We start from the raw sequence: 57671 nt of genomic DNA, 5'->3' as shown, positions 1-57671 counted from the left end.
TCGGTGTCCAGCGGCTTGTTGCTGGGGATCCAGAACATTTGCTCGTCGAGCGTGGCGCGCAGGGTGCTGGCGGTGCTGAGCAGTTGTTTCTGGTTCAGTTGCAGGGTGATGGACTCGTTGAGCAGTGCGCTTAGTTCGCGGCTCAGGCGTTCCAGCAGGTCGCTGCGGGTGATCGCCACTTCCAGCAGGGTGCGGCGCAGTTGCGGGGTGACTTCATCTGGCGGCTGGTTGGCCAGCAGGTTGTCCACATAGGCGCTGGGGGAGGTGATCAGCTCTCGCTGTTGGTTGACCTCGAACTGGTACAGGCGAATGTTGGCGATGTCGTCGGCCAGGTCTTTGTCCACGGTCAGACGCGGCAGGGCCTGCTTTTGTTTATAGAGAATCTTGGACAGTAGCAGGCTGCCCTTGAGCACGTTGATCTGCTCGTCCAGGGCCGAATCGCTTTGGGTCACGGTGTCCAGTTGCTGCTTGGTCTGCAGGTTTTTCTGGGTCAGGTCGTTGAGGCGGTCGGTGCTTTTGAGCAGGTAGTCGGACAGCTTCAGGTTGTCTGCGCTTTCCTTGGCCAGGATGCTGCTGCCGCCGGCTTTCTGCGCTTCGATGGACTGTTGGGTCACCGTCTGCTGGGACTGGGCCAGGCGTTTCTGGTTGATCAGGGTTTGCAGGTCCTGGATTTCCTGCTCCAGGCGTGCGGTTTTTTCCTGGATCAGGTCATGCTGGCTGTTGCCCAAATCTTGCAGCTGGCTGTTGCCGGCCAATTCCTGGCGGCGCAGGGGAATCAAGGCATTCAGGGCCGCCAGTTCGGCGTTGAGCTGGTTGCGCTGGTCGCTGCTGAGGGGCTTGCCGTTGTCTTTGCCAAGCTTGAGCGTCGCGTTGATTTGCTGGATGCGCGTCTGGCTGCTGCTGATTTCGGTCTGGGCGCGCTCGGGGCGGGTCTGGGCGGCGATGGTCAGGCTGTTGGCGTCAGCCAGTTCTTTTTGCAGGTCGCCTTGCTGGGTGCTGCGTTGCACCAATAACTGCTCAAGCTGCGGCACCGGCAGGCTGGCGTAGCGTTGGGCCACCGGAATGATTTTGGTGGCCTTGAGGCGCGCCAGCTCACGCTGGTTCTCATTGGTCTGGCGCGGGGCCTCTTCCAGCTGGCGCTTGAGGTCGGCCAGGCGCTGCTCGTAGTCCTGCTGATTGCCCAGGTAGGTCAGGGTCTGTTGCAGGGTCGCCTGCAGCGCCTTCATGTCGGCGTCAGGCAGCTTGCGGTCGGGCAGTTTATCCAGGCTTTGCTGGACGGCTTCGGCGCTGGGCGGGTCGGCGGCGTATACGCTGCCAACACAAAGGGTCAGGCCCAGCAGGGCAGTGGCGAGAAAAGTACGCAGGGTTGGCATAGAGACCGGTCTTGCAAAGTGAAGAATCGGGGCGTCGTTGTCCCGCAGTTTAGAGGAAGAGTCCGGGGCCCGGGCGACTTCCTTCGGGGAATCTGACGCCGACTTTGCCAATCTTGTTCCCGTCCATGACGGCGACGGTCCAGATGGTGTTGTTCCACTCCACCTGGTCGCCGACTACCGGTGCACCGCCCACCTTCTGGGTAATGAAGCGGCTCAATGGCATGTCCGGGTCGATACCTTCAAGCTTGAGCCCGTACAAGGCGGAAACCGCGCCCAGCTGGGCGTCGCCTTCCAGTACGAAGTCACCGAAGAAGCGCAAATCGAGGCCCCGTTGCGGCGCCTGGCTGAACAATTTGCCCAGGGCCGGCAGGTTGTGTTCGTGGCCGATCACACAGAGCAAATCGCCGACTTCCAGCACCGTACTACCCGACGGATGGAGCAATTGCTGGCCCCGAAACAGCGCAGCGATACGCGTGCCTTCGGGCATTTTCAGCTCGCGCAGGGCCGCGCCGATGCACCATTTCTCGGCGCCGAGGCGGTAGACGAACAGCTCCCACTCGCTGGTGACGTGCACTTCCAGCGCTGCCCGGGAAATCGGCGCCGGGTCCGGCGGTACGGTGACTTTGAGCAACTTGGCCACCCACGGCAGGCTGGTGCCCTGCACCAACAGCGAGACCAGCACGATAAAGAACGCCAGGTTGAAGTACAGCTGTGCATGGGGCAGACCGGCCATCAGCGGGAACACCGCGAGGATGATCGGTACCGCGCCGCGCAGGCCGACCCAGGCGATAAAGGCCTTTTCGCGCCCGTGGAACGCTTTGAATGGCAGCAAGCCAACCATCACCGACAGCGGCCGGGCAAACAGGATCATCCACAGCGCCAGGCCCAGGGCGGGCAGGGCGATGGGCAGCAAGTCGTGAGGCGTGACCAGCAGGCCCAGCACCAAGAACATCCCGATCTGCGCCAGCCAGGCCATGCCGTCGAGCATGTGCAAAATGCCATGGCGGCTGCGCACCGGGCGGTTGCCGATCACCAGCCCGCATAGGTACACGGCGAGGAAGCCGCTGCCGTGCAGGGCGTTGGTCAGGGCAAACACGAACAGGCCGCCGGCGATCACCAGAATCGGGTACAGGCCGTTGGCCAGGTTGATACGGTTGACCAGTTGCAACATCAGCCAGCCGCCACCCAGGCCTACCAGGCCACCGATGCCGAATTCGCGGATCAGGTGCGTGAGCAGGCTCCAGTGCAGGCCGGTCTGGCCGCTGGCGAGCATGTCGATCAGGGTGACGGTGAGGAACACCGCCATCGGATCGTTGCTGCCGGATTCGATTTCCAGGCTGGCGCTGACCCGTTCGTTGAGGCCCTTGCCGCCCAGTAGCGAGAATACCGCCGCGGCGTCCGTGGAACCGACGATGGCGCCGATCAGCAAGCCTTGGATGATGTTGAGGTCGAACAGCCAGGCCGCCGCCATGCCCGTGAGGCCGGTGGTAATCAACACCCCCACCGTGGCCAGGGACAAGGCCGGCCACAGTGCCACGCGGAAACTCGCCACCCGGGTGCGCAAACCGCCGTCGAGCAGGATCACGGCGAGAGCGAGGTTGCCCACCAGGTAGGCGGTCGGGTAGTTATCGAAAATGATGCCGCCGCCATCGACCCCGGCGGTCATGCCCACGGCCAGGATAATCACCAGGATGGGGATACCCAGGCGTGACGAAAGCGAACTCACCAGAATGCTCGCAGTCACCAGCAACGCGCCGATCAAGAACAGGCTGTTGATGGTCGTCGCATTCAAAGGCAGTACTCCAGGGCAGGGGGAAGACAGGGCGCAAACTGACCATGCAGTCTGCGTGCCAGGGATTCTAACCTGTTGAATTGCTGCGCTGTCAAAAAGCTTTTGTGGCTGCACATCGCTCAAATGTGGGAGCTGGCTTGCCTGCGATTGCGGTGTGCCAGGCGCCATGGGCGTCAGCTGACAGATTGCTATCGCAGGCAAGCCCGCTCCCACAGGGTATGCGGTGTGAGCAAAGGCTTATTTCAGAGGCGGAACCTTCCGACCATCCCGTTCAAGTCCACCGCCAAGCGCGACAACTCCCCGCTCGCCGCACTGGTCTGGCTGGCGCCGGTGGCCGATTGCACCGACAGGTCACGGATATTCACCAGGTTGCGGTCCACTTCCCGCGCCACCTGGGCCTGTTCTTCCGCCGCGCTGGCGATCACCAGGTTGCGCTCGTTGATCTCCACAATCGCCGTGTTGATGGTGTCCAGCGACAGGCCCGCGCCTCGGGCAATGTTGAGTGTCGATTCGGCCCGCTCGGTGCTGTTACGCATCGAATCCACTGCATGTTCGGTACCCGTCTGGATGCTGCCGATCATGCGTTCGATCTCGCTGGTGGACTGCTGGGTGCGATGGGCCAGCGCCCGCACTTCATCAGCCACCACGGCGAAACCACGCCCGGCTTCCCCGGCTCGCGCTGCTTCGATCGCGGCGTTCAGGGCCAGCAGGTTGGTCTGGTCGGCCAGGCCACGGATCACGTCCAGCACTTTGCCGATATCCCGCGACTCATTGGCCAGGTCGCCAATCAGGGAAGCGGTGGCCTGCACGTCGGTACTCATGCGTTCGATGGCGCTGACAGTTTCCTGCACCAGGTCGCGGCCATCACCGGCAGAGGTGGTGGCATTGCGCGAGGCTTCGGAGGTGCTCACCGCGTTGCGTGCGACTTCTTCCACCGCGCTGGTCATCTCGTTGACGGCAGTGGCGGCCTGTTCGATTTCGTTGTTCTGCTGGGTCAGGCCACGGGCGCTTTCGTCGGTGACCGCATTCAGCTCTTCAGCGGCAGACGCCAGCTGGGTAGCGGAGCCGGCGATACGTTGCAGGGTGTCGCGCAGTTTGTGTTGCATCTTGGCCATGGCCGCGAGCAGGCGTCCGGCTTCGTCGTTGCCGTCCACGGTGATCGGGCGCGTCAGGTTGCCTTCGGCCACTTCTTCGGCGGCTTCTAGCGCCTGGGCGATGGGCAGGGTGATGCTGCGTGTCAGCAGCCAGGCGAACAGCAAGGTCAGCGCCGTGGCAACCACCAGCAGGCCTACCACCAGGTCAAAGGCCATGTCGTATTGGTCTTTGGCGCGCTGGTTGGTAGCGTTGGCGTCGTCGTTATTGATATCCAGCAAGCGGGTCAAGACCGCATTGACCTGCTCGGAGTTGTCCAGCAACTCGGTGTTGAGCAGGCTGCGCAGCTCGTTGACCTGATTGGCCCGAGACAGGCTCTTCATGCGCTCTTCAATCTGGCGGTACTGACCCAGCAAGCGCACGTACTCGTTGTAAGCGTTGCGCTCTTCGGTGCTGGTGATCAGTTTTTCGTAGATGTCCTGGGCTGTGCGAATCTGCTGATTGCGCAGCTCGAAGGCTTCCAGGGTCTTTTGCTGTACATCCGGCTCGCGGTTGGTCAGCAAGCGGTACGACAGCACGCGCAGGCGCAGGGTCAGTTGGGTGAATTCATCCAGGGCGCGAATGCTGGGTACGCTGGCCGAGGTGATGTCTTCGGTGGCTGCACGAATTTTGCTCATCTGGTTCAGGGCGAACACACCGAGCAACAACATCAAGGCGCCAATAAACGCGAAGCCGAGGAAGGCCCTCGGGGCGATATTCATATTACGAAGAGACATGCTGGAGTCCTGGGGGAGGCGCTATCCATGCGGCCATGAGACGAGGTGTGCCCGCCTTATCGGCCATGCGACTAAAGTCTTAAGGGGGCGCGCGCTTTTGTCGCATCGGACCAGGGGTTGGGTGAGTTCAGGAACCAGATCGGGTAAATGCAGTCACTAAGGCTCGAAAGTGCGGCCCGGCCTTGCATCATCGGGCTGCGCGGCCAGGGATAACCCTGGCATCCGAGGTGAATTTTCTTTATCGTCACCGCCCTTTTTAAAAGCCCGAGAAATCAAAATGTTAGAAGCATCCCTCAGCCAATTGGAACAACTGGTCAGTGACCTCGTACAGCAGAATCAAGAATTGCTGGGCAGCAACGAATCCCTCAAGGCCGAGCTGGCCCGCGCCAAGGACGAAAACGACAGCCTGCAACTGAACCTGATGGAACAGGAAGAAAAGCACGGCGCCACCGCCGCCCGCATCCAGGCGCTGGTTGAGCGTGTAAGTGCAGGGCCTGTCAGCGCATGAGTGAGGGCATAAAGGTCGTTTCGATTCTCGGAGAGGATTACTCGATCAAGGCACCGGCCGGCGAAGATCAGACCCTGATGCATGCCGTGACCATGCTCAAGGCCTCCCTGGCGGTTACCAAGAAAAAGTACCCGACCCTGATCGGTGACAAGCTATTGGTACTGGCCGCGCTGAACCTGTGCGCCGAGCAGATTGAAATGCAACAGGCGCACCAGCAGGAACTCGACCGTTACCAAGAGCAAGTCAGCGCCACGGTCGATGTGATCTCCAAGGTGATTGGGCAGCCATAATAAAAGCATGCTGGTGCGCAACGTTTGTCAGCGCGCGCGCCAGGCTTTTTCCGATGTTTACTCGTACACGATTTCGATGCTGTATTCGTCGTTGGCTGTGAATTTGAAAACTTTGTTAATTACTGTTTTCTTGTTTCCCAAAACGTCCAAGACATCGCCTGAGTTGGCAGAGATCAAGTATTCATCAAGCGTTATATCCCTTGCGATGGAAGGATCGCCGCTCTTATCGACGAGAATAATTTTCGGGGTGGTTTTCATGTTGATTCCTCAAAAGGGGCAGCAGGAGGTCATTGGTATGGAAGTCAGTGTGAACACGCTCTCGACACCTGAAAGCCTACTCTTGAGAAGCCACGTCAGTAACTGTCAGAAATCACAGTCGTTTAGAACTCTAGTTCATTAGTTCGCGCGCCAGACTATTTCGCCGCTATTAGAACCACGCTTCCTGCATCCCCAGGCACGTATCGTCGCGCGCCTCAAGAATCGCCAGTTCATGATGGCAGCTCGGTACTTCCCAGGTCAGGAAGTACCGGGCGGCCTGGAGCTTGCCCTTATAAAAGGCCGCGTCAGCCGCTTCCCCCTTGGCCAGCCCTTCTTCGGCGCGGATCGCCTGTTCCAGCCAGCGCCAGCCAATCACTGTGTGCCCGAACACTTTCAAGTACAGCGCCGAGTTCGCCAGGCTGCTGTTGACCTTGCCTTGGGCGAGATCGGTCAGCAGGCCAATCGTGACGCTTTGCAGCTGGTTTACCAGTTGCTCCAGGGGCTCTCGCAGTGCCGTGAGTGAAGGGTGCTTTTGCGCCCGGACTCCGGTTTCGGCGATCAGGCGAATCAATTGCTTCAAGCCGGCGCCGCCGTTCTGCGCCAATTTGCGCCCGAGCAGGTCCAGGGACTGGATGCCGTGGGTGCCTTCATGGATGGGGTTCAGGCGGTTGTCGCGGTAGTACTGCTCCACCGGGTATTCGCGGGTGTAGCCGTGGCCGCCGAGAATCTGGATCGCCAGCTCGTTGGCCTTGAGGCAGAACTCCGACGGCCAGGATTTGACGATGGGCGTGAGCAGGTCGAGCAGTTCGTGGGCTTGCTTGCGCTCGGTGTCGGTTTGCAGGGTGGTGGTGTCGTCGAATAGCCGCGCCGCGTAGAGGCCGAGGTCAAAGGCGCCTTCCACATAGGCTTTCTGGGTCAGTAGCATGCGCTTGATGTCGGCGTGCTGGATGATCGCCACCGGTGCGGTGCTCGGGTCTTTACTATCAGGCAGGCGCCCCTGGGGCCGTTCGCGGGCGTAGTCCAGGGAGTAGAGGTAGCCGGCGTAACCGAGCATCACCGCGCCCATGCCCACGCCGATGCGTGCCTCGTTCATCATCTGGAACATGCAGCTCAGCCCCTGGTGCGGCTTGCCCACCAGATAGCCGACACAGTTGCCGTTATCGCCAAAGTTAAGCGCCGTGGACGTGGTGCCGCGCCAGCCCATCTTGTGGAACAGCCCTGCCAGCAGCACATCGTTGCGAGCGCCCAGGCTGCCGTCCTCGTTGACCAGGAACTTGGGCACGATAAACAGCGAAATGCCCTTCACGCCTGCGGGAGCGTCCGGCAATTTTGCCAGCACCATATGCACGATGTTTTCCGACAGCGAATGGTCGCCACCGGAGATAAAGATCTTGTTGCCCTTGAGCCGATAACTGCCGTCAGCCGCGGGTTCTGCACGGGTACGAATGTCCGACAGGGAAGAACCGGCATGGGGCTCGGTCAGGGCCATGGTGCCGAAGAAGCGCCCGTCGATCATTGGCTGCAGGAAGCGTTGTTTCTGCTCCTCGGTGCCGAAGCTTTCGATCAGGTTGGCGGCGCCCATGGTCAGGAACGGGTAGGACGTCGAGGCGGCGTTGGCCGATTGGAAGTGCGCGAAACAGGCTTGGGACAACAGGGTCGGCAATTGCATGCCGCCTGCTTCAAAGCTACGTGCTGCGTTGAGGAAGCCGGCTTCAAGGAAGGCGTCCACGGCGGGTTTGACCTCCGGGATCAGGATCGCCTGGCCGTTTTCATAGCGTGGCTCGTTTTCGTCGTTCTTGCGGTTGTGAGGGGCGAAGTACTTTTCTGCGATGTTGCGGGCCGTGCTGATCGCGGCATCGAAGGTTTCGCGGTTGTGTTCGGCAAACCGCTCGCGCTGGGTCAGGCCCTCGGCATCGAGGACTTCATACAGCTCGAAAGCCAGATTGCGGGAACTGAGCAGCGTCTCGGACATGGCGGCGTACCTTTGAAGGAATTGGCCTGAGTCTAAGTGCGGGAATGGAGGGTGGGTAGCAAGATTGATCTAAGTGATAGAGGGGCAGAACGCTGGCGAGGCATCGAGATCGTTCCCACGCTCTGCGTGGGAACGCCTCTTTTGACGCTCCGCGTCACGCTTCTGGACGCAGAGCGTCCTTAAGCTGCATTCCCACGCGGAGCGTGGGAACGGCCAGCCGCGTTGTGTCAGTTAGCCGATGGTCATCAGGCTGGCGTTACCACCCGCCGCAGCGGTGTTTACGCTCAACGCACGCTCGATCACCAGACGCTCCAGCGCAATCGCCGTTTCGCCTTGCGACAGGCCATGCACCCCGACAATCGCCCCACCGCGTTGCGCCACTTGCTGGCACACCGCACGCAGTTGGTCGGAATCACCGTGATGCAGCACGGCGTCAAACACCACGTCGTCCTTGGTCCAGTCAGCCACGCGCTTGATCTTCGCCTGAATCTCTTTAGGCAGGCGTGGGAACAAGGCCTTGGTCAGCTCGGTTTCCGGCCATACCGCCGAACCACCGACGGCCAATACCGCCGCCAGTTGGGTCAGCAGGTCGCCTTCCACTTCGGCCAGGCACAGTACGTGCTCGCGCGGCAGGATGGCGTAGCTGTTGCGCTCGCCGGTCGGGCCGGCCAGTTGGCGGGTGATACCGCTTTGCGACTGGGCGGCGAACTGCGTGCACAGGGCGCTCAGCTCGCTGAACTTATTGCCGTCGGCCCAGGTTTTCAGAGCGGTCAGCGATTGACTCATGGCATCACGCAGGCGCACATCCGGCGCGGCCAGCTTGTCGCCGCGTACGAAGGACTGCTCAATCGCATCGGTAGGACGAGTCGACAGCAAACGATACAGGTACAGCGGGCCACCGGCTTTCGGGCCAGTGCCCGACAGGCCTTCGCCGCCGAACGGTTGCACACCTACCACGGCACCCACAATGTTGCGGTTGACGTAGACGTTACCGGCATTGACGTTGTCGATCACCTTGGCGATGGTCTCGTCGATGCGCGTGTGCACGCCGAGGGTCAGGCCGTAGCCGGAAGCGTTGATCTGGCCGATGAGCTGGTCGATCTCTTTGCGCTTGTAGCGCACTACGTGCAGCACCGGGCCGAAGATCTCGCGTTGCAGCTCGTCGAAGCTTTCCAGCTCGATCAGGGTCGGCATCACGAAGGTGCCGCGCTTGATCTCTTCACCGTCGGCAATCGCCACCTGGTAAACGTTGCGGCCTTTGTCGCGCATGGCCTGGATGTGTTTCTCGATACCGGCCTTGGCTTCGGCGTCGATTACCGGGCCGATGTCGACCGACAGGCGTTCCGGGTTACCCAGGCGGCATTCAGCCATGGCGCCCTTGAGCATTTCGACCACACGGTCTGCCGAATCTTCCTGCAGGCACAGTACGCGCAGGGCCGAACAACGTTGACCGGCGCTGTCGAAGGCCGACGATACGACGTCGATCACCACTTGTTCGGTGAGCGCCGAGGAATCGACGATCATCGCGTTCTGGCCACCGGTCTCGGCGATCAGTGGAATCGGGCGACCCTGGGCATCCAGGCGGCCGGCGACATTGCGTTGCAGCAGGCGCGCCACTTCGGTGGAACCGGTGAACATCACGCCTTTGACGCGATCATCACCCACTAGGCGGGCACCGACGCTTTCGCCCTGGCCTGGCAGTAATTGCAGCACGCCTTCCGGAATACCGGCTTCAAGCAGGATGCGTACGGCCTGGGCAGCCACCAGCGGCGTCTGCTCGGCAGGCTTGGCCAGCACCGGGTTACCGGCAGCCAGCGCTGCAGCCACCTGGCCGCTGAAGATGGCGAGCGGGAAGTTCCACGGGCTGATGCACACCACTGGGCCCAATGGGCGGTGGGCGTCATTGGTGAAGTCGTTGCGCGCCTGCACCGCGTAGTAGCGCAGGAAGTCCACGGCTTCACGCACTTCGGCGATGGCGTTGGCGAAGGTCTTGCCGGCTTCACGGGCCAGCAAGCCCATCAGCGGCTGGATCTCGCCTTCCATCAGGTCGGCGGCGCGTTCGAGGATGGCAGCGCGTTCGGCGGGCGGGGTGGCCTGCCAGATCGGCGCGGCGCTGATGGCGCACTGGATGGCGTTGTCGACGTCTTCGACGGTGGCTTCCTGTACCTGGCCGACCACATCACGCAGGTCGGACGGGTTCAGAACCGGTTGTGCCGCTTCATTGCTGGCGGCGCAACCGAGCATCGGTGCGGCTTTCCAGTTGTTGTGAGCAGTGGCCAGCAGGGCGCAGGACAACGAGGCCAGGCGATGTTCGTTGGCCAGGTCGATACCGGCCGAGTTGGCGCGGTCGCTGCCGTACAGGTCACGCGGCAAAGGGATGCGCGGGTGCGGCAGGCCGAAACCGCCTTCCTGGGTTGCCATTTGCTCGATGCTGGCCACCGGGTCGGCTACCAGTTCCTGGATCGAGATGGACTGGTCAGCGATGCGGTTGACGAACGAGGTGTTGGCGCCGTTTTCCAGCAGGCGGCGTACCAGATAGGCCAGCAGCGTTTCGTGGGTACCGACCGGCGCGTACACACGGCACGGACGGTTCAACTTACCTTCGGAAACCTTGCCTACAACCTGTTCGTACAGCGGTTCACCCATGCCGTGCAGGCACTGGAACTCGTACTGGCCGGGGTAATAGTTCTGACCGGCGATGTGGTAGATAGCCGACAGGGTGTGGGCGTTGTGCGTGGCGAACTGCGGGTAGATGACTTCCGGCACCGACAGCAGTTTGCGCGCGCAGGCAATGTAGGAAACGTCGGTGTACACCTTACGGGTGTACACCGGGTAGCCTTCCAGGCCTTCGACCTGGGCGCGCTTGATTTCGCTGTCCCAGTACGCGCCTTTTACCAGGCGGATCATCAGGCGATGGCGGCTGCGGCGGGCCAGGTCGATGACGTAGTCGATCACATACGGGCAACGCTTCTGGTACGCCTGGATCACAAAGCCGATGCCGTTCCAGCCAGTCAATTGCGGCTCGAAGCACAGGCGTTCGAGCAGGTCCAGGGACAGCTCCAGGCGGTCGGCTTCTTCGGCGTCGATGTTCAGGCCGATGTCGTACTGCTTGGCCAGCAAGGTCAGCGACAGCAGGCGCGGGTACAACTCGTCCATCACACGCTCGTACTGCGCACGGCTGTAGCGCGGGTGCAGGGCGGAGAGCTTGATGGAGATGCCCGGGCCTTCATAGATCCCACGGCCATGTGAGGCTTTGCCGATGGAATGAATGGCTTGTTCGTACGAGGCCAGGTACTTCTGGGCGTCGTGTTCGGTGAGTGCGGCTTCACCGAGCATGTCGTAGGAATAGCGGAAGCCCTTGGCTTCGAACTTGCTCGCATTGGCCAGGGCTTCGGCGATGGTTTCGCCGGTGACGAACTGCTCGCCCATCAGGCGCATGGCCATGTCGACGCCCTTGCGGATCATCGGCTCGCCGCTCTTGCCGATGATGCGGCTCAGGGACGAGGTCAGGCCCGCTTCGTTGTGGGTCGACACCAGCTTGCCAGTCAGCAGCAGGCCCCAGGTGGCGGCGTTGACGAACAGCGATGGGCTGTTGCCCAGGTGTGGCTGCCAGTTGCCGGTGCTGATCTTGTCGCGGATCAGCGCATCGCGGGTGCCTTTGTCCGGGATACGCAGCAGCGCTTCGGCCAGGCACATCAGCGCCACGCCTTCCTGGGACGACAGTGAGAATTCTTGCAGCAGGCCCTGAACAATACCGGCACGGCCGCCGGCACTCTTCTGATTGCGCAGTTTTTCGGCAATGCTCGCGGCCAGCTTGTTGGTGGCTTCGGCCATCGGTGCCGGCAGGCGCGCCTGTTCGATCAGCATCGGCACCACTTCCGGCTCGGGGCGGCGGTAAGCGGCGGTGATTGCGGCACGCAATACCGATTGCGGCAGGATGCTCTCGGCGAACTCAAGGAAGCATTGGTGGGCGTGGTCGGCCTGGACCTCGCCGGCATCATCGGCCTCCTTGGTGCTCAAGCCATTGAGCTCGGACAGGGTTGCACCACCCTCGAGTTTCTCCAGGTAATTGAAAATCGCCTGCTTGATCAGCCAGTGCGGCGTACGATCAATGGAGGTCGCGGCGGCCTTCAGGCGTTCGCGGGTCGGGTCGTCGAGTTTGACCCCAAGGGTGGTCGTTGCCATTTTTTTATCCTCATGGGTGCCACTACCGAGTGGCATCTGCTGGCGGCAAGATTAGCTTTGCCCATCCAGAGGTGCAACCGGGTGCAACCCTTTTGTTGGTTAAATGTTCGACGCTTGATCGGAAAAAAATAAACAGGCGACCGAATCCGCTCCGCGCTGGTGCATTTGCTTCTGAGATCGGCTGTTCTTGCTCCGAAAAGGAGCAAAAAAAGCGCGTTTGTCCTAAAACATACTTGGGTGCAACTTAATCGGCAGAAACTGGTTGCACCTTATTTGCTTTGTTGAATAGCATTCGCGCACCAAGGTGCAACCAACCCTCTGGGTGGGTTCATCGGCTGGCGGCTTTCCTGGGGAAACGCCAGTCATAAATGCGCGGCATGCAGGTTCGTCTATCCGGTTATCCACGGGTGGCCGTCCCCATGACCGTCGCTACATAAAAACAAAGCCAGGGCGTCACTCCTATGAGCGTTAGTAATCCAACCCTGATCACGTTCGTGATCTACATCGCAGCAATGGTGCTGATCGGCCTGATGGCCTATCGCTCCACCAACAACCTTTCCGATTACATCCTGGGCGGTCGCAGCCTCGGTAGCGTGGTGACAGCCTTGTCCGCCGGTGCTTCCGACATGAGCGGCTGGCTGTTGATGGGCTTGCCGGGCGCGATCTACATGTCCGGTCTGTCGGAAAGCTGGATTGCCATCGGCCTGATCGTCGGTGCCTACCTCAACTGGTTGTTCGTGGCCGGCCGCCTGCGCGTGCAGACCGAACACAACGGCGACGCCCTGACCCTGCCGGATTACTTCTCCAGCCGCTTCGAAGATAAAAGCGGCCTGCTGCGGATCATCTCCGCCGTGGTGATCCTGGTGTTCTTCACCATCTACTGCGCCTCCGGCATCGTCGCCGGCGCCCGCCTGTTCGAAAGCACATTCGGCATGTCCTACGAGACCGCGCTGTGGGCCGGTGCTGCGGCGACTATTGCCTACACCTTCATCGGTGGTTTCCTGGCAGTCAGCTGGACCGACACCGTACAAGCCACGCTGATGATCTTCGCGCTGATCCTTACGCCGATCATCGTGCTGCTGGCTACCGGCGGCGTAGACACCACCTTCCTGGCCATTGAAGCCAAGGATCCGACCAGCTTCGACATGCTGAAAAACACCACCTTCATCGGCGTTATTTCGTTGATGGGTTGGGGCCTGGGCTACTTCGGCCAGCCGCACATCCTCGCGCGTTTCATGGCGGCGGACTCGGTTAAGTCGATCGCCAAGGCGCGTCGCATCTCCATGACCTGGATGATCCTGTGCCTGGGCGGCACCGTGGCGGTGGGCTTCTTCGGTATCGCTTACTTCTCGGCGCACCCGGAAGTGGCAGGCCCGGTGACTGAAAACCCAGAGCGTGTGTTTATCGAACTGGCCAAAATCCTGTTCAACCCATGGGTTGCCGGTGTGTTGCTGTCGGCCATTCTGGCGGCTGTGATGAGCACCCTGAGCTGCCAACTGCTGGTGTGCTCCAGCGCCCTGACCGAAGACTTCTACAAGGCGTTCCTGCGCAAAGGCGCTTCCCAGCTTGAGCTGGTATGGGTCGGTCGCATCATGGTGCTGGTAGTGGCCTTGATCGCCATCGCCATGGCCGCCAACCCGGAAAACCGCGTACTGGGCCTGGTCAGCTACGCCTGGGCCGGTTTCGGTGCAGCCTTCGGCCCCGTGGTACTGATCTCGGTCATCTGGAAACACATGACCCGCAACGGCGCCCTGGCCGGCATCCTGGTCGGCGCGATCACCGTGATCGTGTGGAAACACTTCGAATTGCTGGGCCTGTACGAAATCATCCCAGGCTTCATCTTCGCCAGCCTGGCGATCTACTTCGTGAGCAAGATGGGCGCACCGACGGTGGGTATGGTCGAGCGTTTTGATGCTGCGGAAAAAGATTACAACTTGAACAAGTAATTCGCTGGGCGCTGAGCGCTCGCTGAATGAGAAAAGGCCCGCATCCTAAGGATGACGGGCCTTTTTTTATGGGCTCGGGTCTGTGTCGGCCTGATTAAGAAATATCAGCACGCCTAGAATCGCCATGTAGAACTTGAACGCCGCTTCCTGGCCGTTCCATTGCTGGGATTGCCACATCAGGAACCACTCGCCGCCCACCACCATAAAACCAAAAAACCACACCAAGAAGCCGAGGGTGAGGCCCGTGATAGCACCTGCCTTGGCGCGGTTGAAGTCGGCGCCGCTGGCGTGTCGTGCGCGCCACAGCGATAGCGCGCCTCGCGCCAGCAGCAGCGCGGTCAACGCCTCACCGAGGATGATCAGGGCATAGGCCGCGTGCCACAGCGAGGGCGTGGTGATCGCGCGGTACATGGCGGCGTTGTCGGGTAATAAGGTATCCATGCTCAGCACATGCTTTACGAAGGCGAAGTTGGAGTCGTAATCGGTAATGTTGTTGAAGGCAACCAAGGTGGCAAAGGCCGCCAGGGCCAGCGTCAGAATGATTTTTGCGTAGCGGGTAGCCATGCGTTTTCCCGTGCAGTGTCGAGGAAAGAAGTTATTACGCTAGCACGGCTTGCTACGCACGCTCGAGGGTCGGTTAATGAAGACTGCGGTAGGACCTTACTGATTTACCGCAGATGAACCCAGGCCGGCCGTAAGCTGGTGCAGAATCGGCCGCCCACCCTTCGCAGAGAAACACCGGATGTTCGCTCCTGCCAACCAACCTGCATTTACCCTGGCCCTGGATGGGGCGCCCAGTGACTTCAAGGTATTCGCGTTCAACGGCACCGAGGCCATCAGCCAGCCTTACCGGTTTGAACTTGAGCTGGTCTGCGAGCAGCCGGATATCGATCTGGAGGGCTTGCTGCATCGCCAGGTGTACTTGGGCTTCGATGATCAGGGGCATGGCGTTCATGGCCTGGTGTATCGGGTAGCCCAGGGCGACTCGGGGCGGCGCTTGACGCGTTACCAGCTCAGCCTTGCGCCGCATCTGGCGTACCTGGCGCACAGCAGTCACCAGCGTATTTTCCAGCATAAGACGGTGCCGCAGGTTGTTGCCCAGGTGCTGGCCGGGCAGGGGATTCACAGTGACCGCTTCGAGTTCCGGTTGAGCGGTGATTACCCTGAGCGCGAATATTGCGTGCAGTTCGGCGAGAGCGACCTGGCGTTCATCCAGCGTCTGTGTGCCGAGCTGGGTATTCACTATCACTTCCAGCATTCCCCCGCAGGGCATCTGCTGGTGTTTGGCGATGACCAGACCGTATTTGCCCAGGCAGATCGGCCCACGCCGTACCGGCCTGGTTCGGGAATGGTCGCCGCTACCCCTGCGATCAAGCGTTTCACCTTGCAATTGGCGACCTGCACCACGGCGTTGAATCTTCGCGATTACGACTTTCGCAAACCCCGTGTCGAGCTGGAAAGCGCAGCCGTCGACGAGTCATTGCCCAAGCTTGAAGCACAGCACTACCCCGGCAACTTTTCCGACCGGGCCCAAGGCAGATGCCTCGCCCAGCGTGGCCTGGAGCGGTACCGCAGCGACTATCGCAGTGCCCATGGCCAGGGCGATGAGCCGGCGTTGGCCAGTGGCCGGTTTCTGCAGTTGCGTGAGCACCCCCGCGAGGACTGGAACGATCTGTGGCTGGTGACGCAGGTGCGCCATGAAGGCAAGCAGCCTCAGGTGCTGGAGGAGGCGGTCACCGAGGAGGACGGACGGGAACTGCGCCAAGGGTATCGCAACGCGTTTGTCGCCGCGCCATGGGATGCGGTGTTTCGTCCGCCCTTGCCGGAGCAGCCGCGCCCGACGATATCGGGGTATCAAAGCGCGGTGGTTACCGGCCCGGTTGACAGTGAGGTCCACTGTGACGAGTACGGCCGGGTCAAGGTGCAACTGGCCTGGGATCGTGCCGGTGAGCACAACGACCATTCCAGTTGCTGGCTGCGGGTCGCCAGCGGCTGGGCCCATGACCGTTATGGCGTGGTGCTGATACCCCGGGTGGGCATGGAAGTGCTGGTGGGGTTCGTCAATGGCGACATGGACATGCCGCTGGTGGTGGGGTGCCTGCCCAACGCCGCCACGCCTGTGCCCCTCGACCTGCCCGCGGACAAGACCCGCAGTCTCTGGCGTAGCCAGAGCAGCCCTGGCGGTGGTGGCTACAACGAACTGCGTATCGAGGACCGCAAGGGTGCCGAGGAAATCTACCTGCGCGCCCAGCGGGACTGGACCCAACATGTGCTGCATGATCAACAGGTACAGGTCGATAACCAGCGTCGCGTGCAGGTGGGCGGCGAGTCGCGCCATGAGTTGCAGGGCCAGGAGCAGCGCATCACCCACGGCAACCGTTTGACCGAGCTCAAGCAGGATGACCATCTGGTGGTTGGCGGTTCGCAGCACATGCGTGCCGGGCAAATCATTGCGCTGGGGGCCGGGCAAAGCATCATCATTGATGCGGGTGCCAGCGTGACGATCCAGGCGGGCGGACAGTCGATCACGTTGTCAGCGGGCGGGATATTCAGCAGCGTGCCGATCCAGCTCGGCAGCGTGACTGCCCCGACGCCGGCGCCGTTAATGCCAGGGTTGAAAGAGACTTTATTGACCGTGGTTCCCGCGCCGTTAAGCCGTGCACAAGTGGTCAGCCTCAAACGCAGCGCGCCGTTCTGCGAAGAATGCGAGCGCTGCAAGAACGGCCAGTGCGACATCGACGCCCATACACGGAGTGCGACCTGATGCCCGCGCTCTTGACGCCCAATGCCTGGCTGGCGCAATACCCGTTGCAGCCTGATGAACAGCTGTACGCCGTGCTGGGCAATGCCAGCGACGCCAAGCCGCTCGCCGCCTGGCAAGCCACGGCCGCTGCAAAGATGCCGCGACCGATCTGGGCGGGCACGGCCTACGCTGACTGGGATGAGGTCATGCCCTACGTTGGCGTCGTTGAGCCGAGCAGTGCCTTTCTCGATTGGATAGCCACCACCCAAGCGCCGGATTGGGGCTGGCTGGCGGTCTCGTCCAGCCCGCTGGAGGTGGTGATCGCGCATTTTAAGGGTTTGACCCAGGTGTACCTCTCTGAAAACCAGCCGGTGTTTTTGCGTTTCTGGGATGGCGCGCACCTTTTGCCGATGTTGCAGTCATTAGGCGACGAGGCCGGGCGCGTGTTGCCAGTGTTCCAGCGCTACTTGATCAACGGCCAGCCGCTGTCGGTGGCGGCCAAACCAGTCACTGCGGCCCCAGCCAGCCCCTGGTGGCAGGTGCCGGAATCGTTGCTCAAGCATATGGCGCAGCAGTCACCGCAGGTGCTGGTCGACAACCTGTTGCAATGGCTTCAGGAACAGCGCCCTGACCTCTACACCGCGTTTACGCCAGCAACCTTGCAGCATAAAGTCGCCTACTTCGCACGCAGGCCGCAAATCAGCCATGGTGCACTGGCTGATTACCTTGCCTCGCAGCTCAGTTGAGCCCCTGGCGATAGCGTTACTTCCGTGCCGCCCGCCATGCGGCCCTGCACCTTTGCACCGGTAGAAGGTAAACTTCGCCCCCTGCGCAGGAGCAACCATGAATTATCGTCACGCCTTTCACGCCGGCAACCATGCCGATGTCTTCAAACACCTGACCTTGACCCGCCTCATCGCCCTGATGTCGCGCAAGGAACAGCCGTTCGCCTACCTCGACACTCACGCAGGCATTGGCTTGTATGACTTGCAGGGCGACCAGGCCAACCGCACCGGTGAGTACCTGGAAGGCATCGCCCGCCTGTGGGGCGCAAGCGACCTGCCGCCGCTGACCGCCGACTACATGCGCGTGTTGCACGAGATGAACCCGGATGGCCAGTTACGCTACTACCCGGGCTCGCCGGAACTGGCGCGCCGCCTCACACGGCCCCAGGACCGTGTGCTGCTCAATGAGAAGCACCCGGAAGATGGCGTGCTGCTCAAGGACAACATGAAGGGTGATCGCCGCGTCAAAGTGCACCTGGGCGAGGGCTGGCATGTACCACGGGCCTTGCTGCCGGTGCCGGAAAAGCGCGGGCTGATGCTGATCGACCCGCCGTTTGAAAAACTCGACGAAATGCAGCGTTGCGCGGCGTCCCTCAAGGAAGCCGTCAGCCGTATGCGCCAGACGGTCGCGGCGATCTGGTACCCGGTGAAAGACCAGCGCATGTTGCGCCGTTTCTACCAGGACCTGGCCGGTACCGGTGCGCCGAAGCTGCTGCGTGTGGAGTTGCTGGTGCATCCGCTGGACACGCCCAACACCCTCACCGGCTCGGGCCTGGCGATTGCCAACCCGCCGTGGGGCCTGGAAGAGGAATTGCGTGAGTTGCTGCCATGGTTGTCCAAGCAACTGGGCCAGACCCAGGGTGGCTGGCAGATGGATTGGCTGATCGCCGAATAACCAATCGTTCCCGCGCTCCGCGTGGTAACGCAGCCTGTGACGCTCCGCGTCACGATGTTAAAAGCGGACGCGGAGCGTCCAGGACGGCATTCCCACGCGGAGCGTGGGAATGATCATGGCACAAGGGTCAGATCGGGCAGGTCACGCCAGTGCCGCCGATCCCACAGTAACCCTGGGGATTCTTCGCCAGGTACTGCTGGTGATACGCCTCGGCGAAGTACACCGTCGGGGCCTCTTCGATTTCCGTGGTGATCTCACCCAGGCCGGCCTTGCTCAGCTCTTGCTGATAAGCCTCGGCACTGGCTTTGGCCGCCGCCAATTGCTCCGGCGTGGTGGCGTAGATCACCGAGCGGTACTGGCTGCCGATGTCGTTGCCCTGGCGCATGCCCTGGGTCGGGTTGTGCAATTCCCAGAACATCTTCAGCAAGTCTTCGTACTTGACCTTGGCCTGGTCATACACCACCAGTACCACTTCGCTATGGCCGGTCAGGCCTGAGCAGACTTCTTCGTAGGTCGGGTTCGGCGTGTAGCCGCCGGCGTAGCCGACCACCGTGCTGACCACGCCGTCGCGTTCCCAGAATTTACGTTCAGCGCCCCAGAAACAACCCAGGCCGAAGATCGCAAAACCGACGTCATCAATAAACGGACCCAGCAGTGGGTTGCCGTTGACGAAGTGCGTCTCGGGCAACTTCATCGGGGTTTCACGACCAGGCAACGCTTGTTCTTGAGTAGGCAGCACGTTTTTGTTCACCAGAATTTCCGAGCGCAAGACCATGATCAGTCCTCTCGTCAGGTTGAGTAACAGTAAATTGTCAGACAGCCAGTGTGCCCGAGTGTTACAGCGCTGTCAGGCGATTGGCCCGCGCGGGTAGCGTTTAAGCCTCTGCATCAGCTCGGCACCCGGGATCGGGCGGTCGAACAGGTAGCCCTGGCCCACGTCGCAACGGTGCCGGCGCAGGAACGCCAACTGCTCAGCGGTTTCGATGCCTTCGGCCACGACCTTGAGTTTGAGGTTGTGGGCCATGGCGATCACCGCCGAGGTGATTTCCATGTCGTCCTGGTTGTCCGGGATTTCATGGATAAAGCTGCGATCAATCTTAATGATGTCGATGGGGAATTTTTTCAAGTAGCTCAGCGACGAGTAACCGGTGCCGAAGTCGTCCATCGCCAGGGTCAGGCCAAAGCTCTTGAGCTGGTCCAGTTGCAGGCGCGTATCTTCAGTGGCTTCCAGCAGCAAGCCTTCGGTCAGCTCCAGCTCCAGCAGGTTGGCCGGCAGCTGTTCCTCCTTGAGGATCGTAGCAATCGAGGCCACCAGGTCCGGGTCGGAAAATTGCTTGGGCGACAGGTTGATGGCCACCTGCAAGTTGCCCAGGCCTGCGGCCGTCAATTGCCGGCTCATGCGGCAGGCCTGGCGCGCGATCCATTTGCCGATGGGGATAATCAGCCCGGTTTCTTCAGCCACGCTGATGAACTGGTCGGGGCGGATCATGCCTTTTTCCGGGTGGTTCCAGCGCAACAGCGCTTCCATGCCCAGCAGGCGACCGCTGCGCAGGCATAGCTTGGGCTGGTAGAACACGTCCAGCTCGTTCTGGGTCAGGGCACGGCGCAGGTTGTTTTCCACGAACAGCTTGTAGCTGGCCTCGGCATTCAGGGCTTCGGTGAACACCTGCACCTGGTGTTTACCGTTGGCCTTGGCCTTGTGCAGGGCCAGGCCGGCGTTGCGCATCAGGGTCTGCGGGTCGCGGCCATGCAGCGGCGCACAGGCCAGGCCCACGGAGCCGGTGACGCTGATCAACTGGTTGTCGACGAACATCGGCTTGTCGAGGGTGGTCAGCAACTGGCTGGCCACCAGTTGGCCGGTCTCAAGGTCGGCATCGTCCAACAGCACCGCGAATTCGTTGCTGGCAAAACGCGCCAGGCTGCCGCCGCTGCTCAAGCTGTTGCGCAGGCGGCGCGCCAGGCTGATCAGCAACTTGTCGCCGGTCTGGTGGCCGAGGCTGTCGTTGATGCGCTTGAAGTTGTCGATGTCCACCAACAGCAGGCTGATCGGGCTGTCGCTGTCGCGGGCAAAGCGCTCGTCGAGGTTGCGAATGAACGCGGGGCGATTGCCCAGGTTGGTCAGGTTGTCAGTGTAGGCCAGGCGTTCGATGCGCTGCTGCGCCAGCTTGGTCTGGGTGATGTCTTCGTAAATGCCGATGTAGTGGGTCAGCTCACGGTTGTCGCCATACACCTTGGAAATCGACAGCTGGCCCCAGTAGGGTTCCAGGTTCTTGCGGCGGCTCTTGAACTCGCCTTGCCAGCTGTTGCTTTTGGCCAGGGCCGAAGGCGCGTCGAACAGCAATTCGCTGAGGTTCTCCAGGGCTGGCAGTTGGGCCAGGCGATGGCCGTGGACTTCTTCGGCGCTGTACTGGGTGATCGCGGTGAAGCTGGGGTTGACGTACTCCACCACGCCGTCGCAATTGACCAGCAAGAACGCGTTGGCACTTTGCTCCACGGCGCGCTGGAACAGGTGCAGGGCGCTGGTGGCAGTGCGGCGGTTGTGGTTGTTGATGACTTGGGCGAACTGGTCTGCCAGCTCGCCGGCGAACGCGATTTCATCGGACTGCCAGGCGCGTGGGCTGCCACCTTGCTCCAGGCACAGCACGCCGACCACCTGGCCGTCGACACGGATGCTGGCGTCGAGCATCGCGTGGATGTCCTTGGCGCGCAGGCTTTCGGCCATTTCCCGGGTGCGTGGGTCGCGCAGGGCGTGGGTGGCGTCGATGGCGCGGCTGGAGTGCAGGGCTTCCAGGTAATCCGGGAAGCCGCTGGCATCAATGGCTTCAGGCAGATGGTGTTGTTGATCGGCGCGGTGATAGGCGGAGATCGGTACCAGATGATGGCCTTCGAGGTTCCAGATGCTGGCGCAGTCGATCTGGTAAATGTCGCAGGCGCTGCGCGTGATCAGTTCAGCGGCTTCTTGCAGGGAGTTTGGCGTGGTGTAGCGTTGGCGCGCCAGCAGCAGGATCAGTTCTTGCTGGGCGCGCACTCGCTCCAGATGCTGCAACTGTTCCTGCTGTGCTCGCTGATTGAGCTCCAGGGCAATTTGCAGGCGGCTGTTCTGGTTTTCCAGGTCGACCGTCGGGGCGGGTGCGCTGTTCTCGCTGAACAGCCCCTCGACCACCATCAGGTAGCCGCGCACCAAGTGGCGGTTGTGTTGTTTGTAGGCCTCGCCCATCTCCAGCACGCTCAGCGGTCCGTGATGGGTGTGCAGGTTGTAGCGCACCAGATAATGGGGGCTGTGGGCCAGTTGCTGCTGGATCGCATCGTGCAACTGGTAGCGCGCCTGGGGTTCCATCAGGCTGGCGTAGGGCGTGCCGATCAAGGCGCAGAGTTCAACCGCCGGCAGGCCGAACTGGCGTTCGCAATTGGGATCGAGGTAGAGCAGGGCCCAGCTTGCCTCATTAAGCCGCTCGAAACGCAGCATACCGAGGCGCGAAGGCACCGGTAATTGCGTCACTACCTCGGCCGCCATACGGGCGACATCGGGTTGGCTTTTCATGGGGAAACTCGCTTGGGAAAATGCGCACTGCGCTGGGCTCACGCCCTCTTGAGTGTCGACTGCGGCAAGGTTGCATCATGCAGGACGCAGTGACAAGAGAGGATGAAGGCTAAGTGCTATAAGCCTGTTATCGGCCGCGCGAGGGATTTCTGTAATTGGGGTGATCGATGGTGCGTTGACGCAGGTAGGGTGCTTGCGTGTGGCGAGCAAGCTTGCTTGCGCTGGGCTGCGCAGCGGCCCCAAAATCTTGGGCGCGCTTCGCACTCCAGCGGGAGCAAGCTCCCTCGCCACAGCAAGCTCGCTCCTACAAAAAACAGGCAAAAAAAGCCCCGCCAAGTGGCGGGGTTGAGGTACGAGCGTGGCGCTCGGAAATCGGTGTGGCAGGGGCCTTCCCGGTAACAGGAAGGCCCTGCGACTTACAGCAGGATGGTGCGGATGTCGTTCAGCAACTGGCTCAGGCGCTGGGTGAAGCGCGCAGCCGCGGCGCCGTTGATCACGCGGTGATCGTAGGACAGCGACAGTGGCAGCATCAGCTTGGGTTGGAACGCTTTACCGTCCCACACCGGCTGGATGGTGGCCTTGGACACACCCAGGATCGCCACTTCCGGCGCGTTGACGATTGGCGTGAAGCCAGTACCGCCAATGTGGCCGAGGCTGGAGATGGTGAAGCAGGAGCCCTGCATGTCGTCCGGGGTGAGCTTCTTGTCGCGGGCCTTGGCAGCCAGCGCAGCCGCTTCGCCAGCGAGCTGCAGCAAGCTCTTCTGGTCGACGTTCTTGATGACCGGTACCAGCAGGCCATCCGGGGTGTCAACCGCAAAGCCGATGTGCACGTACTTCTTGCGAATGATCGCCTTGCCGCTTGGCGCCAGCGAGCTGTTGAAGTCCGGCAGTTCCTTGAGCAGGTGCGCGCAGGCCTTGAGCAGCAGTGGCAGCACGGTCAGCTTCACGCCGGCCTTTTCGGCCACGGCTTTCTGCGCAACGCGGAACGCTTCCAGGTCGGTGATATCGGCCTGGTCGAATTGGGTCACGTGCGGGATGTTCAACCAGCTGGCATGCAGGCCTGCCGCGCCGATTTGCATCAGGCGGGTCATCGGCACTTCTTCGATTTCGCCGAAGCGGCTGAAATCCACGGTACGGATCGGCGGAATGCCCGAACCACCGGTAGCGCCGCCGGCAGCCGGAGCTTCCTTGGCTTTTTGCATCATGGCTTTGACGTAAGCCTGCACGTCTTCCTTCAGCACGCGACCGTGCGGGCCGCTGGCCGAGACGGCGCTCAGCTCGACGCCGAATTCACGGGCCAATTGACGCACGGCTGGGCCGGCATGCACCTTGGCACCGCTAGGCGCAGGTGCAGCCGCCGCAGGTGCAGCCGCCGCAGGGGCTGGCGCAGCTTCGGCTTTTGCGGCAGGTGCAGGTGCAGCAGCGGCAGGTGCCGCTTCAGCCTTGGCCGCCGGAGCAGCAGCCGGTGCTGGTGCGGCGGCTGGCGCAGCACCTTGTACTTTGAGCTTGAGGATGAAGTCACCGGTGCCGACTTCGTCTTCCAGCTTGACCGCGATGCTTTCCACTACGCCGGCAGCCGGCGACGGAATCTCCATGGAGGCCTTGTCGGACTCCAGGGTGATCAGCGACTGGTCGGCTTCGACGGTGTCGCCGACCTTGACCAGCAGCTCGATGATCTTGGCCTTGCCCGACGAGCCGATGTCCGGGACGTGAATGTCCTGGACGGTGGCGGCGGCAGGTGCGGCGGCCGGGGCTGGAGCAGCCTCGGCAGCGGCAGGCTTTTCAGCAGCAGGTGCAGGTGCAGCGGCGGCCGGAGCCGCGGCCGCAGGGGCTGCATCAGCAGCACCTTCGATTTCCAGCTCAAGCAGTTCGTCGCCTTCTTTCAGGCGGTCGCCCAGCTTCACTTTCAGGCTCTTGACCACGCCGGCCTTGGGAGCAGGGATTTCCATGCTCGCTTTGTCCGACTCCAGGGTCAGGATGCTCTGGTCGGCTTCGACGGTGTCGCCGACCTTCACAAACAGCTCGATTACTTCACCTTCACCGCTGCCGATGTCAGGTACGCGAATGAGTTCGCTCACAAAAAATCTCCTCAGCAGTCCAGTGGGTTGCGTTTTTCCGGGTTGATCCCGAACTTGACGATGGCGTCAGCCACCACCTTGGGTTCGATCTCACCACGGTCAGCCAAGGCTTCCAGGGCTGCCAACACCACGAAGTGACGGTCGACTTCGAAGAAGTGACGCAGCTTCTTGCGGCTGTCACTGCGGCCGAAACCATCGGTGCCCAGGACTTTGAATTCCTTGGACGGGACCCACTGGCGAATTTGTTCAGCAAACAGTTTCATGTAGTCGGTAGAGGCAATGACTGGACCCTTACGGCCGGCCAGGCACTCTTCGACGTAGCTCTTGGCTGGCTTCTGGCCAGGGTGCAGACGGTTGCTGCGCTCCACGGCCAGGCCGTCGCGGCGCAGTTCGTTGAAGCTGGTGACGCTCCATACGTCGGCACCGACGTTGAACTCGTCGCGCAGGATCTTCGCCGCTTCACGCACTTCACGCAGGATGGTGCCGGAGCCCATCAGCTGTACGTGATGCGCCGCTTCCTTGGTGTCTTCTTCGAGCAGGTACATGCCCTTGATGATGCCTTCTTCCACACCGGCCGGCATGGCTGGCTGCTGGTAGGACTCGTTCATCACGGTGATGTAGTAGAAAACGTCCTGCTGCTCTTCGGTCATCTTCTTCATGCCGTCCTGGATGATCACCGCCAGCTCATAGCCGTAGGTTGGATCAAAGGTGCGGCAGTTCGGGATGGTGGCAGCCAGGATGTGGCTGTGACCGTCTTCGTGTTGCAGGCCTTCGCCGTTCAGCGTGGTGCGGCCGGCGGTACCGCCGATCAGGAAGCCACGGGTACGGCTGTCGCCTGCTGCCCAGGCCAGGTCGCCGATACGCTGGAAGCCGAACATCGAGTAGAAGATGTAGAACGGCAGCATTGGCTGGTTGTGGCTGGAGTACGAAGTACCGGCAGCGATGAAGGAGCTCATGGCGCCCGCTTCGTTGATGCCTTCTTCGAGGATCTGGCCCTTCTTGTCTTCCTTGTAGAACATCACCTGGTCTTTATCGACTGGCTCGTAGAGCTGGCCGACGGAGGAGTAGATGCCCAACTGACGGAACATGCCTTCCATACCGAAGGTACGGGCTTCGTCCGGGATGATCGGGACGATGCGCGGGCCGATGTCCTTGTCCTTGACCAGCTGCGCCAGGATGCGCACGAAGGCCATGGTGGTGGAGATTTCACGGTCGCCCGAGCCGTCAAGGATAGCCTTGAGGGTGCTCAGGTCTGGCGTCGGAACGCTGAAGCTGTTGGCGCGGCGCTGTGGCACGAAACCGCCCAGTGCACTGCGACGCTCGCTCAGGTAGCGGGCTTCGGCGCTGTTTGGCTCCGGCTTGAAGAACGGCAGGTTCTCCAGCTCTTCGTCCTTGACCGGGATGTCGAATCGGTCGCGGAACAATTTCAGGCTGTCGACATCGACTTTCTTGGTGTTGTGCGCGGTGTTCTTCGCTTCGCCGGCACCGGTGCCATAACCCTTGATGGTCTTGGCCAGGATGACGGTCGGTTGTTCTTTATGGTTGACCGCTTCGTGGTACGCCGCGTAGACCTTGTACGGGTCGTGGCCGCCACGGTTGAGCTTCCAGATCTCGTCGTCGGACAGGTCGGCAACCATCGCCTTGAGTTCAGGCGTGTTGAAGAAGTGCTCACGGACGAACGCGCCGTCTTTGGCTTTGTAGTTCTGGTACTCGCCGTCGATGACTTCGTCCATGCGACGCTGCAAAATACCGTCGACGTCCTTGGCCAGCAGTGGGTCCCAGAAGCGGCCCCAGATGACTTTGGTCACGTTCCACTGAGCACCGCGGAACACGCCTTCGAGTTCCTGGATGATCTTGCCATTGCCGCGAACCGGGCCGTCGAGGCGCTGCAGGTTGCAGTTGATGACGAAGATCAGGTTGTCGAGCTTCTCGCGGCCGGCCAGGGAAATGGCACCCAGGGATTCCGGCTCGTCGCACTCGCCGTCGCCGAGGAAGCACCAGACTTTCTGCTTGCCTTCAGGGATGAAACCACGGGCTTCCAGGTACTTCATGAAGCGTGCCTGGTAGATCGCCTGGATCGGGCCCAGACCCATGGAAACGGTCGGGAACTGCCAGAAATCAGGCATCAGCCAAGGGTGCGGGTAGGACGAAAGGCCCTGACCGTCGACTTCCTGGCGGAAGTTGTTCATTTGTTCTTCGCTGATGCGACCTTCCATGAACGCACGGGCGTAGACGCCTGGCGAGGTGTGGCCCTGGAAGTAGATCAGGTCGCCGCCGTGTTCGTCGGTCGGGGCCTGGAAGAAGTAGTTGAAGCCGATGTCATACAGGGTTGCGCTGGAAGCGAAGCTGGAGATGTGACCGCCCAGGTCCGAATCTTTCAAGTTCGTGCGCATTACCATCGCCATGGCGTTCCAACGTACCAGCGAGCGAATGCGGCGTTCCATGAACAGGTCGCCAGGCATGCGTGCTTCGTGGGTAACGGGGATGGTGTTGCGGTATGGCGTAGTGATGGCGTAAGGCAGTTGCGAGCCGCTGCGGGTCGCGAGTTCGCCCATACGGGTCATCAGGTAGTGAGCACGGTCTTCGCCTTCTTTGTCGAGAACCGATTCCAGGGCGTCCAGCCATTCCTGGGTTTCGACGGGATCGAGGTCTTGCATGGCTTGCTCCAGGGCGGAAAGGCTACCAGAATCGGTTGCCTGAAGTTTGCGACTGGCCTTGTGGGCAGACGACATAAATTCTTGGATGGCCGAAGGTTGCTTCGGCGTCCTGTAGTTTTACTACAAATCGTCGGCCATTTCAGCCTTTCGAATGTATATACGAGTAGTAAAACTACACAAGACTGAGCGTATGGATCGGTCTTGCTGGTGAGCATAATCGTTATTGTTGGTCTATTGCGAACAAGAAAAGGTGAAACTTTGATGTTGCCTGCCAAGATTGATTTAATTTCAGCTATTTCTAACCTTTGTTCGACAGTCCTTCACCGAGCATGGCTCTTGCCTTCACAACTACACGCCATTTACACGCCGATCAAGGATAGACCATGAGCCTTCCAACGCTGGCCGAACTGCCGGCCATTCTGTTGCCTTACGCCAGCCGGGCCGAGCAGTCATTTCGTGACGCAGTGGCCGCGCTGGACGACGATCATGGCCTTTCTGCGTGGACGCCGCAACGGTGGGCCGACTTCGCTCGCGTGTGCGCCGCCAGTGATTTCGTCATTGAACAGAGTGTTCGTGACCCTTTGATGTTGCTTGAACTGGCGGCCTGGGGCGAGCTGGACCGCGGCTTTGCGCCCGGCGAGCTGTGCAGCCAGATAGCCGGTGCCGTGCAACAGGCCGAAACAGAAGATGAGCTGGGCCGTATGCTGCGCCGCCAACGCACGCGCCAGCAGGTGCGCATCATCTGGCGCGACCTCACACGGCAGGCTGATCTGGTGCAAACCTGTCGCGATCTGTCCGACATGGCCGACGCCTGCATCGACCAGGCCTATCAATGGCTGTACCAGCGCCACTGCGCCCAGTTCGGCACGCCGACCGGCGCACGCAGCGGCGAGGCACAGCACATGGTCATCCTCGGTATGGGCAAGCTCGGTGCAGTGGAGCTGAACCTGTCGTCGGATATCGACTTGATCTTCGCTTATCCCGAAGGTGGTGAAACGGTGGGCGTGAAGCGCGCCCTGGATAATCAGGAGTTCTTTATTCGCCTGGGTCAAAAACTGATCAAGGCCCTGGACCCGATGACCGTCGACGGTTTTGTCTTCCGCGTCGACATGCGCCTGCGTCCCTACGGTTCGGCCGGCGCCCTGGTGCTCAGCTTCAACGCGCTGGAGCAGTACTACCAGGACCAGGGCCGGGACTGGGAGCGCTACGCCATGATCAAGGCGCGGGTGGTGGCCGGGGACCAGGCGGCTGGCGCGCAACTGCTCGACATGCTGCGCCCGTTTGTCTATCGCCGTTATCTGGACTTCTCGGCCATCGAAGCGCTGCGCACCATGAAGCAACTGATCCAGCAGGAAGTGCGGCGCAAGGGCATGGCCGACAATATCAAGCTGGGCGCGGGCGGCATTCGTGAGGTGGAATTTATCGCGCAGGCATTCCAGCTGATCCATGGCGGCCGCGACCTCAGCCTGCAGCAACGCCCGCTGTTGAACGTGCTGGGCACGCTGGAAGGCCAGGGTTATTTGCCCGCGGCGGTGATCAGCGAGCTGCGCAGCGGTTACGAGTTCCTGCGCTACACCGAGCATGCGATCCAGGCGATTGCCGACCGCCAGACGCAAATGCTGCCGGACAGCCCCGAAGACCAGGCGCGCATTGCCTTTATGCTTGGCTTCAGTGACTGGGCCGCGTTCCACGAGCGCCTGATGTACTGGCGTGGTCGCGTGGACTGGCACTTTCGCCAGGTGATTGCCGACCCTGATGAGGAAGAAGGCGAAGAAAGCGAATTGGTGGTCGGTGGTGAATGGTTGCCACTGTGGGAGGAATCCCAGGATGACGACGCGGCGTGCCGTCAACTGAGTGAAGGTGGTTTCACCGATGCCCCCAAGGCCCTCAAGGCGTTGGCCAGCCTGCGTGCCAGCCCGCAGTTGCGCGCCATGCAGCGCCTGGGGCGTGAGCGCCTGGATGCGTTCATCCCGCGCCTGCTGGCCCAGGCCGTTGAACATGCCAACCCGGACCTGGTGCTGGAGCGCGTGTTGCCGCTGGTGGAAGCCGTGGCCCGGCGTTCGGCCTACCTGGTGTTGCTGACCGAGAACCCCGACGCCCTGCGTCGCCTGCTGACATTGTGCGCGGCCAGCCCATGGATCGCCGAGCAGATCACCCGTTTCCCGCTGTTGCTCGATGAATTGCTCAACGAAGGCCGCTTGTTCAAGCCGCCGCTGGCGCCGGAGCTGGCCGCTGAGTTGCGCGAGCGCCTCACGCGCATTCCCGAAGATGACCTTGAGCAACAAATGGAAGCCTTGCGCCATTTCAAGCTGGCGCACCGCCTGCGGGTGGCCGCTTCCGAAATCGCCGGCAGCCTGCCGTTGATGAAAGTCAGCGACTACCTCACCTGGCTGGCCGAAGCCATTCTTGAACAAGTGCTGGCCCTGGCCTGGCGCCAGACGGTCGCGCGTCACGGCTCGCCGCAGCGCCTGGACGGCACCCTGTGCGATCCTGGGTTCATCATTGTCGGTTATGGGAAAGTCGGCGGCATCGAACTGGGGCATGGTTCGGACCTGGACCTGGTGTTTATCCATGACGGCGACCCCCAGGCCGAGACGGACGGTGCCAAGCCGATCGATGGCGCGCAATTCTTTACACGCCTGGGCCAGCGCATCATTCACCTGCTGACCACCCAGACCAACTCTGGGCAGCTGTATGAAGTGGACATGCGCCTGCGACCTTCCGGCGCATCCGGCTTGTTGGTGAGTTCCCTGGGGGCGTTTGATCGCTATCAACAAAATGAAGCCTGGACCTGGGAACATCAGGCCCTGATCCGTGCGCGGGTGCTGGTGGGTAGCCAGGATGTAGGCCGGGCGTTCGAGCAGGTACGGGCTAACGTGTTGGGGCGTGAGCGGGACTTGGAGAAGCTGCGCCAGGAGGTCAGCGAGATGCGTGCCAAGATGCGTGACAACCTGGGCACCAAGGCCACGACGGCCGGCAGGGGCGCCAATGCCTTCGAGGCCACGGCGCTGTTCGACCTCAAGCAGGACGCCGGAGGTATCGTCGATATTGAATTTATGGTGCAATACGCGGCTTTGGCGTGGTCTGCGCAACATCCATCGTTGCTGCGCTACACCGACAATATCCGCATTCTGGAGGGCCTGGAGCAGGTCGGGCTGATGCCCGCCGCCGATGCCCATTTGCTGCGTGAAGTGTACAAGGCTTACCGCTCAGCCGCGCACCGCCAGGCTTTGCAGAACGAGGCCGGTACGGTAGCCGGGGACCAGTTCGCCGACGAGCGGCGACAGGTGATGCGAATTTGGCAGGCGCTGGGCTTAAATTGAAACTCGACTGATTGGCGACGCCAATTTTTATATGGGATGCGGATTAATGTGGGAGCCGGGCTTGCCCGCGATGCAGGCGCCTCGGTTTATCAGGGATACCGAGGTGATGCGATCGCAGGCAAGCCAGCTCCCACATAAAGATGCTCCCTGGCGCACCGCGATCTACAGTCATTATCGAGGCGGGGAGGCATAGGCCTCCCCGCATCGTTTGTGGAAACTACATGAATATTCTGATCGTTGGGCCCAGTTGGGTCGGTGACATGGTGATGGCACAGACACTGTTTCAGTGCCTGCGCCTGCGCTATCCAGACTGCCAGATCGACGTGCTAGCCCCTGAGTGGAGCCGGCCGATCCTTGAGCGCATGCCCGAGGTGCGCAAGGCCTTGAGCTTCCCGCTCGGCCACGGCGCCCTGGAGTTGGCGACCCGCCGACGCATCGGCAAGTCCATGGCCGGCCAGTACGACCAGGCGATCCTGCTGCCTAACTCGCTGAAGTCGGCGCTGGTGCCGTACTTTGCCGGTATCCCCAAGCGCACCGGCTGGCGCGGCGAGTTTCGCTATGTGCTGCTCAATGACGTGCGCACCCTGGATAAAGCCCGTTACCCGTTGATGATCGAACGCTTTATGGCTTTGGCCTACGAGCCGGGCACTGAACTGCCCAAGCCGTACCCGCGCCCCAGCTTGCAGATCGACCCGGTGACCCGCGACGCGGCGCTGGCCAAGTTCGGCCTGACCCTGGATCGGCCCGTATTGGCCTTGTGCCCGGGCGCCGAATTTGGCGAGTCCAAGCGTTGGCCGTCGGAGCATTACGCCAAAGTCGCCGAAACCAAGATCCGCGAAGGCTGGCAGGTGTGGTTGTTCGGCTCCAAGAACGATCATTCGGTGGGTGAAGACATTCGTCAGCGCCTGATTCCCGGTCTGCGTGAAGAGGCGGTGAACCTCAGTGGCGACACGTCCCTGGCCGAGGCCATCGACCTGTTGTCGTGCGCCGATTCGGTGGTGTCCAACGACTCCGGCCTGATGCATGTGGCGGCGGCGCTGAACCGTCCGCTGGTGGCCGTGTACGGCTCCACATCCCCAGGCTTCACTCCGCCGTTAGCCGACAAGGTCGAAGTGGTGCGCCTGGGCCTGGATTGCAGCCCGTGCTTTGAGCGTACCTGCCGTTTCGGCCACTACAACTGCCTGCGCCAGTTGCTGCCCCAGCCGGTAACCGATGCCTTGCAGCGTTTGCAGGGCGACGTGGTCGAGGTTCATTGAGTTGCGGGTTCTGGTAATCAAGACCTCATCCCTGGGCGACGTGATCCATGCCTTGCCGGCCCTCACCGACGCAGCGCGGGCGATTCCCGGCATTCGGTTCGACTGGGTGGTGGAAGAAGGCTTTGCCGAAATCCCCACCTGGCACCCGGCGGTCGACAAGGTCATCCCGGTAGCGATTCGCCGCTGGCGCAAGAACCTCTGGCAAACCATCAAGAGCGGTGAATGGCGGCGCTTCAAGCAGGCGGTGCAGTCGACTAAATACGACCTGGTGATCGACGCCCAGGGCTTGCTCAAAAGCGCCTGGCTGACGCGCTATGTGCGGGCGCCCATCGCTGGCTTCGACAAAGATTCTGCGCGTGAACCCCTGGCTGCGCGCTTTTACTCCCGGCGCCTGGCCGTGGCCCGTGGGCAGCATGCGGTGGAGCGCTTGCGCCAGCTGTTCGCCGTGGCCCTGGGCTACGACCTGCCCCAACGCCTGGGCGACTACGGCCTGAGCGTTGAAAAGCTGCTCGGCCTGCCGCCGAAAAAACCGTTCGTATTGCTGTTGCATGGCACCACCTGGGACACCAAGCACTGGCCCGAAGCCTATTGGCGCGAGCTGGCCGAACGCATGGGCCGCCTGGGCGTGGACGTAAAGCTGCCGTGGGGCAACGCCGCCGAAAAGGCGCGGGCCGAACGCCTGGCCCTCGGCCTGCCCAACGCCGAAGTGTTGCCCAAACTCAACCTGGCGGGCGTTGCCCGTGTCTTGGCGAGCGCCCGTGCCTGCGTGGCCGTCGACACCGGCCTTGGCCACTTGGCGGCGGCATTGGACGTGCCGACCATTTCCCTGTTCGGCCCCACCAACCCAGGCCTTACCGGTGCCTACGGCAAAGGCCAGATTCACTTGGCCAGCGACTGGCCGTGCGCGCCTTGCCTGCAAAAACAGTGCACTTATCAACCCACTGCCGACGACCTGCGGCGGTTCGACATCGCACGCGAGTCGCCCCTGTGCTTCACGCGCTTGAACCCTGAGCGTGTCGCAAGCCGGCTGAGCACGTTGTTACTGGCCGAGGAGCAGCACTGATGCAACTGGCTTTTGTTCTGTACAAGTACTTCCCTTTCGGTGGCCTGCAGCGCGACTTCATGCGCATCGCCCTGGAGTGCCAGCAGCGCGGCCACAAGATTCGGGTGTACACCCTGATCTGGGAAGGTGATATCCCGCCAGGCTTTGAGGTGCTGGTGGCGCCGGTCAAGGCCTTGGTCAACCACCGCCGCAACGAAAAGCTCTACGCCTGGATCCAGGCCGACCTGGCCAAGCGACCAGTGGACCGCGTGGTGGGCTTCAACAAGATGCCGGGGCTGGACCTGTACTTTGCCGCCGACGGTGTGTTCGAGGACAAGGCCCAGACCCTGCGCAACCCGATGTATCGCTGGTTCGGGCGCTACAAGCACTTTGCCGAATACGAGCGCGCCGTGTTCGATAAGAACGCCAAGACGCAGATCATGGTGTTGTCTGAGCATCAGCAGCAGTTGTTCACCCAGTATTACGGTACCCAGGCCGAGCGTTTTCACCTGTTGCCACCGGGGATCGCCCGCGACCGCCGCGCGCCGCCGAACGCCGCCGAGATCCGCGCCGAGTTCCGCGCTGAATTCCGCTTGGCTGAAGACGATTTGCTGTTGGTGCAAATCGGTTCGGGGTTCAAGACCAAGGGCGTCGACCGCAGCCTCAAGGCGCTGGCCGCACTGCCTTCGCGCCTGAAGAAACGCACCCGGCTATTTGTAATCGGCCAGGACGACCCCAAAGTATTCCAATTGCAGAGCGCGGCGCTGGGCCTGGGCGACCAGGTGCAGTTCTTCAAGGGCCGCAATGATATTCCGCGTTTCCTGCTGGGGGCGGACCTGTTGATTCACCCTGCGTACAACGAGGCGGCCGGCATGGTGCTGGTCGAAGCGGTGGTCGCCGGCCTCCCGGTACTGGTGAGCCAGGTGTGCGGCTATGCGTTCTACATCGACAAGGCCCAGAGCGGCCGGGTGTTGGACGAGCCGTTCGAGCAAACCCAGCTCAACCAGTATCTGGTCGATATGCTCGACGACCCACAAGCGCGTGCGACCTGGAGTCGCAATGGTCTGGCCTTCGCTGAGACGGCCGACCTCTTTAGCATGCCGCAGTACGCTGCGGACCTGATTCTGGCGGAGCCAAACCGATGAAGTTGATTCTAGCCGAACCCTTCAAGACCCTCTGGGCCGGACGCGATGCGTTCGCCGAGGTCGAGAAGCTGGAAGGCCAGGTGTTCCGCGAGCTGGCCGCTCGCCGTACGTTGCGTACGGTGGTCGAGGGCCAGCCTTATTTTGTGAAGATCCACCGTGGGATCGGCTGGGGCGAAATCCTCAAGAACCTGGTCACTGCCAAATTACCGGTGTTGGGCGCGGGCCAGGAGTGGGTGGCAATCCAGCGCTTGCAGGCGCTTGGCGTACCGACCATGACCGCCGTGGCGTTCGGTGAAAAAGGCAGCAACCCGGCCGACCAGCATTCGTTCATCATCACCCAGGAACTGACCCCCATCATCAGCCTGGAAGACCTGACCCTGGACTGGGTCAAGCAACCGCCCGTGCCGGCCATCAAGCATGCCTTGACCCTTGAGCTGGCGAGTACCGTGGGCGCGATGCACCGCGGCGGCGTCAACCACCGTGACTGCTACCTGTGCCATTTCCTGCTGCACACCGACCGGCCTATCAGCATCGACAACCTCAAGCTGTCGGTGATCGACCTGCACCGTGCCCAGGTACGTGCGACGATCCCCGTGCGTTGGCGCAACAAAGACCTGGCCGGCCTGTATTACTCCGCGTTGGAGATCGGCTTGACCCAGCGCGACAAGCTGCGCTTTCTCAAGGCCTATTTCCAGCAGCCGCTGCGCCAGATCCTGGCGGAGCAAACCGCGCTGTTGTCTGCGCTGGAAAGCATGGCAGCAAAGCTGTATGCGCGTAAACAGCGATACGGGGATGCGATCTGATGGCGGGTTGGAATCTGGAACCTGCCTACGCCGCCCTGGCGGATGACTTTGGAAGCCTGGACGCGGTGTTCGCCCTGCAAGGCGAGCGGCTGACCCGCGACCCGTTGTCGGAAGTGATCCGGGTGGAGCGTGGCGGGGTCAATTATTACGTCAAGCGCTATGTAGGTGCCGGCAAGGGCCTGCGTCGTTACCTGGGCAGGCCGCGGGTGAAGTCCGAATGGCAGAACCTCAAGCGTTTCGCCAAGTGGGGCATCCCCACCGCCGACGTGGTGGCCTGGGGCCTGGACCGCAAGGGCCTGGCCTATAACCGTGGCGCCATGATCACCCGTGAACTGCCCAAGACCGAAGATCTGTCGGTGCTGGCCGAGCGTCACGATGAGCGCCTCAAAGACCCCCGGTGGGTCGATGGCATCAGCCGCCAGCTCGCCGAATACACGCGCACCATGCACGATCACCGCTTCACCCATAACGACTTGAAGTGGCGCAACCTGCTGGTGGACGATCAGCGCACCCTGTACCTGATCGACTGCCCCAACGGTGATTTCTGGCGCGGCTTCTGGCTCAAGTACCGCATCACCAAGGACTTGGCCTGCCTGGACAAAGTCGCCAAGTATCACTTGTCGGCCACCCAGCGCCTGCGTTTCTACCTGCAATATCGCCAGCGCGCGCACCTGACCGCGTCGGACAAACAGCGAATTCGCCATGTGGTGAAGTTTTTCGAGGGACGCGAATGAGTGACTTCCTGGCGGCTGAAGACCGCGCTCTGCTTGAGCGCAACGGCCTGGCGACCTTCGACGCCCTGTGGGCCAAGCAACTGGATGCAGTGGACGAGCCGAACACCAGCGGCGACGGTTGGAGCAGCGTGTATCGCCTGGAGCTTGAGGGGCAGGGTTACTACCTCAAGCGCCAGAGCAACTACCTCACGCGCACCTTGCACCGCCCGTTCGGCGAGCCGAGTTTTGCCCGCGAGTTTCGCAACATCAGCCTGTATCGAAAGCTCGGCATCCCGGCCCTGCAAGCGGCGTTCTTCGGTGAGCGCAAGGTCAAGGGTGAGCGCCGGGCGATGCTGCTCACCCGTGCGCTGGATGGCTGGAATGACCTGGATTCGTTGCTGGAGCAGTGGGCGCAATTGAGCGCAGCCCAGCACAGTGCGATCCTGTTGGCGTGCGGCAAGCTGGCGCGTCATCTGCACAGCGTCGGGCAAGTGCATGGCTGTTTTTACCCCAAGCATATTTTCCTGCAGCCTGCCGGTGAGGGTTATGCCGCGCAGTTGATCGACCTGGAGAAAACCCGCCCGCTGTTGTTTGGCTGGCGTGACCGGGTCAAGGACCTGGAACCTTTGCTGCGCCGCGCGCCGCAATGGTCGGATGCGCAGGTGCGCCAACTGCTGGCGGCGTACCTTGAGCAGCCCGAGGACGGTGCCCTGGTGTCCACTTGGCACCAGCGCCTGACCGCGCGCCGCAGCCACAAGGAGAACCGCTGATGCGTTTATCCGAGCTGAAATCGGCTGGGCGTACCCCCAGCCTGCCACTGACCCTCGACCTGGCGGATGCCGCCGGCCCTGGGCAATTGCAATTGCTGAGCCTGCTGCGGGTGTTGCCGGGGCAGCGCTACGTGGGGGCCGCTGTGTGGCGGGGGCGCCCGGTGTTGGCCAAGTTGTTGGTGGGCAGCAAGGCGGCGCGGCATTTTCAGCGTGAGCTCGCGGGTGTGCGTCTGTTGGCTGAGCAGGGCCTGACCACGCCGTTGCTGCTGGCCGATGGCTTGCAGGACGGCGAGGGCGGTTGGCTGCTGTTTGAATTTATCGAGGGGGCCCAAAGCCTGTCCGACGCTTGGCTCGCCGTCGAAAACCTGCCGCCGTTGGCGGACGAACAAACCGCCGTGCTCGCCGAAGCGCTGGGCGCGATTGCCCAGATGCATGCCAAGGGCCTGTGGCAAGAAGACCTGCACCTGGACAACCTGCTGCGCAAGGATGGCAAGCTGTATTTGATCGATGGCGCCGGTATTCGTGTCGAAGAGGCGGGCAAGCCGTTGTCGCGCAATCGAGTGCTGGAGAACCTCGGTGTGTTCTTCGCCCAACTGCCGAAAAACCTCGGGCCCTTTACCGAAGAGTTGCTGGTGTATTACTTGCTGGCCAACGGCGAACACGCCCTGCCAATGCAAGCCTTGGAAAAGCAGGTGCGTAAAGTCAGCGCCTGGCGTTTGAGAGACTACCTGGACAAGACCGGCCGCGAATGCACGCTGTTCAGCGTGGTGCGCGGCGCTTTTGGCTTGCGTGCGATCCGCCGCGAAGAAGAAGCCGCCATGGTGCCGGTGCTGGAGCAGGCCGATGCGTTGCTCGACCAGGGTCACCTGTACAAGACCGGTGGCGCGGCGAGCGTGGCCAAGGTCGACGTGGCTGGCCGGCCGCTGGTTATCAAACGCTACAACATCAAGGGCTTTGCCCATTGGCTCAAGCGCTTCTGGCGCCCGAGCCGCGCCTGGCACTCCTGGCGCGAAGGCAACCGCCTGGCCTTCCTGGGCTTCGCCACGCCCAAGCCGCTGGCGGTGCTGGAGAAACGGTTCCTGTGGTTGCGCAGCCGTGCCTACCTGGTCACCGAATACCTGCCTGGGCCAGACATCATCGAGCGCTTTGCGCCGTATGTTGAAAGCGGCGATGCGCCCGAGAGCGAATTGCAGGCGCTGGACCAGTTGTTTGCCGAGCTGATCCGCGAGCGCATCAGCCATGGGGATTTCAAGGGCCATAACCTGTTCTGGAGCGACGGGCGCTGGGCGATGATTGACCTGGATGCGATGTGCCAGCACGGTTCGCTGTCCAGCTTCGCCCCTGCGTATGCCAAAGACCGTGCGCGATTTATGCGTAACTGGCCGCAGGGCAGTGCGCTGTACCAGGTGATTGACCAGCGCTTGCCCAAAGAGGCGGGTGTCGGCAGTTAAATCTATCGCGGGCTTGCCCGCGATGGCGCCCGTCCAGGCGCTGCATTCAGAACTGATACTGCGCCCCAGCCCCCGCATACCACGAGCGCCCCGGCGCCGCTTCGTAATAGCGGTTATTGCCATCCCCCACAATCACCGACCCCACGTACTGACGATCCAGCAGATTATCCAGGCGCAGGGTCTGGTGAAAGGTCCAGTGCTCTACCTTCTGCTCAAACCGTGCGCGCCAGTTGAAGACGCTGTAGGCCGGCGCGGCGTGTTGTTGGTTGGTGTCTTCTACGTAGACCTTGCTGCGGTACATGCCTTCGATGGCGGTGCTGACCCAGTCCCGTGGTTTCCAGTTCAGTTCGGCGAACAGGGTGGTTTGTGGCACGCCGGGGAGGTAGTTGCCTTTGTCGATGGTGTTGGGGCCGCTGGTAAAGTCGCTGTCGTAGGTTGCGTGCAGGCGGGTGTAGGCGAGGCTGGCGCTCCAGTGGTCGCTTAGTTGGCTTTCAACGCCCAGTTCGAAGCCGCGGCGCAATGTGCGACCGGCGTTCTGGTAGCTGGTACGGCCACCGATGGATTGCTGCACCACCAGTTCGTCCTCGGTGGTGATCTGGAAAATGGCGGCGTTGATCCGCGTGTTGTTCAGTTGCGCTTTCACGCCCATTTCATATTGCGTGCTTTCAGACGGCTTCAAGCCGAAGTTGAAGCCCTCGGCGTTGCCCGGTGCATAGGCCAGCTCGGCCTGAGTCGGGGTTTCAAAGCCTTTGCCTGCGCTGATGTAGGCGTGCAAGTCGGGGGTGAACGCGTACATCACGCTCATCGAAGGGGTGTTTTTCTGGTAGGTCTTGTTGCCGCTGGCGTCGCCATTGCTGAGGAACTGGTCGTCAACGTCCATCTGCATCGTGCTGTGGCGTACGCCGGCTTGCAGGGTCCAGCGGTCGAGGGCCCAGTTGGCTTGGATATACGGGTCGAGGCTGCGAGCCGTGTCGATTTCGTCGCGGCGTAGTTGGCCTTTCACGCCCAGGGCATTGCCGCTGTAGTTCTGATAGCCATGGCGGCTGTCCTCGCTTTGGTCGAAGTCCAGGCCGGTAATGATCATCAGATCGCCAGGCGCGCTTTCGATGGGCTGCATCCAGCGCACGCTGCCGCCGTAGAACTTTCGATCAAATTGCACCACGCCTCCGCCGCGTTCGTTGGCGGGCGTGCCCTTTGGGATCGACAGGTACTGAATCACACTGCGCCGCCCGGTGTAGGCATTGACCTGCAAGGTCGCGCCACCGAAATACCGCTCGTAATTCATCCCCAATTGCTGGTGATCGATACTTTTACGCGTGTTGTAGTTCAGCGCATTGGCGCTTACCGAGCGCGGGTCGGCCTTGTACGCTGCCCAGGTTTGCCCCAGTGGATCTTGCGTACCGTTCTGCTCCAGGCTGCTGTAGATCAATGCCAGCTTGCTGTCGTCATCGGGCTCGACATTGAGCTTGGCGAAGGTCTGGTCGCGGCGCGCGCTGCTGTGATCGCGGTAGCCGTTGGTGTCCATGCGCGAGGCATCGAGCACAAACCCGGCACCATTCGCCGCGCCCTCGGCGCTGAGGTGGTTCTTGTTCAGGCCGTCGCTGCCCACCAGGGTTTCGGCGCCGATACGCGGCGGGCCTTCGCCGTCGCGAGAGAACATCTGGATCACGCCCCCGGCGTTGCTGCCATACAGCGTCGCCGCCGGGCCGCGCAGCACTTCGATGCGCTCGGCGGTGTCGAGGTTGAAGGTGGCGGCCTGACCCTGACCATCCGGGGTACTGGCGGGGATGCCATCGGCGATCAGCTTGATACCGCGTACGCCAAACGCCGAACGGGCACCGAAACCGCGGGACGAAATCTGCAAGTCCTGTGCATAGTTCTGGCGGTTCTGTACCACCAGGCCGGGCACGCGGGACAGGGCTTCGGAGGCGTTAATGCCGAGCTGGCCGTCACTGATCTGCTCCCGGTTGATGCCGTCCACGGAATAGGGCAAATCAAACGTCGGGCTGGCACTGCGTGAGCCGGTGACCACGCTGGGGTCAAGTATCAGCGGCGTATCGTCGGCCTGGGCATTACTGCACAGGCCCAGCAAGAGCAGGGCAAGGCGGGAGGGAGTGGATGATGTCATGAGGGGGCCGGGTCTGTGGCGCAGCGCAACTGAATGGCGTAGGCGCAAATGCCGCCAGTTTAACGGTTCCCCTGGATTTTTTCCGAATTCACAACACTGGGCGGAACAGGAAGTTTCCCACGCGTTGCGACGGCGCCTGTAGGCTCCTGATTCGTTGGGTTAGCGAAGCTGGAACTGCTAGATTTCGGTTCCTCCAAAAAAGAAGAGCCGAAAACATGCGCACAACGAGCATGAAGTTACTGGTGCTGGGGAGCATCGCATTAACCATGGCTGGCTGCGGAACTGTTACTACCGCGTTTCGCGAGGATGCCGCCACAGTTCGATCACTCAAGGCCAATAAAACCTATTGTCAGTCCGTTCCCCGTATTTACAGCGGGGTGACTTATAACCTGTGTATCTTGAACGGCCCGCCGAACTCCCGCGGCGATGTGGCAGTGAACAATGTGCCATGGACGCTCATTGATATCCCGCTCTCGGGTATCACGGACACGCTCCTGCTGCCCTACACGGTCTACCGGCAAAGCGCCGACGGTAGCATTGAACTCCAATAATCCCCTGAGCTTGCCGCTAACAGCTTCCCTCTGCTTTTAAGCTATAATCCCGCCCTTTAGCTGTTTCCCGCTCCGGCGGGAAACACACTTTTTTCAGGCGCGATGCGCCTGCATGCAGACTAAAAGAGGCTAGACCCCAGTGGCATTGACGATTCTTGGCCTGTCCGGCGCCCTTAGCCATGATCCTTCCGCAGCCCTGTATATCGACGGCAAGCTGATTGCGGCCGCCGAAGAAGAGCGCTTCGTACGCGACAAACATGCAAAGAACCGCATGCCCTACGAGTCGGCGAAGTTCTGCCTGGAGCAGGCTGGCATCAAGCCTTCGGACGTTGACGTGGTGGCGATCCCGTTTGCCCCGATCAGCCTGTTCGGCGAGGCGCGCTGGCACTACGCCAAGCGTTACTGGTACGCCCCCGACCGCGCCCTCGACGCGATCCTGATGGGCAACCGTCGCTACAAGCGCTATCGCAACAAGATCGTCTGGTGCCTGGAGCAACTGGGCTTCGATCCGAAGAAAATCAAGATTGAACCGGTAGAACACCACCTGGCTCACGCATCCAGCGCCTACCACTGCTCGGGCTTCCAGGAAAAAACCGCGATCCTGGGCATTGACGGCAAGGGCGAGTACGCCACTACCTTCTTTGGCTACGGCGAAAACGGCAAGATCCACAAGATCAAGGAATTCTACGATCCGGACTCCCTCGGCGGCCTGTACGGCGCAATCACCGAGTTCCTCGGTTTCGAGATGCTCGATGGTGAGTTCAAGGTCATGGGCATGGCGCCGTACGGCGATGCCAGCAAATACGACTTCTCGCGCCTGGCCTCTTTTGAAAACGGCGAACTGGTGATCAACACCGACTACGCCAACGTCATCGGCCTGCGCCGCTACAAAGAGAAGGGCAAGGGGTTCTACTTCTCGCCAAAACTGATCGAGTGGCTGGGGCCGAAACGCGAAGGCGACATCGCCGACGAGCCGTACATCCACTACGCGGCCAGCATGCAGGCGCTGTTCGAGAAACTGGCTTTGCAGATGATCGACCACTACCTGGGCGACATCCTCAAGGACACCGGCAAGCTCGCCTTCGCCGGCGGCTGTGCGCTGAACGTCAAGCTGAATCAGAAAATCATTGCCCGTGACGACGTCAAAGAGCTGTTCGTACAGCCGGCTTCCGGCGATGCCGGCACCGCCGTCGGTGCGGCGGCCTACGTGTCCCATGCTCGTGGTGTACCGGTCGAGAAGATGGAACACGTCTACCTCGGCCCGTCCTACAGCAACGAAGACGTGATTGCCGCGTGCGCCAAGCACGAGAGCAAGCCGAACTGGCGCAAGATCGAGAACATGCCTAAGCGCATTGCCAAGATCATGGTCGACGGCAATCCGGTAGCCTGGTTTCAGGGGCGCATGGAGTTTGGCCCGCGTGCCTTGGGCGGTCGCTCGATCATCGGTTGCCCAAGTGCGACCGGCGTGGCGGATCGCATCAACCACCAGATCAAGTTCCGCGAGCGCTGGAGGCCTTTCTGCCCGTCGATGCTCGACACCGTGGCCCCACAGATGATCAAGGTCGATCACCCGGCGCCGTTCATGACCTTCACCTTTGAAGTGGCCGAAGAGTGGAAGACCCGTGTACCGGAAGTGGTGCACGAAGACGGTACTTCCCGCGCCCAGGTGCTCAAGCGCGAATACAACCCGCGCTACTACGACATGATGAAAGAGCTGGAAGTGCTGACCGGTAACGGCGTGTCCCTGAACACCTCGCTCAACCGCCGTGGCGAAGCGATGATCTGCTCGCCGACCGACGCGCTGAACATGTTCTTCGGCTCGGACCTGCAGTACCTGATCATGGAAGACATTCTGGTGGTCAAGGACGGCGTGGACCCTTATGACGCCGTGGTTTAAATGCTGAACCGCTTCCAGGGCTGGCGGGAACGTGGCTGGGCGCCTGTCGAGGCCGAGGTTTACGCCCAGGCCTGGCAGCGTTACGGCGGCAGCGTGGCGACCCATCCCCAGGTGATCGAGCGGCTGGCCGGCCTGGCGCAGATACCCGTGCGCTACCTGGGCTGGGAGCAAGGTGGTGAGCTCAAAGGGGCGATCGCCACCTGGGGGCGCGACCTGGCGCTGTCCAAGGACGTGCTCAAGCGCAGCGGCAAGAAAGGCCTGTTTGACCTGGGCAACGCCGAGATCATCCTGCCGATTGCCGCCGATGCGCAGGCACCGTTACGGCACCGTGCGCGCTACCTCTCGGCGTTGAACGAGGGGCGCGTGAGCACCCTCAAGCCTCAGGCCGAGCAATTGGCCATGGCGCGCACGCCCGAAGACCTGTCGAAGAAGTTTCGCTATAACCAGCGGCGTGAACTGCGCCTGTTGGAAGAGGCGGGCGGCGTGGTAAGGGCGGTCAGTGAGTTTTCCAGCGTAGAACTGGCGGCGATTTATTGCGACCTGTTCCAGCGTCGTTGGGGCTTCCCGGCGGCGGGCGCGGCGCGTCTGGCCGAGGTGCTGGAGTTGCTCAAGGAATTCCTGTTCGGCTCGGTGCTGTTTCTGAACGACGCGCCGATTGCAGTGCAATTGGTGTATCAGGTGCAGTCCAACGAGTGGTTCAGCGCCGAGTATGTCAACGGCGGCGTCGACCCTGAAACCCGTGCATTCAGCCCTGGCAGTGTGCTGAGTTTCCTCAATACCCAAAGTGCCTGGGAACATGCGCGGGCGGCGAACAAGTCACTGCGCTTCTCCTTCGGGCGTTCCGACCGTGAATACAAGGAGCGCTGGTGCAACCCGGTGCCGGTGTTCAGCGTATGAGCCGCAAACAGCAAATGCTCAAGCGCCATCGGCGTAACAAACGTATTGCGCTATTGATCGGCGTGCTGGTGTTGGTCGCCACCGGCGTACTGGTCGCCTGGTGGTTGCCGCTGATCCTTGCAGGGCTGCTGTGGGCCGCCCATGAAGCCTGGTTTGCCGATCACCTGTTTTATTCGCCCAAAGACAGCTATGAGTATGCCTTCCCGGCTGGCAGCGAACAGCCCGGCTTGCGCCTGGAGGCGGGCCGGCTGCTGCTGGATACGCCGTTGGCGGCGGATGAAACCCTGATCGTCGGCGTTGAGTTGAAAAGTACCTGGCTGGGGCGTTTCTTCGATCCTGCGGTGGACCTGTTGGGCCTGCAAAGCCCGGACCGGCAAGCCTTCGAACGCGGCGTCGCTGGGCGGCGTTATCTGAACCTGACCGGCGCCGCCGAAGCCTTGGCCGCGGGCAAGCTCAAATTGCGCGGGCGTTTTTGCCGGATCAAGGGGCAGCCGACGCTGTGGCGCTTTCGCCAGCCGGACTATCGCCAGCAACGTGTGATGGTGATCGCGCCCCATGCCGACGATGCCGAGCTGGCTGCGTTCAGCCTTTACAGCCAGGCGACTGAAAGCTGGATCGTCACGCTGACGGCCGGTGAAATCGAAGCCGAGCATTATCAGCACATGGGCCTGCCCAAGGCTGAAGCTGCGCGCCTCAAGGGCCGTTTGCGAGCGTGGGACAGCGTCGCCGTGCCCCGCTGGGCGGGCGTGCCCGAGGCGCAGTGCGTGCAATTGGGCTACTTTTGCATGCAGTTGCAAGCCATGCAGGCCGCGCCAGATCAGCCTCAAGCCTCCCGCGAAGCCGATTTGGCCGATACGCGGCTGTTTCGCCAGTTCAATGGTTTTGCCCTGCCTGGCGATGCTGATGGCGCGCCGACCTGGCATAACCTGATCGCCGACCTGCGGGCGCTGCTGCTCAAGGCGCAACCCCAGGTCATCGTCTTGCCCACGCCGTTGCTGGACCCTCACGCCGACCATATCTGCGCCCACGCGGCAGTGCTGGAAGCCTTGCAGGGCCTGGAGTGGCAGCCCGACACATTGCTCGGCTACGCCAATCACCTGCATGATAACGACCGCTGGCCCATGGGCGATTCCGGCGCTGGCGTGGCGCTTCCGCCACGTTTCGATGGTGCTGTGGAACTGGTGCCGTGCAGTTTCGCCCTCGCCTTGAGCCAGCAGCAGGACAAGGCCATGGCCCTGGGCATGATGCACGACCTGCAGCCGCCAGCGCCGTTCAAGCGTCGGGTGCGTAGGTGGTTGCAGCAACTGCTGGCGGGCCGTAGTCCATCGCCCTATGGCGAGAACGAATTCTTCCGCAAGGCCGTGCGCCGTCACGAGCTGTTGTGGGTCCTGAAGCAGGACTGAGAGCCGATTGAAGGCAGGCCGTTATGCGCCTGTCGCCCTTTTTACCGGGCTGCGTGCCCGTAGCCAGATCGCTGCATGGAGAGTTATGAAGCCTCGTTTCAAGGTTTTGCAGTTACAGCCGGACTACAACGTCAAGACCCATGACTTCGCGGACTTGGGTGAGCAAATCGTCAAATCCCTGCCGGCTGAGCGCTTCGAGGTGACCTCCGGATTTCTCAGTGGGCGCCCGCTGCCCGGCCAGCCCCTGAGCGTGGCCGAGCACTCCCATTATTTCGAGCTGCCGGAAAAGTCCCTCAAGGGCATTCGCTTTGGCGCCATGTGGCAGATCTACAAGTACTGCCGCGAGCAGAAGTTCGACGTGGTCATCTGTAACCGCTTCAAGTCGGTGAACATGATGCTGTCGCTCAACCGCTGGTTGAAGATCCCGCTGTGCATCGGCATCTCCCACGGCTTTGGCGAGTACGCCCGTGGTTACCGTCGGCGTCAGACCCAGCGCTGGGTCAGCCCGGCGTGGCGCTTTGTCGGGGTGTCCGAAGCGGTCAAGGACTACCTGGTAGACCTCAACTGCGGCTTCACCCGTGAGAACACCACCTACGTCACCAATGCGATCGACATTCCCCAGGCAGAGGCTTTGCAGCTGTCCCGTGAAGACGCACGCAAGGCCTTGGGCCTGCCAACGGATGCACGGATGATTGGTGCCCTGGGCCGCCTCGTGCCGATCAAGGGTCATACCCATCTGCTGCAAGCCTTCGCCACGCTCAAGGACAAATACCCTGAGGCGCAGGTGGGGATTATTGGTTCCGGACGTGCCGAAGCCGACCTGCGTGCCGACATCGAGCGCCTGGGCCTGACCGGCCGTGCGCACTTGCTGGGCTTTCGCGAAGACGGCATGAAGTACGTGCGTGGCTTCGATATCTGGACCATGCCGTCGCTGTTCGAAGGTCTGGGCCTGGCCTTGCTGGAAGGCATGAGCGGCCATCTGCCGGTGATTGCCTCCAACGGCCCGGCGATGCTGCCACTGGTGCAGGGCGCGGGCGGCTTGTCCCATGATCCGGGCAACGTCGAACAATTGGCTGCGGCCCTGGACACTTACCTGGCCATGAGCGATGAACAATTGCGCGCCAAGGGTGAGGAGGTGTTCCGCTATCTGGAGGCCAACCACACCCTCGATGAGTTCAAGCACAAGTACCTGACCCTGATTGAAACCGGTTTGCGTGAAGTAGGTAGAGCATGAATCAGCCACAACCTCTGGTCTCGGTGATCATCGCTTCCTACAACCATGGCCAGTACATCGAGCAAAGCATTCTTAGCGTGCTGGGGCAGACCTACCCCAATATCGAGCTGTTGGTAGTCGACGACGGCTCCAAGGATGACAGCGTCGAACGCATCCAGCGCTTGCAGGCCGAGCACGGCTTTGATTTCCAGGTGCAGCAGAACCAAGGGCTCAGCGCGACCTTGAACGGTGCGATTGCTCGCGCCAAGGGTAGCCTCATCGCACCGTTCGGCTCGGATGACATCATGTTGCCGGACCGTATTGCCACCCAGGTGGCGTATATGGACGGCAAGCCGAAGGTGGGCATGTGTGCTGGCAATATCGAGCTGATCGACGGGGATGGCAACCTGCACCCGGAGAAGAAACAGCGTCGCGACGTGCCGTTTCGACGTCTGGACTTCGATGACCTCTTCCTGGACCGCAAGCCGTTTCCACCGGCGCCGACCATGCTGATTCGTCGCGAAGTGCTGGAGGAGGTCGGTGGTTTCGACCCGCAGATTCCCCTGGAAGACTTGCTGATCCAACTGAAGATCACGGCGGCGGGCTACACCATTGACGCCCTTGACGTGGTGATGGCCAAGTATCGCCAGCACGCCAGCAACACGTACAAGAACCACCGCTACATGATCCAGAACATCCTCAAGACCTACGCCAAGTTCAGCGAGCACCCGGCCTATGACGCGGTTCGCTACAACTTCCTGAACTCGATGTTTCTCAAGACCGCCGACCGCGACCGCCCGTTGGCGCGGGAGGTTCTCAAGCAGATCCCTTTGAAGTTCTGGGGGCGCAAGACCTTGCGCGGGCTAGTGCGGTTGTATCTGGCGCCGCTCAAGAACTGAACCGACGCCGCCCCCTGTAGGAGCGAGCAAGCTCGCTCCTACAGGTGTTTACAGGCTCTGGACCTGCTCGCGGATTTTCGCAGTGGCCGCTGGGCTCGCCTCCGAGGCGTAACCTTTGACCAATTGTTCGAAGTGCGTTTCGAACAGCCAGTTGCGATCCTGAGGATAACGTTGCATGTGGCGCAGGTTACGTTGGCGCAAGGCGTAACGCAGTGAAGACGGGTAGATGCGCAGGTCAGCCACGTCGATCAGGGCGAACTCACCGTCGTCCATCAACAACACGTTACCCAAGTGCAGCGAGCGGAAGTACACGCCGCGCTCGTGCAGTTGCGCCATGAACCGTCCAAAGCGCTCAACCAGTGATTCACGCAGGCTGCTGTCCAGGCTTTGCAGCGCTTGGCGCAACGTCAGCCCGGGCAACGGCGTGTAGCGCACTGCGCTGCTGGCATCGCTCAGGCGATAGAGCCCGAGGATGTGCGGCGTAGGAATGCCCAGGGTGCGCAGTTGCTCGCTGTTGCTGGCAAAGCGCTCGGAGTACGGGTTGAAGCTGCCGGAGGTGTACCAGCGGCGTGGGCGGAACAGCTTCAGGAAACTGCCGTCCTCCAGGCGCAGAACTTTGGGCCCCAGGCCATCGGCCTCAATCACATGGGCGTTGCTGCACAGCTGTTCAAACGCTGCGGGCTTGAGGTCCTGCACCGGCATGCGCAGCAGGCTGCGATGGCGCTGGGCGAGGCTCAGGCCGGTGATAATTGCCAACGGAATCCACAGCAGGAACCAGTGCTCCTTAGGGCGCGACAGAATGCCGCCGCCCTCGGTCAGGCCCGCACCGATGCCGTAGGCCAGCAGTGACGAAGCCAGGATGAACAGCGGCTGGGCGCGTTGCTGCAGGCCTTTGTATAAGCCCCAAACGAGCATGAAGGCCCATGGGATGAAACCGATGATGCCGACGTAATAGAGCACGCCGAGGGCGAAGCTGTGGGTTTCGCGTAGTTGAAGGCCATCCGACACTGTGAGAAACAGCTCCGAGTCGTAGCTATGCCCGATCCATGGATGTTCGGCGATAAGCTGCAGAGACATGCTCCACAGTTCGAAGCGAAACGAGCTGCCGCGTTTGGTGATCAATTCGGGGTGGAGCAACAGGAGTCCGGCAGCACCCACGACCATGCCGATAATGAGCAGTGCCGCACGGCGGTTGCGGCTTACGAAACTCATCCACAGGATGGCCAGCGTCAGCGCCACCAGTGGCGTGCGTGAGCCGGTCGCCAGCACCGCAGTGGTCATGACCGCCAGGGCCGGAACGCTGAACCACAGGACCTTGAGACGCTGGGTAGTCATGCAGACATACAGCCAGTACACCGTGAAAAAGCCAAACAGATGCGAGCTGAGCAGTGGGTTGTCGAGGGCGCCCAGGCCGCCGATCATGCGCATGCCGGGCGAATAACCCTTGGCGAACGCCACCAGGTTACCCAGGCTGACCACCAGCGCAATCACCGCAGCGCTGAAGAAGATCGGCTTGAACAATTCGTTGCGGTAATGCAGCAGCAGACCGCAGCCGCCAAACAGCATGAAGGTATTCAATGGTCGCTTGAACAGGTCAGTATCGGAACTGGGCGCCGGGCTCCAGAGCAGACTGGTCAACGCCCAGGCGGAGAACGCCAGGAACGCGATTGCCAGGGGCTCGCGCAGCAGGTCCTTGAATTCCCGAGGGCGCATGCACAACAGAAACAAGGTCGGTACGCTGAACAGGATGTAGACAATGCGGTGCAGTACATTGCGATTGCCGACAAAGAACAGTGCACTCAGGAGCAGCAGCAAGCCAACAGGCAAAATCCATAGGACCAGGAAGTCGAAAACGCGATTTGAGCCATAGGTAAGGCGCTTGGAGTGCATACAGTAAAGCCATTCCAGAAATAGAAAGCCGACCATCTTAAGCTAGTGGCTAAGTAATGTCGCCGGTAGGATCCAACCGGGCCGCGGCTTACGCCGGGTGCAAGTACAACAGAGAAGCTGTGCTAAAGTCAGCCTCCTTTTTCAAAACGCCGCGTGATATGACCGACTCCAGTCCGAGCGCAAGCCCTTCGAGCTTGAAAATATACTTCCGCCTGCTCAGTTACGTTAAGCCCTATATGGGCTTGTTCGCGTTGAGTATCCTTGGATTTCTGATTTTCGCGTCGACCCAACCGATGCTGGGTTACATCCTCAAGTACTTTGTCGACGGTCTCTCCAATCCGGAAGCTGTGCTGTTCCCGACCGTGCCCTTTTTGCGCGACCTGCAATTGCTGCAGGCAGTGCCGCTGCTGATCATCCTGATCGCGGCCTGGCAGGGCCTTGGTTCGTTCCTGGGCAACTACCTGTTGGCCAAGGTCTCCCTGGGGCTGGTCCACGACTTGCGGGTGCAACTGTTCAACAACCTGCTGACGCTGCCCAACCGCTACTTCGATAACCACAACTCCGGGCATCTGATTTCCCGCATCACCTTCAACGTGACCATGGTCACGGGGGCCGCGACCGATGCTATCAAGGTGGTGATCCGCGAAGGCATGACGGTGATCTTCCTGTTCGCTTCCTTGCTGTACATGAACTGGCGCCTCACGTTGGTAATGATCGCGATCCTGCCGTTGATTGCCGTGATGGTCAGTACCGCCAGCAAGAAATTCCGCAAGCAGAGCAAGAAGATCCAGGTGGCCATGGGCGACGTGACCCACGTGGCCTCGGAGACCATCCAGGGCTACCGCGTGGTGCGCAGCTTCGGCGGCGAAGTCTACGAACAGAAGCGCTTTTTCAAGGCCAGCCAGAGCAACACCAACAAGCAACTGCGCATGACCCGCACCGGGGCGATCTACACCCCGGCGCTGCAATTGGTGATCTACTCCGCCATGGCAGTACTGATGTTCCTGGTGCTGTACCTGCGTGGCGACGCCTCGGCGGGTGACATGGTGGCCTACATCACTCTGGCGGGCTTGTTGCCCAAGCCGATCCGCCAGCTCTCGGAGGTCAGCTCGACTATTCAGAAAGGTGTGGCGGGCGCCGAAAGCATCTTCGAACAGCTGGACGAAGACGTTGAGGTCGACCACGGCACTCTCGAACGCGACAAGGTCAGCGGTCGCCTGGAAGTTCGTCACCTGAACTTCACCTACCCTGGCACCGATCGCCATGTGCTCAAGGACATCAGCTTCACCGCCGAGCCTGGGCAGATGATTGCGCTGGTGGGGCGCTCGGGCAGTGGCAAGTCGACCCTGGCCAGCCTGATCCCGCGCTTTTACCATCATGAAAGCGGTGAAATCCTGCTCGATGGCATCGAGATTGAAGACTACAAGTTGCTCAACCTGCGCAAACACATTGCCCAGGTCACCCAGCATGTGACTCTGTTCAGCGACACTGTGACCAACAACATCGCCTACGGCGACCTGGCCGGTGCACCTCGTGCCGATGTGGAAGCGGCGGCAGCGGATGCCAATGCGAAGGACTTCATCGATCAGTTGCCCAAGGGCTTCGATACCCAGGTGGGTGAGAACGGTGTGCTGTTGTCCGGCGGCCAGCGCCAGCGCTTGGCGATTGCCCGTGCATTGCTCAAGAACGCGCCGTTGCTGATCCTCGACGAGGCCACCTCGGCCCTCGATACCGAGTCCGAGCGGCATATCCAGGCGGCACTCGATAAGGTCATGCAAGGCCGCACGACCCTGGTGATCGCGCACCGTTTGTCCACCATTGAGAAGGCTGACCTGATCCTGGTGATGGACGACGGGCGGATTGTCGAGCGCGGTACCCATGGCGAGTTGTTGGCGCAGAACGGCTATTACGCCCGCCTGCATGCCATGGGCCTGGATGCACCGGTGCAGGCTGATATCACCTGATCCACCCGGCATCACGGGGTAAATGAAATGTGGGAGCGAGCTTGCTCGCGAAAAACTTCAACGATGACCCGCGCTTCCTGAATAAATGCGGCGTCTGTAAGTTTCTCGCGAGCAAGCTCGCTCCTACAGAGAGTAAATCCCCTCCTACATTTGCCCTGCGGTGGTCGCAAGCCATCGCAAACCCTGTGCTAATATCGCGCCCCTGTTCATTTTGTATGTGGGTTGCTCCATGAAGTTGTCCATGCCGCGATTCAATCAAGCCGCTGTCTTGGTGGTCGGCGATGTCATGCTCGACCGTTACTGGCATGGTGGTACCTCACGGATTTCCCCTGAGGCTCCGGTACCGGTCGTCAAGGTCGAGCAAATCGAAGACCGCCCAGGTGGCGCTGCCAACGTCGCGCTCAATATTGCCGCCCTCGGCGCCCCGGCCTCCCTGGTGGGGGTGACCGGCGACGACGAAGCGGCCGAAAGCCTGGCCAACAGCTTGCTGGGCGCCGGCGTGCGTGCGCTGTTCCAGCGCATCGCCCATCAGCCGACGATCGTCAAGCTGCGGGTCATGAGCCGTCATCAGCAGTTGCTGCGTATCGATTTTGAAGAACCCTTCGCCACCGACGCCCTGGCCCTTGGCGACCAGGTCGACGCGCTGCTCGACGGTATCAAGGTGCTGGTGTTGTCCGACTACGGCAAAGGCGCCTTGCAGAATCACCAGGTGTTGATCCAGGCCGCCAAGGCTCGCAACATTCCGGTGCTGGCCGATCCCAAGGGCAAGGACTTCTCTGTTTACCGAGGCGCCAGCCTGCTCACGCCCAACCTCAGTGAGTTCGAAACCATCGTCGGCGGTTGCGCTGATGAGCACGAACTGGTGAGCAAGGGCGCGGCGCTGATGGCCGATCTCGACTTGGGCGCCTTGCTGGTGACCCGTGGCGAGCACGGCATGACCCTGCTGCGTCCGGGCCATCCGGCGATGCACCTGCCAGCGCGTGCCCGTGAAGTGTTCGACGTCACCGGCGCCGGTGATACCGTGATTTCTACCCTGGCAGCCTCCATTGCTGCCGGTGAAGAACTGCCCCACGCCGTGGCCCTGGCCAACCTGGCGGCGGGCATTGTGGTGGGCAAGCTGGGTACCGCCGCCATCAGCGCACCGGAGTTGCGCCGTGCGATTCAGCGCTCGGAAGGCTCGGAGCGCGGTGTGCTAGGCCTGGAGCAATTGCTGCTGGCGATTGACGATGCCCGGGCTCACAACGAAAGCATTGTGTTCACCAACGGTTGCTTTGACATCCTGCACGCCGGGCATGTGACGTACCTGGAGCAGGCGAGTGCCCAAGGCGACCGTTTGATCGTCGCGGTCAACGATGACGCGTCGGTCAGCCGCTTGAAAGGCCCTGGCCGCCCGATCAACAGTGTTGACCGGCGCATGGCGGTACTCGCGGGCCTGGGTGCGGTGGACTGGGTGATCAGCTTCTCTGAAGGCACGCCGGAAAACCTGTTGGCCCAGGTCAAGCCCGACGTGCTGGTCAAGGGCGGTGACTACAGCGTCGACCAAGTGGTCGGTGCGGACATCGTCAGTGCCTACGGTGGCACGGTCAAAGTGCTGGGGTTGGTTGAAAACAGCTCCACCACCGCGATTGTCGAGAAGATCCGCAACAACGAGTGATACCCCGTGGGGCGAGCCTGCTCGCCCCTAGCTTTTCTTCGGCACGATCTTGCGCAGCATCTGCCGCGCCTTGCCGGTCAAGCGCTTGAGCTTGGAGTCTTTTTCCGGCTCTGCCAGGCCCTGCTGCCTGAGCCAGTCCTTCCAGCGAATGCGCTCATCGCGCACCAGCCAGCCCTCTTGCTGGGCAAAACTTTCCGCCAGATACAGGCCGCGCGTGCTGGCCGGATACAGCTGGTCTTTCTTGACCGTGTACAACTCTGCCAGCGGCTCGCCATCTTTGAGCGGCATCAAGTACAGGTCCGGACGCTGGCGATCCAGGCGCGCCACCAGTTGGTCACCCTCCAAACGCTCATCCACATGAAACAAGCTGAGGGACTTGGCTTCCTTCGGCACTTCCAGGCGCAGGTCATAAATCAATTGCAGCGAGGCGGTCGGCAGGTGCACATAGGCCCGTGGGCGCTCGATCAGTTGCATGGTGGCGCAGCGTACCGGGCGTGCGGCGCCGGACAAGGGGCTGAGCCGAAACGGTAGGGCTTCGCGGTAATGCAGGGCGGCGGAGTAGGGCGCCGGCAGCCAGGTGTCGTTGAAGCGCCCGCCGAGCCAGCCTTCGGGTGTTTCGAGCAGGCACTCTTCAGCAATTTCCTGGATGGCGGTGTGCAGCGGCAGGTTCAGTTCATGGGCCGGGACGTAGCCGGAGATCAGCTTGAGCACCACGTCGCCACGGTCCTGGCGGCGTTGGCGCACCAGCACCCAGTAGTCCTTGTTTTGCCAGTGCAGGGTCAGGCGTACCGAGACGCCGAGGTTCGCCAGTTCCAGGGCGAAGCGTTCGGCATCTGGTACCTCGACCGGCTTGCGCCGTTGCAGGGTCTGGGCGAAGTTGAGCGGCATGCCGACGCTCTGGTAGCTCAGGCCTTCGGGGGTGGCTTCGACGTGCAGCGGCAGTGTCTTGAAGTTGCTGGGGTTCTTTCTTATGAGCGTACGCGGCATGTCGGCTCCTTCTTGCGACGGGGTCGGCCGCGTGGGCGGCATCAGAGTTGACGAATGACCCGGGCAGCAGTTGCTACGTTATGGGCCAGGTGCAGCGGATTAATGGTCCCGACAATAGCACTGGCGACGCCCGTTTGCGCGAACAACAAGGTGAAACTGGCCTGAATTGGATCCATTCCCGGTTCCAGGCATACGTGGCCGCTGGCCAGCGCCTTTTTCACCAGGATGCCCTTGCCGTGGGCGGCCGCATAGTCGATCACGGCCTTCTCAGCCTGTTCGTTGAGGTTGTAGGTGACCATCGCGCAGTCGCCCTGTTCCAGCGCTTTCACGCCGCCCTCGACGGTTTTGCCGGAGAAGCCGAAACCGCGAATCTTGCCGTCTTTCTTCAACTGCGCCAGGGTCTGGTAAACCTCGCAATCGTTGAGGATATGCAAGTCGTTGCCGTCGGAGTGCACCAGCACCAGGTCGATAAAATCCGTTTCAAGTCGTTTCAGACTGCGTTCGATCGACATCCGCGTATGGGCCGCGCTGAAATCGTGATGGGACACGCCATTGGCAAACTCTTCGCCAACCTTGCTGACGATGACCCAGTCCTTGCGCTGGTCACGCAGCAGCGGCCCCAGGCGCTCTTCGCTCATGCCATAGGCCGGTGCGGTGTCGATCAGGTTGATGCCCAGTTCGCGGGCCTGGCGCAACAGCATGCGGGCCTCGTCGTCGCCAGGGATCTGAAAGCCGTTGGGGTATTTCACCCCTTGGTCGCGGCCCAACTTGACGGTGCCCAGGCCCAGGGGCGACACCAGCAGGCCGGTGCTGCCCAGGGGGCGATGCAGGTCGTGCAGGGTTGGCAGGCTCATGGCAACAGGTGCTCCCAGACGGGTTGGCCGATTGCCGGTGCTGGCAGCTCGGGCAGCGGGGTATTGGCGCCTGGGCGGATGCCGTCGCGCTCCAGAGCGTGGAGTACGCGGTCGGCGAAGTCCGGCGCCAGGGCCAGTTTGGTGGGCCAGCCGACCAGCAGGCGGCCGTCTTCGGCAAGGAACGCGTTATCGGGACGGCTCAGCCCCGATTGCAGCGGCTCGGCGCGATCCACCCGCAGGGTGGCCCACTGGGTCTGGCTCATGTCGATCCAGGGCAGCAGTTGCGCCAGCTCTTTCTGCGCGGTGGCGATCTGTTCTTCAGGCGTACGCCCCACACCGTCAGCCTCGGCGATATCACCGCCCATGTACCAAACCCAATTGCCATCCGCGGCCGGGTGGGTGGTCACGGTGAGACGCGGCTTGGTGCCGCCGCCCAGGCAGTGGGCGTACAGCGGCTTGAGGCCTGGGCCTTTGGCGATGATCATGTGCAGCGGGCGTTTTTGCATGGCCGGCTGGCTATGGCCCAGGGCGGCGAGCAAGTCTGCCGTGCCGCCGCCAGCGCTCAGGACTATGCGCTGGGCGCGGATTTCACGGCCATCGACCTTCAAGCCCACCAGGGTGCCACCCTCTAGCAACGGTTCGATGTGCACACCTGCGAGCAGGCTGTCACCAGCCAGTTGCGCCAAGCGATTGATCAGGCTGGGCACGTCCACCACCAGCTCGGCCAGGCGGTAGACCTTGCCTTTGAAGCGACGGTCCTGCAGCGCCAGGGGCAGTTCGTCGCCCTTGACCTGATCGACGCGGCCACGCACTGCCTTGCTGGCGAAAAAGCTGGTGAGGTTGCCGGCAATCGTCCCGGGCGACCACAAGTAATGTGCCTGGGACAGCACGCGCACACCGGACAGGTCCAGCTCGCCGTTGCCGGCCAGGGCTTCACGCCAGCGGCGCGGCATATCGGCAATGGCTTCGGAGGCGCCGGTGAGGGCGCCATGGAGGGCGTATTTCGCACCGCCGTGAATGATCCCCTGGGACTTCAGGCTTTGCCCGCCGCCCAGGGTGGCGCTTTCCACCAGTACCGTGGAAAACCCCTGGCCGCGCAGGCGCGCATTGAGCCAGAGGCCAGCAACCCCGGCGCCGACAATCAGAACGTCGGTGGAAATAACGGATGGCATCGGCGACCTCAGTGTTCAAGACAAGAGGCGCAGTATACAGGCTGTTGAGTGGCGGTCAGTGCCCGGCGGTTTTCGAGAACAGCTGAATCACCACCACGCCCAGCACAATCAGGCCCATCCCCAGCATCGCCGGCACATCCAGCTTCTGCCCATAGATGAACAACGCCGCGATGCTGACCATCACGATGCCCATCCCGGCCCATACCGCGTATGCCACGCCGACCGGCACGGTGCGTACCACTAGGGTCAGCATCCAGAACGCCACGCCGTAACCGACGATCACCAGCAACAACGGAATAGGGGTGCTCCAGCCTTTGATGGCTTTCATGGAAACGGTGGCGATCACTTCCGAGCAGATGGCGATGGCCAAGTAGTAGTAGGCGGCATTCATGGGGCAATCCTCGACGTGATGCGCATTTGATAAGGTCGGCATTCTAGAGGTTCGCCAGATGGGGTAAAGTCATTACCTATCTGGAATTGAGATGGGTTGAGCCATGAGCGTGCACTGGGATCTGGAGCAGATGCGGCTGTTTGTCAGTGTCGCCGAGCAGCGTTCGTTTTCTGCCGTGGCGCGTGGGCAGCGCAAGGCGCAATCGGCGGTCAGCAGTGGCATTGCCCTGCTGGAGGCTGACTTGGGCGTTGTCCTGTTCGAACGTAGCAGCGGCCGGCAACCGCGCTTGACCGAGGCCGGCAGTGTGTTGCTGGAGGAAGCGCGTGAGGTGCTGCGCCAGTGTGAGCGCCTCACGGGCCGGGCGTTGTCGTTGACCCGCGGCGAGGAAGCCTGCCTGCGCCTGGCTCAGGATGAGGCGATGTTGTTCCAGCCGGTGCTCGACAGCCTGGAGGCGCTGGCCGTGCACTACCCGCTGCTGGAGGTGCAGTTGTCCAGCGCGGCCCAGGGCGATGTGGCGCGCAAGCTGGTGGAGCGCAAGGCGGACCTGGGGCTGTTGTTCTATCACGACCAGATTCCCGAAGCCCTGGAGCGAAGGGTGGTGGGCAGCGTGGAAATGGTCACGGTGTGCGGAGTCAATCACCCGTTGGCCAAGGAGCAGTACGTGACGTGCCAACACCTGGCCCAGTTTCGGCAGTTGCTGATGTCGACCCAGACCAGCGTCTACCCCGGCAGCGAGGCGGCCAGTCCCCTGGTGTGGCGCGCCGACAGCTTCTACGTATTGGCCGAATGGCTGATGAGTGGCCTGGGCTGGGCCTGGCTGCCTCGGCATATCGTGCAATACCCGACCTACCAGCAACAGATGGTCGAATTGGCCAGCGAGTGGACCCCGCCCGCCCTGGTGGTGGAACTGGTGTGGCGCCGCGACGAGCACCTTGGGCCCGCCGCGCGCTTCCTGGCCAAACGTTTTGCCGAGTGCTTGCAGGCGATCGACTGAAAAAGCCGATAAACTCCGCCGCCATGAATAGAACTCTCTACAGCTGTCTGTTTTACCTGGCGCTGCCGTTGGTGGCTTTACGCTTGTGGTTGCGTGCGCGCAAAGCGCCGGCTTATGCCAAGCGGGTGGGCGAGCGGTTTTCCTATGGCTTGCCGGTGATGCGGCCCGGCGGGATTTGGGTGCACGCGGTGTCGGTCGGCGAAAGCATTGCCGCCGCCCCGATGGTTCGCGGCTTGTTGGAGCGTTATCCACAGCTGCCGATTACCGTCACCTGCATGACGCCCACCGGTTCCGAGCGGATCCAGGCGTTGTTCGCCAACGAACCGCGCATCCAGCACTGCTATTTGCCGTACGACTTACCGTGCGCCGCCAAGCGTTTTTTGAACCGCGTCCAGCCCACGCTGGCGGTGATCATGGAAACCGAGCTGTGGCCCAACCATATCCACGCCTGTGCCCAGCGCGGTATCCCGGTGGCGCTGGCCAATGCACGGTTGTCGGCGCGTTCGGCCAAGGGGTACGCGCGATTTGCCAAGCTGACGGCGCCGATGCTGGCAGAAATGAGCCTGTTCGCCGTACAGACCGAGACCGAGGCCGAACGCTTGCGCAGCCTGGGTGCACGTCCTGAAACCGTGGAAGTGACCGGCTCGATCAAGTTCGACCTGAGCATCGACCCGCAGTTGACGGCCCGCGCCGCTGCCCTGCGTGAACAATGGGGCGCCAGCGAGCGTCCGGTCTGGATCGCCGCCAGTACCCACGAAGGTGAAGACGACGTGGTGCTGGCCGCTCATCGCCAGTTGCTGGCGAACTATCCCAATGCACTGCTGATTCTGGTGCCCCGTCATCAGGAGCGCTTTGGCCCTACGTTTGAGCGCTGCGTGCAGCAAGGGTTTGCCACCGTGCGTCGCTCCAGCGGCGAGCCGGTTACCGAGCACACCTCGGTGCTGCTCGGCGACACCATGGGCGAATTGCTGTTTCTTTACGCCCTGGCTGACAGCGCATTCGTCGGCGGCAGCCTGGTGCCGACCGGCGGGCACAACCCGCTGGAACCGGCGGCGCTGGGTAAACCGGTGATCATGGGCCCGCATGTCTTCAACTTCCTCGACATCACCGCGATGATGCGCGACGCCGGGGCTTTGCGAGAGGTGGACGATGCCGATGGGCTGGCCGAAGCGGTGCGACAGTTGTTTGAGTTGCCCCAGGACGCACGCAAGATGGCGCAGGCGGGGCTCAAGGTGATGCAGGCCAATCAGGGCGCGCTCAAGCGTTTACTGGACGGTTTGGACAAACTGATCAAACACTGACAACACCAACCCAATGTGGGAGCTGGCTTGCCTGCGATAGCATCACCTCGGTGTACCTGATGTACCGAGGTGTCTGCATCGC

Annotated in this window: 40 protein-coding genes and 2 pseudogenes (1 of these 42 running past the window's edge); 24 read left to right on the top strand and 18 right to left on the bottom strand. The window is 61.7% G+C overall.

The genetic code is table 11. The features are described from left to right. From mscK to AC07S6_RS24890, 4 genes and pseudogenes are all read right to left on the bottom strand, one after another. On the bottom strand, positions 1–1373 hold the start of the coding sequence (gene mscK / locus AC07S6_RS24905) for a mechanosensitive channel MscK (protein ID WP_495113263.1). Its footprint begins 2011 nt before the window's first position; 1373 of the gene's 3384 nt are visible here — the first part of the coding sequence; it begins with the start codon at positions 1371–1373; its stop codon lies off the left edge, out of view. Between the two features lie 49 nt (positions 1374–1422). Continuing rightward, complete coding sequence (locus AC07S6_RS24900; protein WP_057975415.1) at positions 1423–3165, bottom strand: potassium/proton antiporter; 1743 nt, start codon at positions 3163–3165, stop codon at positions 1423–1425. Positions 3166–3407: 242 nt separating this feature from the next. Then, positions 3408–4007 (bottom strand): annotated as a pseudogene (locus tag AC07S6_RS24895) (methyl-accepting chemotaxis protein); the annotation flags it as partial. Between the two features lie 303 nt (positions 4008–4310). Next, positions 4311–4967 (bottom strand): annotated as a pseudogene (locus tag AC07S6_RS24890) (MCP four helix bundle domain-containing protein); the annotation flags it as partial. Positions 4968–5310: 343 nt separating this feature from the next. On the opposite strand from AC07S6_RS24890, the gene AC07S6_RS24885 reads away from it, so the two are divergent. Both AC07S6_RS24885 and AC07S6_RS24880 read left to right on the top strand, forming a co-directional pair. Next, a complete protein-coding gene (locus tag AC07S6_RS24885) occupies positions 5311–5541 on the top strand; it encodes a hypothetical protein (protein ID WP_003187970.1) in 231 nt (76 codons plus the stop codon). Continuing rightward, a complete protein-coding gene (locus AC07S6_RS24880) occupies positions 5538–5831 on the top strand; it encodes a cell division protein ZapA (RefSeq protein WP_003187971.1) in 294 nt (97 codons plus the stop codon). The genes AC07S6_RS24885 and AC07S6_RS24880 overlap by 4 nt, the downstream gene beginning before the upstream one ends. Before the next feature lie 57 nt (positions 5832–5888). On the opposite strand, the gene AC07S6_RS24875 is transcribed toward AC07S6_RS24880, so the two are convergent. The 3 genes from AC07S6_RS24875 to putA form a co-directional block, all read right to left on the bottom strand. Beyond that, a complete protein-coding gene (locus AC07S6_RS24875; RefSeq protein WP_495113262.1) occupies positions 5889–6089 on the bottom strand; it encodes a hypothetical protein in 201 nt (66 codons plus the stop codon). A gap of 169 nt (positions 6090–6258) precedes the next feature. Continuing rightward, on the bottom strand, positions 6259–8061 hold the full coding sequence (locus AC07S6_RS24870) for an acyl-CoA dehydrogenase (protein WP_495113261.1): 1803 nt from the start codon (positions 8059–8061) through the stop codon (positions 6259–6261). 231 nt (positions 8062–8292) lie between these two features. After that, a complete protein-coding gene (putA, locus tag AC07S6_RS24865) occupies positions 8293–12246 on the bottom strand; it encodes a trifunctional transcriptional regulator/proline dehydrogenase/L-glutamate gamma-semialdehyde dehydrogenase (RefSeq protein WP_495113260.1) in 3954 nt (1317 codons plus the stop codon). 461 nt (positions 12247–12707) lie between these two features. Here putA and putP point away from each other — a divergent pair, with 461 nt between their 5' ends. Continuing rightward, positions 12708–14192, top strand: a complete 1485-nt coding sequence (gene putP, locus AC07S6_RS24860; RefSeq protein WP_034125609.1) for a sodium/proline symporter PutP — start codon at positions 12708–12710, stop codon at positions 14190–14192. 66 nt (positions 14193–14258) lie between these two features. Here putP and AC07S6_RS24855 read toward each other — a convergent pair whose 3' ends face one another. Continuing rightward, positions 14259–14756, bottom strand: a complete 498-nt coding sequence (locus tag AC07S6_RS24855; RefSeq protein ID WP_495113259.1) for a DUF2165 family protein — start codon at positions 14754–14756, stop codon at positions 14259–14261. A 178-nt stretch (positions 14757–14934) separates the two neighbouring features. On the opposite strand from AC07S6_RS24855, the gene AC07S6_RS24850 reads away from it, so the two are divergent. The 3 genes from AC07S6_RS24850 (at position 14935) to AC07S6_RS24840 (ending at position 18615) form a co-directional block, all read left to right on the top strand. Then, entirely contained in the window at positions 14935–16956 is a 2022-nt protein-coding gene (locus tag AC07S6_RS24850; protein ID WP_495113258.1) for a type VI secretion system Vgr family protein, read from the top strand. Continuing rightward, positions 16956–17681, top strand: coding sequence for a DUF4123 domain-containing protein (locus tag AC07S6_RS24845; protein WP_060764896.1), 726 nt, complete (start codon positions 16956–16958; stop codon positions 17679–17681). Before AC07S6_RS24850 ends, AC07S6_RS24845 begins: the two co-directional genes overlap by 1 nt. 97 nt (positions 17682–17778) lie before the next feature. After that, positions 17779–18615, top strand: coding sequence for a 23S rRNA (adenine(2030)-N(6))-methyltransferase RlmJ (locus tag AC07S6_RS24840; protein ID WP_014716619.1), 837 nt, complete (start codon positions 17779–17781; stop codon positions 18613–18615). Between the two features lie 127 nt (positions 18616–18742). Here AC07S6_RS24840 and msrA read toward each other — a convergent pair whose 3' ends face one another. The 4 genes from msrA to aceE all read right to left on the bottom strand — a co-directional run bounded on the left by msrA (position 18743) and on the right by aceE (position 26891). Next, on the bottom strand, positions 18743–19390 hold the full coding sequence (gene msrA / locus AC07S6_RS24835) for a peptide-methionine (S)-S-oxide reductase MsrA (RefSeq protein WP_495113257.1): 648 nt from the start codon (positions 19388–19390) through the stop codon (positions 18743–18745). A 72-nt stretch (positions 19391–19462) separates the two neighbouring features. Further along, positions 19463–22156, bottom strand: coding sequence for a putative bifunctional diguanylate cyclase/phosphodiesterase (locus AC07S6_RS24830; RefSeq protein WP_495113256.1), 2694 nt, complete (start codon positions 22154–22156; stop codon positions 19463–19465). Between the two features lie 416 nt (positions 22157–22572). Continuing rightward, positions 22573–24234 (bottom strand): dihydrolipoyllysine-residue acetyltransferase, encoded by a 1662-nt coding sequence (gene aceF, locus AC07S6_RS24825; RefSeq protein ID WP_495113255.1) that lies wholly within the window; start codon positions 24232–24234, stop codon positions 22573–22575. An 11-nt stretch (positions 24235–24245) separates the two neighbouring features. Continuing rightward, positions 24246–26891: a pyruvate dehydrogenase (acetyl-transferring), homodimeric type gene (gene aceE, locus AC07S6_RS24820; RefSeq protein ID WP_003187985.1), complete on the bottom strand. Its 2646-nt coding sequence runs from the start codon at positions 26889–26891 to the stop codon at positions 24246–24248. Positions 26892–27274: 383 nt separating this feature from the next. Here aceE and glnE point away from each other — a divergent pair, with 383 nt between their 5' ends. The 8 genes from glnE to AC07S6_RS24780 all read left to right on the top strand — a co-directional run bounded on the left by glnE (position 27275) and on the right by AC07S6_RS24780 (position 37394). Continuing rightward, the gene (glnE, locus tag AC07S6_RS24815; RefSeq protein WP_019818314.1) at positions 27275–30214 is read left to right on the top strand and encodes a bifunctional [glutamate--ammonia ligase]-adenylyl-L-tyrosine phosphorylase/[glutamate--ammonia-ligase] adenylyltransferase; all 2940 of its coding nucleotides are present in this window, start codon (positions 27275–27277) and stop codon (positions 30212–30214) included. Between the two features lie 221 nt (positions 30215–30435). After that, positions 30436–31470, top strand: coding sequence for a lipopolysaccharide heptosyltransferase II (waaF, locus tag AC07S6_RS24810; RefSeq protein WP_495113254.1), 1035 nt, complete (start codon positions 30436–30438; stop codon positions 31468–31470). A 1-nt stretch (position 31471) separates the two neighbouring features. Beyond that, on the top strand, positions 31472–32533 hold the full coding sequence (gene waaC, locus AC07S6_RS24805) for a lipopolysaccharide heptosyltransferase I (protein ID WP_054896238.1): 1062 nt from the start codon (positions 31472–31474) through the stop codon (positions 32531–32533). Beyond that, a complete protein-coding gene (locus AC07S6_RS24800) occupies positions 32533–33657 on the top strand; it encodes a glycosyltransferase family 4 protein (RefSeq protein WP_044270872.1) in 1125 nt (374 codons plus the stop codon). The genes waaC and AC07S6_RS24800 overlap by 1 nt, the downstream gene beginning before the upstream one ends. After that, the gene (gene rfaP, locus AC07S6_RS24795; protein WP_495113253.1) at positions 33654–34460 is read left to right on the top strand and encodes a lipopolysaccharide core heptose(I) kinase RfaP; all 807 of its coding nucleotides are present in this window, start codon (positions 33654–33656) and stop codon (positions 34458–34460) included. The genes AC07S6_RS24800 and rfaP overlap by 4 nt, the downstream gene beginning before the upstream one ends. After that, complete coding sequence (locus AC07S6_RS24790; RefSeq protein ID WP_003187993.1) at positions 34460–35194, top strand: lipopolysaccharide kinase InaA family protein; 735 nt, start codon at positions 34460–34462, stop codon at positions 35192–35194. The genes rfaP and AC07S6_RS24790 overlap by 1 nt, the downstream gene beginning before the upstream one ends. Continuing rightward, a complete protein-coding gene (locus AC07S6_RS24785; RefSeq protein WP_034125618.1) occupies positions 35191–35943 on the top strand; it encodes a lipopolysaccharide kinase InaA family protein in 753 nt (250 codons plus the stop codon). The genes AC07S6_RS24790 and AC07S6_RS24785 overlap by 4 nt, the downstream gene beginning before the upstream one ends. After that, positions 35943–37394 (top strand): lipopolysaccharide kinase InaA family protein, encoded by a 1452-nt coding sequence (locus tag AC07S6_RS24780; protein ID WP_495113252.1) that lies wholly within the window; start codon positions 35943–35945, stop codon positions 37392–37394. The genes AC07S6_RS24785 and AC07S6_RS24780 overlap by 1 nt, the downstream gene beginning before the upstream one ends. A 46-nt stretch (positions 37395–37440) precedes the next feature. On the opposite strand, the gene AC07S6_RS24775 is transcribed toward AC07S6_RS24780, so the two are convergent. Beyond that, positions 37441–39522: a TonB-dependent receptor family protein gene (locus AC07S6_RS24775; RefSeq protein WP_495113251.1), complete on the bottom strand. Its 2082-nt coding sequence runs from the start codon at positions 39520–39522 to the stop codon at positions 37441–37443. Between the two features lie 215 nt (positions 39523–39737). Here AC07S6_RS24775 and AC07S6_RS24770 point away from each other — a divergent pair, with 215 nt between their 5' ends. The 6 genes from AC07S6_RS24770 (at position 39738) to AC07S6_RS24745 (ending at position 46382) form a co-directional block, all read left to right on the top strand. Then, entirely contained in the window at positions 39738–40073 is a 336-nt protein-coding gene (locus tag AC07S6_RS24770) for a YceK/YidQ family lipoprotein (RefSeq protein ID WP_038448608.1), read from the top strand. Positions 40074–40212: 139 nt separating this feature from the next. Next, complete coding sequence (locus AC07S6_RS24765) at positions 40213–41970, top strand: carbamoyltransferase family protein (protein ID WP_014716634.1); 1758 nt, start codon at positions 40213–40215, stop codon at positions 41968–41970. Continuing rightward, complete coding sequence (locus AC07S6_RS24760) at positions 41971–42867, top strand: GNAT family N-acetyltransferase (RefSeq protein WP_054896244.1); 897 nt, start codon at positions 41971–41973, stop codon at positions 42865–42867. Then, positions 42864–44270: a PIG-L family deacetylase gene (locus tag AC07S6_RS24755; protein ID WP_495113250.1), complete on the top strand. Its 1407-nt coding sequence runs from the start codon at positions 42864–42866 to the stop codon at positions 44268–44270. Before AC07S6_RS24760 ends, AC07S6_RS24755 begins: the two co-directional genes overlap by 4 nt. 85 nt (positions 44271–44355) lie before the next feature. Next, a complete protein-coding gene (locus AC07S6_RS24750; RefSeq protein WP_057975427.1) occupies positions 44356–45504 on the top strand; it encodes a glycosyltransferase family 4 protein in 1149 nt (382 codons plus the stop codon). Further along, complete coding sequence (locus AC07S6_RS24745) at positions 45501–46382, top strand: glycosyltransferase (RefSeq protein WP_054896247.1); 882 nt, start codon at positions 45501–45503, stop codon at positions 46380–46382. The genes AC07S6_RS24750 and AC07S6_RS24745 overlap by 4 nt, the downstream gene beginning before the upstream one ends. 48 nt (positions 46383–46430) lie before the next feature. Here AC07S6_RS24745 and AC07S6_RS24740 read toward each other — a convergent pair whose 3' ends face one another. Further along, positions 46431–48272, bottom strand: coding sequence for an O-antigen ligase family protein (locus AC07S6_RS24740; protein ID WP_495113249.1), 1842 nt, complete (start codon positions 48270–48272; stop codon positions 46431–46433). A 158-nt stretch (positions 48273–48430) separates the two neighbouring features. Between AC07S6_RS24740 and msbA the strand changes: the two genes are divergently transcribed. Both msbA and hldE read left to right on the top strand, forming a co-directional pair. Next, on the top strand, positions 48431–50236 hold the full coding sequence (gene msbA, locus AC07S6_RS24735) for a lipid A export permease/ATP-binding protein MsbA (RefSeq protein ID WP_014716640.1): 1806 nt from the start codon (positions 48431–48433) through the stop codon (positions 50234–50236). A gap of 229 nt (positions 50237–50465) precedes the next feature. Then, the gene (gene hldE, locus AC07S6_RS24730) at positions 50466–51890 is read left to right on the top strand and encodes a bifunctional D-glycero-beta-D-manno-heptose-7-phosphate kinase/D-glycero-beta-D-manno-heptose 1-phosphate adenylyltransferase HldE (protein ID WP_495113248.1); all 1425 of its coding nucleotides are present in this window, start codon (positions 50466–50468) and stop codon (positions 51888–51890) included. Positions 51891–51917: 27 nt separating this feature from the next. On the opposite strand, the gene AC07S6_RS24725 is transcribed toward hldE, so the two are convergent. Genes AC07S6_RS24725 through AC07S6_RS24710 form a run of 4 tightly spaced genes read right to left on the bottom strand, consistent with a single transcriptional unit; the run spans position 51918 to position 55294 of the window. Continuing rightward, positions 51918–52877, bottom strand: coding sequence for a hypothetical protein (locus tag AC07S6_RS24725; protein WP_003188010.1), 960 nt, complete (start codon positions 52875–52877; stop codon positions 51918–51920). Between the two features lie 41 nt (positions 52878–52918). Next, complete coding sequence (locus AC07S6_RS24720; RefSeq protein ID WP_014716642.1) at positions 52919–53731, bottom strand: aldo/keto reductase; 813 nt, start codon at positions 53729–53731, stop codon at positions 52919–52921. Next, positions 53728–54903 (bottom strand): NAD(P)/FAD-dependent oxidoreductase, encoded by a 1176-nt coding sequence (locus AC07S6_RS24715; RefSeq protein WP_495113247.1) that lies wholly within the window; start codon positions 54901–54903, stop codon positions 53728–53730. Before AC07S6_RS24715 ends, AC07S6_RS24720 begins: the two co-directional genes overlap by 4 nt. 55 nt (positions 54904–54958) lie before the next feature. Beyond that, positions 54959–55294 (bottom strand): DMT family transporter, encoded by a 336-nt coding sequence (locus AC07S6_RS24710; protein ID WP_003188013.1) that lies wholly within the window; start codon positions 55292–55294, stop codon positions 54959–54961. Between the two features lie 103 nt (positions 55295–55397). On the opposite strand from AC07S6_RS24710, the gene AC07S6_RS24705 reads away from it, so the two are divergent. Together AC07S6_RS24705 and waaA are read left to right on the top strand one after the other, a co-directional pair. Continuing rightward, the gene (locus AC07S6_RS24705; RefSeq protein WP_089042115.1) at positions 55398–56288 is read left to right on the top strand and encodes a LysR family transcriptional regulator; all 891 of its coding nucleotides are present in this window, start codon (positions 55398–55400) and stop codon (positions 56286–56288) included. A 23-nt stretch (positions 56289–56311) separates the two neighbouring features. Next, entirely contained in the window at positions 56312–57589 is a 1278-nt protein-coding gene (waaA, locus tag AC07S6_RS24700) for a lipid IV(A) 3-deoxy-D-manno-octulosonic acid transferase (RefSeq protein ID WP_495113246.1), read from the top strand. Positions 57590–57671: the final 82 nt, after the last annotated feature.

This window comes from Pseudomonas sp. GW821-FHT07B01, assembly GCF_059419065.1.
Note: the sequence above shows the minus strand (reverse complement) of the source record. Positions and strands in the feature narration are given on the sequence as shown.

Coding starts and splice junctions, on each gene's coding strand:
- AC07S6_RS24845 (WP_060764896.1), top strand. CDS start 16,956: ATGCCCGCGCTCTTGACGCCCAATGCCTGGCTGGCGCAATACCCGTTG.
- AC07S6_RS24745 (WP_054896247.1), top strand. CDS start 45,501: ATGAATCAGCCACAACCTCTGGTCTCGGTGATCATCGCTTCCTACAAC.
- rfaP (WP_495113253.1), top strand. CDS start 33,654: ATGAAGTTGATTCTAGCCGAACCCTTCAAGACCCTCTGGGCCGGACGC.
- AC07S6_RS24715 (WP_495113247.1), bottom strand. CDS start 54,903: ATGCCATCCGTTATTTCCACCGACGTTCTGATTGTCGGCGCCGGGGTT.
- waaA (WP_495113246.1), top strand. CDS start 56,312: ATGAATAGAACTCTCTACAGCTGTCTGTTTTACCTGGCGCTGCCGTTG.
- glnE (WP_019818314.1), top strand. CDS start 27,275: ATGAGCCTTCCAACGCTGGCCGAACTGCCGGCCATTCTGTTGCCTTAC.
- putA (WP_495113260.1), bottom strand. CDS start 12,246: ATGGCAACGACCACCCTTGGGGTCAAACTCGACGACCCGACCCGCGAA.
- AC07S6_RS24875 (WP_495113262.1), bottom strand. CDS start 6,089: ATGAAAACCACCCCGAAAATTATTCTCGTCGATAAGAGCGGCGATCCT.
- AC07S6_RS24760 (WP_054896244.1), top strand. CDS start 41,971: ATGCTGAACCGCTTCCAGGGCTGGCGGGAACGTGGCTGGGCGCCTGTC.
- AC07S6_RS24850 (WP_495113258.1), top strand. CDS start 14,935: ATGTTCGCTCCTGCCAACCAACCTGCATTTACCCTGGCCCTGGATGGG.
- AC07S6_RS24885 (WP_003187970.1), top strand. CDS start 5,311: ATGTTAGAAGCATCCCTCAGCCAATTGGAACAACTGGTCAGTGACCTC.
- AC07S6_RS24880 (WP_003187971.1), top strand. CDS start 5,538: ATGAGTGAGGGCATAAAGGTCGTTTCGATTCTCGGAGAGGATTACTCG.
- AC07S6_RS24870 (WP_495113261.1), bottom strand. CDS start 8,061: ATGTCCGAGACGCTGCTCAGTTCCCGCAATCTGGCTTTCGAGCTGTAT.
- AC07S6_RS24775 (WP_495113251.1), bottom strand. CDS start 39,522: ATGACATCATCCACTCCCTCCCGCCTTGCCCTGCTCTTGCTGGGCCTG.
- AC07S6_RS24770 (WP_038448608.1), top strand. CDS start 39,738: ATGCGCACAACGAGCATGAAGTTACTGGTGCTGGGGAGCATCGCATTA.
- AC07S6_RS24755 (WP_495113250.1), top strand. CDS start 42,864: ATGAGCCGCAAACAGCAAATGCTCAAGCGCCATCGGCGTAACAAACGT.
- waaF (WP_495113254.1), top strand. CDS start 30,436: ATGAATATTCTGATCGTTGGGCCCAGTTGGGTCGGTGACATGGTGATG.
- AC07S6_RS24740 (WP_495113249.1), bottom strand. CDS start 48,272: ATGCACTCCAAGCGCCTTACCTATGGCTCAAATCGCGTTTTCGACTTC.
- msbA (WP_014716640.1), top strand. CDS start 48,431: ATGACCGACTCCAGTCCGAGCGCAAGCCCTTCGAGCTTGAAAATATAC.
- AC07S6_RS24780 (WP_495113252.1), top strand. CDS start 35,943: ATGCGTTTATCCGAGCTGAAATCGGCTGGGCGTACCCCCAGCCTGCCA.
- AC07S6_RS24710 (WP_003188013.1), bottom strand. CDS start 55,294: ATGAATGCCGCCTACTACTACTTGGCCATCGCCATCTGCTCGGAAGTG.
- AC07S6_RS24785 (WP_034125618.1), top strand. CDS start 35,191: ATGAGTGACTTCCTGGCGGCTGAAGACCGCGCTCTGCTTGAGCGCAAC.
- AC07S6_RS24855 (WP_495113259.1), bottom strand. CDS start 14,756: ATGGCTACCCGCTACGCAAAAATCATTCTGACGCTGGCCCTGGCGGCC.
- AC07S6_RS24725 (WP_003188010.1), bottom strand. CDS start 52,877: ATGCCGCGTACGCTCATAAGAAAGAACCCCAGCAACTTCAAGACACTG.
- AC07S6_RS24705 (WP_089042115.1), top strand. CDS start 55,398: ATGAGCGTGCACTGGGATCTGGAGCAGATGCGGCTGTTTGTCAGTGTC.
- aceE (WP_003187985.1), bottom strand. CDS start 26,891: ATGCAAGACCTCGATCCCGTCGAAACCCAGGAATGGCTGGACGCCCTG.
- AC07S6_RS24830 (WP_495113256.1), bottom strand. CDS start 22,156: ATGAAAAGCCAACCCGATGTCGCCCGTATGGCGGCCGAGGTAGTGACG.
- AC07S6_RS24790 (WP_003187993.1), top strand. CDS start 34,460: ATGGCGGGTTGGAATCTGGAACCTGCCTACGCCGCCCTGGCGGATGAC.
- AC07S6_RS24750 (WP_057975427.1), top strand. CDS start 44,356: ATGAAGCCTCGTTTCAAGGTTTTGCAGTTACAGCCGGACTACAACGTC.
- msrA (WP_495113257.1), bottom strand. CDS start 19,390: ATGGTCTTGCGCTCGGAAATTCTGGTGAACAAAAACGTGCTGCCTACT.
- putP (WP_034125609.1), top strand. CDS start 12,708: ATGAGCGTTAGTAATCCAACCCTGATCACGTTCGTGATCTACATCGCA.
- AC07S6_RS24840 (WP_014716619.1), top strand. CDS start 17,779: ATGAATTATCGTCACGCCTTTCACGCCGGCAACCATGCCGATGTCTTC.
- hldE (WP_495113248.1), top strand. CDS start 50,466: ATGAAGTTGTCCATGCCGCGATTCAATCAAGCCGCTGTCTTGGTGGTC.
- AC07S6_RS24800 (WP_044270872.1), top strand. CDS start 32,533: ATGCAACTGGCTTTTGTTCTGTACAAGTACTTCCCTTTCGGTGGCCTG.
- AC07S6_RS24720 (WP_014716642.1), bottom strand. CDS start 53,731: ATGAGCCTGCCAACCCTGCACGACCTGCATCGCCCCCTGGGCAGCACC.